The sequence below is a fragment of the Pseudomonas sp. Irchel 3H7 genome (genome assembly GCF_900187605.1).
Lineage (GTDB): Bacteria > Pseudomonadota > Gammaproteobacteria > Pseudomonadales > Pseudomonadaceae > Aquipseudomonas.
Map to the genome: position 1 here is coordinate 55,183 of NZ_FYEA01000006.1, position 56,894 is coordinate 112,076.

Annotated in this window: 53 protein-coding genes (2 of these 53 only partly in view); 39 read left to right on the plus strand and 14 right to left on the minus strand. The window is 59.1% G+C overall.

Features of this window, described 5'->3' with window-relative positions:
• The 11 genes from CKW38_RS12650 to CKW38_RS12700 form a co-directional block, all read left to right on the plus strand.
• Positions 1-123: the final stretch of a DUF1285 domain-containing protein gene (locus CKW38_RS12650; protein WP_095112887.1), read on the plus strand. 438 nt of this gene lie to the left of the window's left edge; the window shows 123 of its 561 coding nt (coding positions 439-561); its start codon lies beyond the left edge, outside the window; the stop codon is at positions 121-123.
• 137 nt (positions 124-260) lie between these two features.
• On the plus strand, positions 261-977 hold the full coding sequence (locus CKW38_RS12655; protein WP_007908284.1) for a FadR/GntR family transcriptional regulator: 717 nt from the start codon (positions 261-263) through the stop codon (positions 975-977).
• A 132-nt stretch (positions 978-1,109) separates the two neighbouring features.
• Complete coding sequence (locus CKW38_RS12660) at positions 1,110-1,985, plus strand: SMP-30/gluconolactonase/LRE family protein (protein WP_007908286.1); 876 nt, start codon at positions 1,110-1,112, stop codon at positions 1,983-1,985.
• Positions 1,986-2,256: 271 nt separating this feature from the next.
• Positions 2,257-3,075 (plus strand): SDR family oxidoreductase, encoded by an 819-nt coding sequence (locus CKW38_RS12665; protein ID WP_007908288.1) that lies wholly within the window; start codon positions 2,257-2,259, stop codon positions 3,073-3,075.
• Positions 3,076-3,211: 136 nt separating this feature from the next.
• Positions 3,212-4,216: a substrate-binding domain-containing protein gene (locus tag CKW38_RS12670; protein ID WP_007908290.1), complete on the plus strand. Its 1,005-nt coding sequence runs from the start codon at positions 3,212-3,214 to the stop codon at positions 4,214-4,216.
• A gap of 53 nt (positions 4,217-4,269) precedes the next feature.
• On the plus strand, positions 4,270-5,814 hold the full coding sequence (gene araG / locus CKW38_RS12675) for an L-arabinose ABC transporter ATP-binding protein AraG (protein ID WP_007908292.1): 1,545 nt from the start codon (positions 4,270-4,272) through the stop codon (positions 5,812-5,814).
• Positions 5,815-5,826: 12 nt separating this feature from the next.
• Positions 5,827-6,795 (plus strand): L-arabinose ABC transporter permease AraH, encoded by a 969-nt coding sequence (gene araH, locus CKW38_RS12680; protein ID WP_042704903.1) that lies wholly within the window; start codon positions 5,827-5,829, stop codon positions 6,793-6,795.
• Positions 6,796-7,093: 298 nt separating this feature from the next.
• Positions 7,094-7,807: a GntR family transcriptional regulator gene (locus tag CKW38_RS12685; protein WP_007908297.1), complete on the plus strand. Its 714-nt coding sequence runs from the start codon at positions 7,094-7,096 to the stop codon at positions 7,805-7,807.
• A complete protein-coding gene (locus CKW38_RS12690; RefSeq protein ID WP_095112888.1) occupies positions 7,804-8,802 on the plus strand; it encodes an ADP-ribosylglycohydrolase family protein in 999 nt (332 codons plus the stop codon). Before CKW38_RS12685 ends, CKW38_RS12690 begins: the two co-directional genes overlap by 4 nt.
• A 159-nt stretch (positions 8,803-8,961) precedes the next feature.
• Positions 8,962-10,428: a cytosine permease gene (locus CKW38_RS12695; RefSeq protein ID WP_095112889.1), complete on the plus strand. Its 1,467-nt coding sequence runs from the start codon at positions 8,962-8,964 to the stop codon at positions 10,426-10,428.
• The gene (locus CKW38_RS12700; RefSeq protein ID WP_095112890.1) at positions 10,421-11,350 is read left to right on the plus strand and encodes a PfkB family carbohydrate kinase; all 930 of its coding nucleotides are present in this window, start codon (positions 10,421-10,423) and stop codon (positions 11,348-11,350) included. The genes CKW38_RS12695 and CKW38_RS12700 overlap by 8 nt, the downstream gene beginning before the upstream one ends.
• A 166-nt stretch (positions 11,351-11,516) precedes the next feature.
• Here the strand turns inward: CKW38_RS12700 and CKW38_RS12705 are convergent, their stop codons facing one another.
• The 4 genes from CKW38_RS12705 to CKW38_RS12720 form a co-directional block, all read right to left on the minus strand.
• Positions 11,517-11,774 carry a hypothetical protein gene (locus CKW38_RS12705; RefSeq protein WP_016986009.1) on the minus strand — a complete coding sequence of 86 codons (258 nt, stop codon included), beginning with the start codon at positions 11,772-11,774 and terminating at the stop codon, positions 11,517-11,519.
• A 44-nt stretch (positions 11,775-11,818) separates the two neighbouring features.
• Positions 11,819-12,160, minus strand: a complete 342-nt coding sequence (locus CKW38_RS12710) for a hypothetical protein (RefSeq protein ID WP_007908306.1) — start codon at positions 12,158-12,160, stop codon at positions 11,819-11,821.
• Positions 12,161-12,185: 25 nt separating this feature from the next.
• Complete coding sequence (locus CKW38_RS12715; protein WP_095112891.1) at positions 12,186-13,439, minus strand: MFS transporter; 1,254 nt, start codon at positions 13,437-13,439, stop codon at positions 12,186-12,188.
• A gap of 109 nt (positions 13,440-13,548) precedes the next feature.
• Positions 13,549-14,202: an HD domain-containing protein gene (locus CKW38_RS12720; protein ID WP_095112892.1), complete on the minus strand. Its 654-nt coding sequence runs from the start codon at positions 14,200-14,202 to the stop codon at positions 13,549-13,551.
• A gap of 226 nt (positions 14,203-14,428) precedes the next feature.
• Between CKW38_RS12720 and CKW38_RS12725 the strand changes: the two genes are divergently transcribed.
• From CKW38_RS12725 to CKW38_RS12770, 10 genes are all read left to right on the plus strand, one after another.
• Complete coding sequence (locus tag CKW38_RS12725; RefSeq protein ID WP_007908312.1) at positions 14,429-14,908, plus strand: GNAT family N-acetyltransferase; 480 nt, start codon at positions 14,429-14,431, stop codon at positions 14,906-14,908.
• 159 nt (positions 14,909-15,067) lie between these two features.
• The gene (locus CKW38_RS12730; RefSeq protein WP_095112893.1) at positions 15,068-15,730 is read left to right on the plus strand and encodes a hypothetical protein; all 663 of its coding nucleotides are present in this window, start codon (positions 15,068-15,070) and stop codon (positions 15,728-15,730) included.
• Entirely contained in the window at positions 15,727-16,221 is a 495-nt protein-coding gene (locus tag CKW38_RS12735) for a PAAR domain-containing protein (RefSeq protein ID WP_095112894.1), read from the plus strand. Before CKW38_RS12730 ends, CKW38_RS12735 begins: the two co-directional genes overlap by 4 nt.
• A 5-nt stretch (positions 16,222-16,226) precedes the next feature.
• Positions 16,227-16,955, plus strand: a complete 729-nt coding sequence (locus CKW38_RS12740) for a hypothetical protein (protein WP_007908319.1) — start codon at positions 16,227-16,229, stop codon at positions 16,953-16,955.
• Between the two features lies 1 nt (position 16,956).
• Positions 16,957-17,478, plus strand: a complete 522-nt coding sequence (locus CKW38_RS12745; protein ID WP_007908321.1) for a hypothetical protein — start codon at positions 16,957-16,959, stop codon at positions 17,476-17,478.
• Positions 17,479-17,632: 154 nt separating this feature from the next.
• Positions 17,633-18,622 (plus strand): 2-dehydro-3-deoxygalactonokinase, encoded by a 990-nt coding sequence (locus CKW38_RS12750; RefSeq protein ID WP_095112895.1) that lies wholly within the window; start codon positions 17,633-17,635, stop codon positions 18,620-18,622.
• Between the two features lie 19 nt (positions 18,623-18,641).
• Positions 18,642-19,262 carry a 2-dehydro-3-deoxy-6-phosphogalactonate aldolase gene (locus tag CKW38_RS12755; RefSeq protein ID WP_095112896.1) on the plus strand — a complete coding sequence of 207 codons (621 nt, stop codon included), beginning with the start codon at positions 18,642-18,644 and terminating at the stop codon, positions 19,260-19,262.
• A gap of 47 nt (positions 19,263-19,309) precedes the next feature.
• Complete coding sequence (dgoD, locus tag CKW38_RS12760; protein WP_095112897.1) at positions 19,310-20,458, plus strand: galactonate dehydratase; 1,149 nt, start codon at positions 19,310-19,312, stop codon at positions 20,456-20,458.
• Between the two features lie 174 nt (positions 20,459-20,632).
• Positions 20,633-21,943, plus strand: coding sequence for an MFS transporter (locus CKW38_RS12765; RefSeq protein ID WP_007908328.1), 1,311 nt, complete (start codon positions 20,633-20,635; stop codon positions 21,941-21,943).
• Positions 21,944-22,004: 61 nt separating this feature from the next.
• Positions 22,005-22,808, plus strand: coding sequence for an IclR family transcriptional regulator (locus tag CKW38_RS12770; protein ID WP_007908330.1), 804 nt, complete (start codon positions 22,005-22,007; stop codon positions 22,806-22,808).
• On the opposite strand, the gene CKW38_RS12775 is transcribed toward CKW38_RS12770, so the two are convergent.
• A complete protein-coding gene (locus tag CKW38_RS12775) occupies positions 22,805-23,857 on the minus strand; it encodes an NAD(P)-dependent alcohol dehydrogenase (protein ID WP_007908332.1) in 1,053 nt (350 codons plus the stop codon). The two genes, CKW38_RS12770 and CKW38_RS12775, sit on opposite strands and share 4 nt — an antisense overlap.
• 193 nt (positions 23,858-24,050) lie before the next feature.
• On the opposite strand from CKW38_RS12775, the gene CKW38_RS12780 reads away from it, so the two are divergent.
• Positions 24,051-24,941, plus strand: a complete 891-nt coding sequence (locus tag CKW38_RS12780; RefSeq protein ID WP_016985999.1) for an AraC family transcriptional regulator — start codon at positions 24,051-24,053, stop codon at positions 24,939-24,941.
• 183 nt (positions 24,942-25,124) lie between these two features.
• On the opposite strand, the gene CKW38_RS12785 is transcribed toward CKW38_RS12780, so the two are convergent.
• Positions 25,125-26,789: an electron transfer flavoprotein-ubiquinone oxidoreductase gene (locus CKW38_RS12785; protein WP_095112898.1), complete on the minus strand. Its 1,665-nt coding sequence runs from the start codon at positions 26,787-26,789 to the stop codon at positions 25,125-25,127.
• Positions 26,790-27,340: 551 nt separating this feature from the next.
• Between CKW38_RS12785 and CKW38_RS12790 the strand changes: the two genes are divergently transcribed.
• The 10 genes from CKW38_RS12790 to CKW38_RS12835 all read left to right on the plus strand — a co-directional run bounded on the left by CKW38_RS12790 (position 27,341) and on the right by CKW38_RS12835 (position 36,778).
• Positions 27,341-28,090, plus strand: coding sequence for an electron transfer flavoprotein subunit beta/FixA family protein (locus CKW38_RS12790; RefSeq protein WP_007908338.1), 750 nt, complete (start codon positions 27,341-27,343; stop codon positions 28,088-28,090).
• Positions 28,091-29,020 (plus strand): electron transfer flavoprotein subunit alpha/FixB family protein, encoded by a 930-nt coding sequence (locus CKW38_RS12795; RefSeq protein WP_007908340.1) that lies wholly within the window; start codon positions 28,091-28,093, stop codon positions 29,018-29,020.
• A gap of 80 nt (positions 29,021-29,100) precedes the next feature.
• Entirely contained in the window at positions 29,101-29,934 is an 834-nt protein-coding gene (locus CKW38_RS12800) for an ABC transporter substrate-binding protein (RefSeq protein ID WP_095112899.1), read from the plus strand.
• A 9-nt stretch (positions 29,935-29,943) separates the two neighbouring features.
• Positions 29,944-30,300, plus strand: coding sequence for a DUF4398 domain-containing protein (locus CKW38_RS12805; protein WP_176472319.1), 357 nt, complete (start codon positions 29,944-29,946; stop codon positions 30,298-30,300).
• Complete coding sequence (locus CKW38_RS12810) at positions 30,297-31,109, plus strand: OmpA family protein (protein ID WP_007908346.1); 813 nt, start codon at positions 30,297-30,299, stop codon at positions 31,107-31,109. Before CKW38_RS12805 ends, CKW38_RS12810 begins: the two co-directional genes overlap by 4 nt.
• Before the next feature lie 202 nt (positions 31,110-31,311).
• On the plus strand, positions 31,312-32,751 hold the full coding sequence (locus tag CKW38_RS12815) for a PLP-dependent aminotransferase family protein (RefSeq protein WP_016985994.1): 1,440 nt from the start codon (positions 31,312-31,314) through the stop codon (positions 32,749-32,751).
• Between the two features lie 78 nt (positions 32,752-32,829).
• Positions 32,830-33,300: a translation initiation factor 2 gene (locus CKW38_RS12820; RefSeq protein ID WP_095112900.1), complete on the plus strand. Its 471-nt coding sequence runs from the start codon at positions 32,830-32,832 to the stop codon at positions 33,298-33,300.
• A gap of 166 nt (positions 33,301-33,466) precedes the next feature.
• Entirely contained in the window at positions 33,467-33,721 is a 255-nt protein-coding gene (locus tag CKW38_RS12825; protein ID WP_007908349.1) for a YkgJ family cysteine cluster protein, read from the plus strand.
• A 41-nt stretch (positions 33,722-33,762) separates the two neighbouring features.
• Entirely contained in the window at positions 33,763-34,368 is a 606-nt protein-coding gene (locus tag CKW38_RS12830) for an START domain-containing protein (protein WP_095112901.1), read from the plus strand.
• A gap of 316 nt (positions 34,369-34,684) precedes the next feature.
• A complete protein-coding gene (locus tag CKW38_RS12835) occupies positions 34,685-36,778 on the plus strand; it encodes an LTA synthase family protein (protein WP_095112902.1) in 2,094 nt (697 codons plus the stop codon).
• Positions 36,779-36,854: 76 nt separating this feature from the next.
• Here the strand turns inward: CKW38_RS12835 and CKW38_RS12840 are convergent, their stop codons facing one another.
• A complete protein-coding gene (locus CKW38_RS12840; protein ID WP_169432680.1) occupies positions 36,855-37,013 on the minus strand; it encodes a DUF3309 family protein in 159 nt (52 codons plus the stop codon).
• 323 nt (positions 37,014-37,336) lie between these two features.
• Here CKW38_RS12840 and CKW38_RS12845 point away from each other — a divergent pair, with 323 nt between their 5' ends.
• From CKW38_RS12845 to csrA, 3 genes are all read left to right on the plus strand, one after another.
• A complete protein-coding gene (locus CKW38_RS12845; protein WP_095112903.1) occupies positions 37,337-38,152 on the plus strand; it encodes an SDR family oxidoreductase in 816 nt (271 codons plus the stop codon).
• A gap of 63 nt (positions 38,153-38,215) precedes the next feature.
• Positions 38,216-38,548, plus strand: a complete 333-nt coding sequence (locus CKW38_RS12850; protein WP_007908357.1) for a YnfA family protein — start codon at positions 38,216-38,218, stop codon at positions 38,546-38,548.
• 135 nt (positions 38,549-38,683) lie between these two features.
• Complete coding sequence (gene csrA, locus CKW38_RS12855) at positions 38,684-38,869, plus strand: carbon storage regulator CsrA (protein ID WP_007908359.1); 186 nt, start codon at positions 38,684-38,686, stop codon at positions 38,867-38,869.
• Between the two features lie 4 nt (positions 38,870-38,873).
• On the opposite strand, the gene CKW38_RS12860 is transcribed toward csrA, so the two are convergent.
• From CKW38_RS12860 to CKW38_RS12880, 5 genes are all read right to left on the minus strand, one after another.
• Positions 38,874-39,101 carry a YheU family protein gene (locus CKW38_RS12860; protein WP_003199186.1) on the minus strand — a complete coding sequence of 76 codons (228 nt, stop codon included), beginning with the start codon at positions 39,099-39,101 and terminating at the stop codon, positions 38,874-38,876.
• Positions 39,102-39,299: 198 nt separating this feature from the next.
• The gene (locus CKW38_RS12865; protein ID WP_007949948.1) at positions 39,300-40,490 is read right to left on the minus strand and encodes an osmoprotectant NAGGN system M42 family peptidase; all 1,191 of its coding nucleotides are present in this window, start codon (positions 40,488-40,490) and stop codon (positions 39,300-39,302) included.
• Positions 40,491-40,656: 166 nt separating this feature from the next.
• The gene (gene ngg, locus CKW38_RS12870; RefSeq protein ID WP_095112904.1) at positions 40,657-42,405 is read right to left on the minus strand and encodes an N-acetylglutaminylglutamine synthetase; all 1,749 of its coding nucleotides are present in this window, start codon (positions 42,403-42,405) and stop codon (positions 40,657-40,659) included.
• Positions 42,406-42,408: 3 nt separating this feature from the next.
• Positions 42,409-44,181 carry an N-acetylglutaminylglutamine amidotransferase gene (locus CKW38_RS12875; protein ID WP_095112905.1) on the minus strand — a complete coding sequence of 591 codons (1,773 nt, stop codon included), beginning with the start codon at positions 44,179-44,181 and terminating at the stop codon, positions 42,409-42,411.
• A gap of 109 nt (positions 44,182-44,290) precedes the next feature.
• Positions 44,291-45,775, minus strand: coding sequence for a dermonecrotic toxin domain-containing protein (locus tag CKW38_RS12880; protein WP_095112906.1), 1,485 nt, complete (start codon positions 45,773-45,775; stop codon positions 44,291-44,293).
• Positions 45,776-46,116: 341 nt separating this feature from the next.
• Between CKW38_RS12880 and CKW38_RS12885 the strand changes: the two genes are divergently transcribed.
• Positions 46,117-50,931 carry an NEL-type E3 ubiquitin ligase domain-containing protein gene (locus CKW38_RS12885; RefSeq protein WP_095112907.1) on the plus strand — a complete coding sequence of 1,605 codons (4,815 nt, stop codon included), beginning with the start codon at positions 46,117-46,119 and terminating at the stop codon, positions 50,929-50,931.
• Between the two features lie 3 nt (positions 50,932-50,934).
• On the opposite strand, the gene mnmC is transcribed toward CKW38_RS12885, so the two are convergent.
• Complete coding sequence (mnmC, locus tag CKW38_RS12890; RefSeq protein WP_095112908.1) at positions 50,935-52,914, minus strand: bifunctional tRNA (5-methylaminomethyl-2-thiouridine)(34)-methyltransferase MnmD/FAD-dependent 5-carboxymethylaminomethyl-2-thiouridine(34) oxidoreductase MnmC; 1,980 nt, start codon at positions 52,912-52,914, stop codon at positions 50,935-50,937.
• A gap of 172 nt (positions 52,915-53,086) precedes the next feature.
• Here mnmC and pap point away from each other — a divergent pair, with 172 nt between their 5' ends.
• Both pap and CKW38_RS12900 read left to right on the plus strand, forming a co-directional pair.
• Positions 53,087-54,601 (plus strand): polyphosphate:AMP phosphotransferase, encoded by a 1,515-nt coding sequence (gene pap, locus CKW38_RS12895; protein WP_007908377.1) that lies wholly within the window; start codon positions 53,087-53,089, stop codon positions 54,599-54,601.
• Positions 54,602-54,703: 102 nt separating this feature from the next.
• Positions 54,704-55,888, plus strand: coding sequence for a thiolase family protein (locus tag CKW38_RS12900; protein WP_095112909.1), 1,185 nt, complete (start codon positions 54,704-54,706; stop codon positions 55,886-55,888).
• Positions 55,889-56,023: 135 nt separating this feature from the next.
• Here the strand turns inward: CKW38_RS12900 and CKW38_RS12905 are convergent, their stop codons facing one another.
• On the minus strand, positions 56,024-56,218 hold the full coding sequence (locus CKW38_RS12905; RefSeq protein WP_095112910.1) for a DUF6316 family protein: 195 nt from the start codon (positions 56,216-56,218) through the stop codon (positions 56,024-56,026).
• A gap of 210 nt (positions 56,219-56,428) precedes the next feature.
• Between CKW38_RS12905 and CKW38_RS12910 the strand changes: the two genes are divergently transcribed.
• Positions 56,429-56,894: the beginning of a DMT family transporter gene (locus CKW38_RS12910; RefSeq protein ID WP_007908382.1), read on the plus strand. It continues 494 nt past the right edge of the window; only the first 466 of its 960 coding nucleotides appear in the window; it begins with the start codon at positions 56,429-56,431; the stop codon falls past the right edge of the window.

The following is a 56,894-nucleotide window of genomic DNA, read 5'->3' on the forward strand; positions in this document are numbered from 1 at the left end:
CTGATCCACCGAAATGTGTTCTATCAACTGGTGGAACTGGCGGTCAGCCGCGAAATCGACGGGCAGCGTTGGCTCGGTGTGTGGAGTGGCGGCGAGTTCTTCCGCATCGGCCTCGAACCTTAAAGGATCGCAGCCTTCGGCAGCTCCTACATGGCGTACATCTGTAGGAGCTGCCGAAGGCTGCGATCTTTTTTTGTCGTTGACACCTAATCATATGATGATTAGCTTAATCACCCATCGCAATCCGCTTTGAGGTGTTCATGTCCAGCAGCTTTCACGCGTCGACGGTCGACTGGCTCGGCAGCTGGATCGCCGCTGGCCAAGTCAAACCCGGGCAGACCATCAAGGTCGAGGCCGATCTCGGCGAACAGCTCGGTGTCAGCCGCACCGTGATCCGCGAAGCAATCAAAACCCTCGTCGCCAAAGGCATGCTCGAAGTCGGGCCGAAAGTCGGCACGCGCGTATTGCCGGTGCGGCGCTGGAACCTGTTTGATCCGCAAGTCGTCGGTTGGCTGTCGCGCAACGGGCTGCCGGAAAACTTTGTCGATGACTTGCTCGACCTGCGCCGCACTATCGAACCGATGGCCGTGCGCTGGGCTTGCGAGCGGGCGACCCTGGACCAGATCGAAGCGGTGCAACTGGCCTATAACGCCCTTGAGCGCGCGGTCGACAGCGGCACCGATTACAACCGCGCCGACCAGTTCTTCCACGAATGCATTCTCGCCGCCAGCCACAATCAATTCATCGAACAAATGGTCCCGGCCCTCGGCGCATTGCTGGCGGTGTCGTTCGAAGTCTCCGCCGCTGACCCGGATGAACTGCGCCGTACGCTACCCATCCACAAGGACATGGCCGATGCCATCGCCGCCCGCGATTCTGCGCGCGGCGTGTGGGCGTGCATGACCCTGATCGACAACGCGGACTTGGCGATCAAACGCTTCTACCCGAAAGTCATGGCCGACAAAAAAGCCAGCTGAATACACAGATCCACTGTAGGAGTGAGCCTGCTCGCGATAGCGTCGTATCAGGCAAAGTAGCTTCGACTGGTCCACCGCGATCGCGAGCAGGCTCACTCCTACAGTTAAAACAAGAACAATGGAGACCGTTATATGCCGTGGACCGCCCTGACCCAACACCGCGCTCAACTCGGTGAAGGCCCGTTCTGGGACGCGCCGACCCAGGCGTTGTACTGGGTCGATATCGCCGGCAAACAGGCGCTGCGCTTGATCGGTCAGAACGTACAGATCTGGCAGATGCCTGAACACGTTTCCGCGTTCATCCCCTGCGCCAGCGGTGACGCACTGGTGACCCTGAGTAGCGGCGTCTATCGCCTCGATCTCGACTCCCCAGGCCTCGAACCGCGACTGACGCTGTTCTGCGTCGCCGACCCGCAACCCGGCAATCGCCCCAACGAAGCGCGCTGCGATGGCCAGGGTCGTTTGTGGCTCGGCACTATGCAAAACAACATCGGCGAGAACGGCGAAGATCTGCCGATCACCCGTCGTTCCGGTGGCCTGTTCCGCATTGATCCGGATAAACGTGTCACGCCATTGCTGCGCGGCCTGGGCATTCCCAACACGCTGCTGTGGAGCGACGACGGCACCACAGTCCTGTTCGGTGACAGTCTCGATGACACGCTGTATCGCTATTTTATTCACGCCGACGGCAACCTTGATGCTGCGCAAGTCTGGTACGGCCCCGACCAGCAGGGTGGCCCGGACGGTTCTGCGATGGACGCCGAAGGCTACATCTGGAATGCCCGTTGGGACGGCAGTTGCCTGCTGCGGCTGACACCTGATGGCAAGGTCGAGCGCAAAATCGATCTGCCTGTCAGCCGCCCGACCAGTTGTGTATTCGGCGGTGAAGACCTGAAAACCCTGTTCATCACCAGCGCCCAGAGCCCGCACAACCATCCATTGGATGGCGCAGTGCTGTCGATGCGCGTGGATGTTGCAGGAAAACTCTGTACGCGGTTTGCGGATTAAATCCCAAAATATGGGATGCAAAATTATATATTGAGATTATTCGGCGGTCGGGTTTATAGTCGGCTCCAGCAGTAACACGCACTCACACTTAAAAAGAACAAAACAGGTGAAGTGATGCAGCGAATGTCTATCGCACTCCCGCGTGGAGTCCGCGTCTCGCAACGGCTCGATGCCGTCGGCCGCGCCTGCCTGTTTCGTTCAAACCGCCTTCCAGACCGGACATCGGCAGATGCCCGGTTTTTTTGTGCCTGCGAAACAGGAGTCCTGATCCATGGCTGAACCTCTTTCCCTGCCGCCGGTGCCCGCACCGCCGAAGGGCGAGCGTCTGAAAAACAAGGTCGTGCTGCTGACCGGCGCCGCGCAAGGTATCGGCGAAGCCATCGTCGCGGCCTTCGCTTCGCAGCAAGCGAAACTGGTTATCAGCGATATCCAGGCCGAGAAAGTCGAGCAGGTTGCCGGCCATTGGCGTGAGCAGGGTTACGATGTGCAAGCGCTGAAGGCGGATGTCTCGCATCAGCCTGATCTGCACGCCATGGCCAAACGCGCCGTTGCGCTACACGGACGCATCGATGTGCTGGTCAACTGCGCCGGGGTCAATGTGTTCCGCGATCCGCTGCAAATGACCGAAGAAGACTGGCATCGTTGTTTCGCCATCGATCTGGACGGTGCCTGGTTCGGTTGTAAAGCGGTACTGCCGCAGATGATCGAACAGGGCATTGGCAGCATCATCAATATCGCGTCGACCCATTCCAGCCACATCATTCCCGGCTGCTTCCCGTACCCGGTGGCCAAACACGGTTTGCTCGGCCTGACCCGCGCACTTGGCATCGAGTACGCCGCGAAAGGCATTCGCGTCAACGCCATCGCCCCGGGCTATATCGAAACGCAACTGAACGTCGATTACTGGAACGGTTTCGCCAACCCGCACGCCGAGCGTCAGCGCGCCTTCGATCTGCACCCGCCGAAACGCATCGGTCAGCCGCTCGAAGTGGCGATGACGGCGGTGTTTCTGGCCAGCGATGAAGCACCGTTCATCAATGCATCATGCATCACCATCGATGGTGGTCGCTCGGTGATGTACCACGACTGAGCACAGTGGCTTTCACGCGGATAAATCCGTTTGCAATCCAATCATCATACGATATGACTATTGTCAGAAGATTTTGCAGGAACACGCTTTAACGTTTTTCAAACATTGCTCAAAAAAAATAACAAGGAGTCAGCTTATGAAACGTCGTTTCGGGATTCGTACCCTGTGCAGTACCGCTCTGGCGGTCACCGCGTTCAGCCTGAGCAGTGCGCTGCTCGCTGCCGATACTGTGAAAATCGGTTTTCTGGTGAAACAGGCTGAAGAACCGTGGTTCCAGACCGAGTGGGCTTTCGCCGAGAAAGCCGCCAAGGACAAGGGCTTCGAACTGATCAAGATCGCCGTGCCGGATGGCGAGAAGACCCTCTCGGCGATCGACAGTCTGGCGGCCAACGGCGCCAAAGGCTTCGTGATCTGCCCGCCGGATGTCTCGCTCGGCCCGGCGATCATGGCCAAAGCCAAACTCAATGACCTGAAAGTGATTGCCGTCGATGACCGTTTCGTCGACGCCAACGGCAAATTCATGGAAGACGTGCCGTACCTCGGCATGGCCGCGTTCGAAGTTGGCCAGAAGCAGGGCAATGCCATGGTCGCCGAAGCGAAGAAGCGTAACTGGGACTGGAAAGACACCTACGCGGTGGTCAACACCTACAACGAACTCGACACCGGCAAGAAACGCACCGACGGCTCGGTGAAATCCCTCGAAGACGCCGGCATGCCGAAAGATCACATTCTGTTCGCCGCGCTGAAAACCCTCGACGTACCGGGCAGCATGGACGCCACCAACTCGGCTTTGGTGAAACTGCCGAGCGGCGCAAAAAACCTGATCATCGGCGGCATGAACGACAACACCGTGCTCGGCGGCGTGCGCGCCACTGAAGCGGCCGGTTTCGCGGCGGCCAACGTGATCGGCATCGGCATCAACGGCACCGACGCCATCGGCGAACTGAAAAAACCTAACAGCGGTTTCTTTGGCTCGATGCTGCCAAGCCCGCACATCGAAGGCTACAAAACCGCAGAGATGATGTTCGAGTGGGTCACCACCGGCAAAGAACCGCCAAAGTACACCGCGATGGACGACGTCACCCTGATCACCCGCGAGAACTTCAAGCAAGAGCTGGAAAAAATCGGCTTGTGGAACTGATGCAGCGACGGCCCGGGCAGCCGGGCCGTTTTTCGGTGTGAAGAGGTGGCTTTATGCACGCGCAAGTACAAACACAACAACACAGCTCCGGCGGCAGCCTGCGCTTCAACGGGATCGGCAAAACCTTTCCTGGCGTGAAAGCGCTGGACGCAATCAGCTTTGTCGCCCATCCCGGCCAGGTTCATGCCTTGATGGGCGAGAACGGCGCCGGCAAATCGACCCTGCTGAAAATCCTCGGCGGCGCTTACATCCCGAGCAGTGGCGAGTTGCAGATCGGCGAGCAGACCATGGCGTTCAAGTCGACGGCTGACAGTATCGGCAGCGGCGTCGCGGTGATTCACCAGGAGCTGCATCTGGTGCCGGAAATGACCGTCGCCGAAAACCTGTTTCTCGGCCATCTGCCGGCCAGTTTCGGTTTGATCAATCGCGGTGCCCTGCGCCAGCAAGCGTTGAATTGCCTGAAAGGTCTGGCGGATGAAATCGATCCGCAAACCAAGGTCGGACGCTTGTCTCTCGGCCAGCGACAACTGGTGGAAATCGCCAAAGCGCTGTCGCGCGGCGCCCATGTGATCGCTTTCGACGAACCGACCAGCAGCCTCTCGGCCCGTGAGATCGACCGCTTGATGGCGATCATCGGGCGCCTGCGTGACGAAGGCAAAGTCGTGCTTTACGTCTCGCATCGCATGGAAGAAGTGTTCCGCATCTGCGACGCGGTGACGGTGTTCAAGGACGGTCGCTACGTGCGCACCTTCGACGACATGAGCCAGTTGACCCACGATCAACTGGTGACCTGCATGGTCGGGCGCGACATTCAGGACATCTACGATTACCGCCATCGTCCACGCGGCGCCGTCGCGCTGAAGGTCGCCGGCCTGCTCGGCCCGGGCCTGCGCGAGCCGATCAGTTTCGAGGCGCACAAAGGCGAAATCCTTGGCTTGTTCGGACTGGTCGGGGCAGGGCGCACCGAGCTGTTTCGCCTGCTCAGTGGCCTTGAGCGCATGACGGCCGGACGCCTCGAACTGCGCGGTCACGAACTGAAGTTGCGCTCACCGCGCGATGCGATTGCCGCCGGGGTTCTGCTGTGCCCGGAAGATCGCAAGAAGGAGGGCATCATCCCGCTCGCCAGCGTTGCCGAGAACATCAACATCAGTGCCCGCGGCGCCAACTCTGGCCTCGGTTGCCTGATTCGCGGTTTGTGGGAAAAGGGCAACGCCGACAAACAGATCAAGGCGCTGAAGGTGAAAACCCCGCATGCCGGTCAGCAGATCAAATTTCTGTCCGGCGGCAATCAGCAGAAGGCCATTCTCGGTCGCTGGCTGTCGATGCCGATGAAGGTCCTGTTGCTCGACGAACCGACGCGCGGCATCGATATCGGTGCGAAAGCGGAGATCTACCAGATCATCCATAACCTCGCTGCCGAGGGCATTTCAGTGATCGTGGTGTCCAGCGACCTGATGGAAGTGATGGGCATTTCCGACCGCATTCTGGTGCTCTGTGAAGGCGCTCTGCGCGGCGAAATCAGCCGTGACCAGGCCAATGAATCCAACCTGCTGCAAATGGCTTTGCCGCGCCACCGCGCTGACGGCGTGGCGAACTGAGAGGTGACTATGATGACAACCCAAAACGAAACCCTGCCCAAAGAGCGCAAACCTTTGGACATGCGCCGCTTCCTCGATGACTGGGTCATGCTGCTGGCGGCGATCGGCATTTTCATTGCCTGCACGCTGCTGATCGACAACTTCCTTTCGCCGCTGAACATGCGTGGCCTGGGCCTGGCGATTTCCACCACCGGGATCGCCGCGTGCACGATGTTGTACTGCCTGGCGTCGGGGCATTTCGACTTGTCGGTAGGCTCGGTGATTGCCTGCGCCGGCGTGGTCGCGGCGGTGGTGATGCGCGACACCAACAGCGTGTTTCTCGGTGTCAGCGCGGCGTTGGTAATGGGCCTGATTGTCGGGCTGATCAACGGGATCGTGATCGCCAAGTTGCGCGTCAATGCGTTGATCACCACGTTGGCGACCATGCAGATTGTTCGCGGTCTGGCTTACATCTTTGCCAACGGCAAGGCGGTGGGCGTGTCGCAGGAATCGTTCTTCGTCTTCGGTAACGGCCAGCTGTTTGGCGTGCCGGTGCCGATTCTGATCACCATCGTCTGCTTTCTGTTTTTTGGCTGGCTGCTGAATTACACCACCTACGGACGCAACACCATGGCCATCGGTGGCAACCAGGAAGCGGCGTTGCTCGCGGGTGTGAATGTTGATCGGACCAAGATCATTATCTTCGCCGTGCATGGGGTGATTGGTGCGTTGGCCGGGGTGATTCTGGCGTCGCGGATGACCTCGGGGCAGCCGATGATTGGTCAGGGTTTTGAACTGACGGTGATCTCGGCTTGCGTGTTGGGCGGGGTGTCGTTGAGCGGCGGGATCGGCATGATCCGGCATGTGATTGCCGGGGTGTTGATTTTGGCGATCATCGAGAATGCGATGAACCTGAAGAACATTGATACCTTCTACCAATACGTTATCCGTGGTTCGATCCTTTTGCTGGCGGTGGTGATCGACCGCCTCAAACAACGCTAAAAATCAAGAGCCCCTCACCCCAGCCCTCTCCCGGAGGGAGAGGGGGCCGACCGAGGTGTCTTGCGTAATCCGTCGACCTGAAAGACCTCGTCGATTATGTATTCGGCAAAGCTCTTTCGGGTGGATTGTGGATTCGGCAAAGCACTTTCAGGTCGGCGTACCTCTTGAGCATCCCCCATTCAGTCCCCTCTCCCTCCGGGAGAGGGCTAGGGTGAGGGGCTTTTGATTCTCCCGCCTTTCGTCACTATCCCCAAATATTCCTTGCCCGCCCGTGCCCGTTTCGGGTATCAATTTGTACATGATTAGACAGGTACGATTTGACAAGAAACAACGGGTGGTCGACGAACTCGTCCGGCGCATCGAGAGCGGCCTCATGGAGGACGGCTTTCTGTTGCCCGGCGAGCATCAGTTGGCTCAAGAATTCCAAGTCAGCCGAGGCACGCTGCGCGAAGCGCTGGCCGAACTGAAACGGCGCAATTACATCGCCACGCAAAGCGGCGTCGGTTCCATCGTCACTTTCGACGGTGTCGCCCTCGACCAGCGCAGCGGCTGGGCACAGGCCTTGGCCGATAGCGGGGCGATGATCAACACCGAAGTGCTGCGCCTGGAAGCTGTGACCCGGCCAGACCTGCTATCGCGGTTTGGCACTGACCAATTCATCACCCTCGACCGTCGCCGCCGCTCCAACGAAGGTACGCTGGTGTCCCTCGAACGCTCTTTGATGCCAGCGACTGGCGGCCTGGAAAGCCTGCCGCGCGTCGGCCTGATCGACAACTCCCTGACCATCACCCTGGCCGCGTACGGCTACATCGGCGAGCGCGGCGATCAATGGATCGGCGCCGAGCCGCTGAATGCCGAAGATGCTGAACTGCTCGGGCGCCCGGTCGGCACCGTTTTCCTCAAAGCGCTGCGCACTACCTACGACCGCCAGAACCGTTTCATGGAGCTGGTCGAAAGCCTGCTCGACCCGGTGCATTTTCGTCTGCACCTGCAATTTGGAGAATCGAAATGACCGCGCTCAACCGTGCCCTCGGCGCTTTCTATGGCCTGGCCCTCGGTGATGCGCTGGGCATGCCGACGCAATCGCTGAACCGCGAAACCATCAAGACCCGTTTCGGCCAGATCACCGATCTGCAGGACGCCGGTCCGTTGCAACCGATCGCCGCGAACATGCCCAAAGGTTCGATCACCGACGACACCGAACAGGCGATTCTGGTCGGCGAGTTGCTGATCGAAGGCAAGGGCCGCATCGAGCCGGCGATCCTCGCGCAACGCCTGATCAAGTGGGAAGCCGAGATGCAGGCCAAGGGCTCGCAGGATTTGCTCGGGCCGTCGACCAAGCGCGCCATTGAAATGATTCTCGCCGGCCATTCGCCGGAAGAAGCCGGACGTTACGGCACCACCAACGGCGCGGCGATGCGCATCACGCCGGTGGGGATCGCGGCAGATGTTGCCGATCCCGAGCGCTTTATTGCGGCGGTGGTGCAGGCCTGTCAGGTGACCCACAACACCACGCTGGGGATTTCCAGTGCGGCGGCGGTGGCGGCGGTGGTGTCTGCTGGCATCAATGGCGTGGACTTGGGCGAGGCGCTGAACCTTGGTCAGCACATCGCTCAGCAAGCCGAGGCGCACGGGCACTGGGTCGCCGGTGGGCGTATTGCCTCGCGGATCAGTTGGGCGCGCACCATCAGTGTTGATAGCGACAAGGCTTTACTGGCCGATCTGCTCTACGACGTGATCGGCACTTCGGTGGCGTCGCAGGAGTCGGTGGTGGTCTCGTTCGCACTGGCGCAGCAAGTGGCGGTCGGTGAGATGAGTGCGTTCGATGCGCTGTGCATGGCGGCGAGTCTGGGCGGCGACACTGACACCATCGCGGCGATTCTCGGGGCGATGCTGGGGGCCTGCCTGGGTCTTGAGTGTTGGCCTGGCGCGATGATCGAGACGGTGAAGGCCGTTAATCATCTGGAGCTTGAGCCGTTGGTGCAGGGGCTGTTGGCTTTGCGCTGATTGAACTGACGCCATCGCTGGCTTGCCAGCGATAGGCGCAGCGCAATTTTCGAATTTTCAACCCGCAATGGATCGCGCAGACAGGCCGAGGAAGGCCGCGATGTCTTGTCGTTTTGCATCATTGCCACAACCACAAAAAAGGCAAACAGGAGCACCTTCATGAGTTCATCATCCGCCGGGCAAAGCGCCGGGCAACTGGAAACCCGCGGCATCGAGCCGGTGCCGGAAGCCGAGTGCAACGGCCATCCGCTGCAATTGTTCTGGGTCTGGTTCGCTGCCAACATCTCCATCCTCGGTCTGCCGCTGGGTGCCACGTTGGTCGCGTTTCGCGGGTTGGCGATCTGGCAGGCAATCATCGTCGCAATCATCGGTGCCGCCGGTTCGTTTGCCGTGGTCGGGATCATCTCGATTGCCGGCCGTCGTGGCCGCGCACCGAGCCTGACGTTGTCGCGAGCGATCTTCGGCGTGCGCGGCAATATCGGCCCGACACTGGTCTCGCTGATGTCGCGTCTCGGTTGGGAAACCGTCAACACCACCACCGCTGCATTCGTGCTGCTGTCGCTGTGCTCAATCCTGTTCGGTTCGCCGGTCGAAGCGAAAAGTGCGCCAGTGCTGACGCTGATCTTCATCGCCATTTTCGTCCTGCTGACCCTGTCGGTGTCCGGCCTCGGTCATGCAACCTTGCTGGTCATCCAGAAGTGGGCGACCTACGTCTTCGGTGCGCTGAACATTCTGGTCGGTGGCTTCCTCTGCGCGACCATCGACTGGAGCGCGGTATTCAACGCCACGCCAGCGCCGATGAGCGCAATGATCATCGGTATCGGCACCATGGCTGCCGGCACCGGGATTGGCTGGGCCAACGCGGGTGCCGACATGTCGCGCTACCAGCACCGCAGCGTCAAGGCTGTGCGTCTGGTCGCGTCCGCCGCGTTCGGTGCGGGGATTCCGCTGGTGTTGCTGATCACCCTCGGCGGTTTGCTGTCGGTGGGCAATAACGATCTTGCTTCGGCGACTGACCCGATCGTGGCAATCCGCGACATGCTGCCAGCCTGGATGGCGGTGCCGTACCTGATCACCGCATTCGGTGGCCTGTTGCTGTCGAACAACCTGTCGGTGTATTCCGCCGGTTTGACCACGCTGACCCTCGGCCTGAAGGTCAAACGCGTCTACGCGGTGGTGGTCGACATCGTTGCGATCTTCGCCGGTTCGATCTACTTCATGCTGATCGCCGACAGCTTCTACGGCCCGTTTATCACGTTCATTTCCCTGCTGGCGGTGCCGATCACCGCGTGGGTCGGGATCTTTGTCGTCGACTTGATTCACCGTCACTACTACAGCCCGAAAGACCTGCTCGACGTCAGCCCGAGCAGCGCTTATTGGTATCGCGGCGGCATCGAGTGGCGTGCATTCGGCGCCTGGGCGATTGCCATCGTCCTCGGCTTCAGCTTCACCACCATCGGCACCACTGCCGAGAACGTCTGGTTCAAAGGCTTTCTGTCTGATTCGTGGCTGGGCCACAACGGCCTCGGCTGGATTGTGACCTTCGTCGTCGCTGGTGGGATTTACTGTGTACTGGGCGGGGCGAAAGATCGCCGCGCCACGCCAACCGAGAATGCTCATGCCTAAGATGTTGCACACCGGCCAGGTCATCATCGACCTGGTCATGGCCGTGGATGAACTGCCGCAGATTGGCGGTGACGTGCTCGCGCAGTCGGCCGGTTTCGAAGCCGGTGGCGGTTTCAATGTAATGGCAGCGGCGGTACGTAATGGCTTGCCGGTGGTTTATCTTGGCCGGCATGGCACCGGACGTTTCGGCGATCTGGCGCGTCAGGCGATGAATGCCGAGGGGATTCACATCGGCATCACCGAACCCGCAATGAAAGACACCGGTTTGTGTGTGGCGCTGACCGATGCGTCGGCCGAGCGCAGCTTTATTTCCTATATCGGCGCTGAAGGTGAAGTGACTGAAGAGGATTTGAACAGCGTCGCGGCCGAGGCGGGCGATTACGTTTATCTGAGCGGCTACAGCCTGCTCCACGAGGGTAAGGCGCAGGCGTTGCTCGATTGGACATTGGCGTTGCCGGCGACAATCAACGTGGTGTTCGATCCGGGCCCGTTGGTTGAATCACCGGACTCGCCGCTGATGAAAGCGTTGCTGCCGCGCATCGATGTGTGGACCAGCAACAGTGTTGAAGCGCTGCGGTTTACCGGCGCTGAGGATATTGGCGTGGCGCTGGATCGTCTCGCTGAGCATCTGCCCAACGAGGTGTTGATGGTGGTGCGCGACGGGCCGCAGGGTTGCTGGATTCAACAGGCCAACGAGCGTCGGCATGTGCCGGGGTTTGTCGTGAAAGCGGTGGACAGCAATGGCGCCGGTGATGCCCATGCCGGGGTGTTCGTCGCCGGATTGGCGCAGGGCTTGTCTGCCCATGAAGCAGCGCGGCGGGCGAATGCTGCAGCGGCGCTGGCGGTGACGCGCTGGGGGCCGGCGACTTCACCGGGTGCGACTGAAGTGGATGCGTTTTTCCGCGAGTCCGGCGGCGCCTGATCTACCGCCATCGCTGGCAAGCCAGCTCCCACAAGTTTTTTTGGTGAACACACATTTGTGTACACCCCGGTTCCTGTGGGAGCTGGCTTGCCAGCGATTAGGCCATCAGCCTCAAGTCAAAACTTGAATTGGCCGCTCGCCGCATCGGCAACGAGCGACCGCAGGACTACTGCAGATCCAGCTTGCGCGCCGCCTCAACGCCGGCGGCACTGAGCTTGATCGGCAGGTTCAACGAATGCTCGCCAGCCTCGTTGCAGGTCACATGACCATGGTGAATCAATCCGCGATCCTGCAGGGCGGCGAGGGCGCTGGCCACGACTTTCTCGCCCCGGTAATTGTCCAGCACCTCCTTGCCCAGACCACTCGGATGGGCATGCAGCAGGCGGGTGAGGACTTCTTTTTCCAGGTTTTTATCGACGTTCATGGGTACCTCTTCATGGATGTGAATAGGACGCTCGCGTCGGCGAACTACTGACCGGAGCCTTCGGAACCGGAGCCACCGGTGGTGGTTTTGGAACCGACGCCGGGGCCCGCGTTGTCTGGCGTGGCGGGGGCGTCGGGGGTGTTCATGCCGCCCTGACGACCCGGGTCACTGCCCTGAGTGCGCGGATCGGTGCCGGTGGCGGGCGGTTGATTGATCAACGGCACGCCCGAGCCATCGGTGTTCATGCCGGGGGCACTGTTGATGGCGGGTGCGCGGGGTGGGGTAGGATCGGTAGGGCCGGTGCCCGCAGCGGTGGCGGATGCGGCGAAAACCGCAGGGCAGAGCAGGGCGCTGAATACGAAAGCAGTCAACCTTGACGGGATCATAGGGCATCTCCAGTGATTGGAATCCTTACCTGTCGTTGGTCTGCCTGCTGATCGAATTGGTGCCTGATGAACGACGAACGGTCTGGATTGCCTGCGCCGATTTCAGACTGATCCGTCGCCAGAGCAAGCGGCCAAGGGTGATCAGCCAGTTGGCCAACGCGACGAGCAATACCGTCAAAAGCAGCGTGCTCATGCCGTGCTCGACGATGATTTTCCCGGCCAATAGCGGGAAACCAAATACACCGATGAAGTACGAAAGACTGAACAGCAACAACGCCTGCGATGTGGTGCCGGCCGGTGCTTCGTTGGCGGCGAGGCCGTTGATCACCGAATAGGTCAGGCCATAACCGACGCCGAGCATCAGCGCCGCCAACAGATAGCTGAATCCGCTGTGCACACCGAACGCGAACAGCACAATCGAACCCAGCATCAGTCCCGACAGCAGGCACGATGCGCGTAATGGATCACGCTTGACGACATATCCCGAGATCAGCATCCGACTGCTGATCGCGGCACTCATGAAACCGAGAAAGAACAACGAATAATCCAGCGAAAGGGCGGCGGCATAACTTGTCTGAAAACTCGACAGGCCACCGAATACGCAACCGCCGAGACCGACCATGATGATCGGAAACAGGGCGCGTGAACCGAGCACTTGAGTGGTCGTCTGCCAGGTGATTCTTGCCGCGGTTGTGGCTTGGGTACTTTTCAGTTTTGCGCCAAGCTGCCAGAGCAGCAGCACACCAATCAGGCTTGCCAACGCCGCCAGATAAAATGCCGAGGTCACCGGCAACCCCAATGCACTCGCCGCACGACCCAGTAATGGCCCGCTGCCGATGCCGGTCATCATGCTGCCGGACAGCAAGGCGAAATATTTGGCCCGCTGCGCCGGCGTCACCAGACTGGCAACGATAATCGGTCCCAAGGTGTAAAAAACGCCCCAGCCCAATCCCAACAACAAACCGAAAAACAGCAGCAAATGACCGAACCCCGGCGTCAGCGCAAAACCCAGGCTCGCCGCCACCAGCAACAGCCCGAACACTGCAATCGAACGCGCCGCCCCGAGCCAGTCCGACAAATGCCCGGACACCAGCACCGCGACAAACGTACTGACCATCGCCGCCGAAATCACACTCCCCGCATCGTGCTCATTGCCGCCGCGTGAACCGATCAGCAGCGACAGCAAAAATGTCGAACCGTAGGACAACGACACCAGATAACTGGCGAGGCAGAAAAGGCCGAACAGCTTGCTCGATATCGTGGGTGTTGCTTGCGACATGACGCGGTTCCTTGACCGGAAAAATTCAGCGTCATCTGTTTAACACAGCGGGCCGGCGGATTAGGTCTGAGGTTGGCGAAGTCAGGATCGCTGCGCGCCGGAGTAACGCTCAGGCAATGCCGATCTCTTCCTTGAATTGTTCCATGAAACCTTTCAGGCGTTGATGACGGACCTGCGCCAGACGCTGGCCAGCGTCTGTCTGGAAACCGTCGGCGAGGTGCAGCAGCTTGGTCTGGAAATGATCGAGGCAAAAACGCGTGTCATCGTAACCGCGTTGTTTCGCTTCGGGATCCTGCGGGTCGTACAGCGCCGAACCCATGCGTCCGGCGATGTAAAAGGTTCGGGCGACACCGAGCATGCCCAGTGAGTCGAGGCGGTCGGCGTCCTGGACGATTTTCGCTTCGAGGGTGCGCGGAGTGATGTTGGCGGAGAAACTGTGGGCTTCGATGGCGTGGGCGACGGCCGTGATTTTTTCGCTGGGCCAGGTCATTTCGGCGAGCACCGATGAAGCCTTTTCTGCCGCCAGACGCGAGGCTTGCGCGCGCAGTGGCGAGTTTTTCTCGACAGCCACGCAATCGTGCAGGAGCACCGCAGCGAGTAGCACCTCCAGATCACCGCCTTCTTCTTCATGCAGCGTACGCACGTTGTGCCAGACGCGCTGCAAGTGGGCGAGGTCGTGGGCGCCGTCGTCGGACGGCTCCAATGCGTACGGCAGTAACTCTGCTGCCAGTGCCGCCACGGGCGTAAAACTATCTAAGTTCATAAGCATCCTTTCAGATTGTCTCAGTTCCTGTGGGAGCGAGCCTGCTCGCGAAGAGGCAGTATCAGTCACCGCAATGTCACTGACAGTCCGCTTTCGCGAGCAGGCTCGCTCCCACAGGGAACTGCAGTGTTTGCAACATTGCGCAGGGTAGTGTGTGTTTTGCCATGTGACGAGCGCCGCTCACCACCTTAGTATGGCGTTTTCCTTTTTCCGACAAGGCCCGTCCATGACGATCGAAATCCGCCCGGCGACCCCCAGCGATGCCCCGCAAATCCTCGCCTTCATCACTGAACTCGCCGATTTCGAAAAGGCCCGCCACGAAGTCATCGCCAGCGTTGCCGACATCGAGCGCAGCCTGTTCGGCGAAGGCGCCACCGCCCACGGTCTGATCTGCCTGCGTGACGGGCTGCCGATCGGTTTCGCCGTGTTCTTCTTCAGCTACTCGACCTGGCTGGGCAGCAACTGCCTGTACCTCGAAGACCTCTACATCACCCCCGAACAGCGCGGCGGCGGTGCTGGCAAAACCTTGTTGCGTCACTTGGCGAAAATCGCCTGCGACAACGACTGCGGCCGCTTCGAATGGAGCGTGCTCGACTGGAACACGCCGGCGATCGAATTCTACAAATCCCTCGGCGCGCAACCTCAGGAAGAGTGGGTGCGCTACCGCATGGATGGCCAGGTCCTGCGTGAGTTTGCTGAAGGCTGATCGCAATGATGGCAATCCAGCAGTAATTCGATTGTCGCCAGCGCTCTAGTCCGGCATTCTACGCGCCATTTTTGCGCACTCACGGACGACACCTGCAATGCCTCTGGCACAATTTCTCCACGCCCGTGGAGCTTTCGCTGCGTCAACGAGTGACCAGCGATGAGCGGACTACGGGCGTCAATGCGTCTGTATGGCCTGGTGAAGAACTCAGGCTCAAGCGACAACCCCCAGCGTCAACCGGTCGATATTCTCTGTACGACGAACAGCACGGGCGGCACGGCCATTCGTGCGTTCGTGTCACGCCTTGATGCCGAGTTGATGACCCGCAGTGCCGGGCTCGCCGATTACCGCGTGATACCGCTGCGCACCTTCGATCCGACGGCGTTTATCGACGCTCATCAAGGCTGGCTGACGCTGCACGTCTGTTGCGGTTTCGTCGCCCCTGTCGGGCATTCGCTGCTCAAGGACCGCGGGTTGATGCCGATGGGCTGGTACGTCTATTCCGAGATCGGCCAGTGGACGGCCCAGCATCATCTCGACCTCGGCGCACAAATGGCTGAACTGCTGCAATCGACTTACGAGCGTAATCACCTGCGCCACTACAACGCCTGGCTCAACGAACTCGACGACGCCTCGCCGGCTGAACTGGCATGGCAAACCGACGAAGCCTGGCGACACCTGCAAACCGCCGCATCACCCGACAGCCGTGAGCATTGCCACGCCCTGTTCGACCCCGTCGACAACCGCTGGCGCTTCGCCGCGACCGACATCGATATTCATCAGCTGCACCCGGAACCCCTGAAGCAAGGAGCTTTGAATTGAGTGGTAAACCCGCTGCACGCGTCACCGACCCGACCGCCTGCCCATTGCCAGGCCATGGCACCAACCCGATTGTTTCCGGCTCGCCGAACGTCTTCTTCGACGGCCTCGCCGCCGCGCGCATGACCGATAAATCGGCGTGCGGCAGTCCGATTACCGGGGCCGTTTCCGGCACGGTTTTCATCAACGGCCTGAATGCCGCCACGCTCGATAGCACTGGAGGTCACGGCAATGTCGTGGTCGGTGGTTCGGGGACGGTGATTATTGGCCAGAGCGGCGGCGGGGCGGCTTTTAGCGGGTTGTTGCCGATGCCAGTGCATTTTACGGACAGGTTGCAAGTGGTTAATGAAGCAACTGGCGAGCCCGTGCCCGATCATCCCTATGTGATTCAACGGGGCGATGGCAGCATGGAACATGGGATCACCAATGAGCAGGGCTTTACTCATATGGTCAGCTCTCATTTGGCCGAAACCATAAAACTGTTTGTAGAGTGATCGAAATGGAAGTCGCAAACCCTGCACTCAAAGATTGCAAAAACGAGGTGGTGAGTCATGAGTTGACTTGCAAAACCGACCAGACTGTAAAAGCTGTGGCAATCAAAATCAAAAAAATCGTCGTGTTTTTCATCGGCGGTGCTGGAGACAAGGAACCGTATTATCAAGATCAACCACCTCACGGTAACGTAACCAGTGCGCAGGTTTTATTGCCTAAAAAATTCAGCGACGCGCAAATTGGAAAAATAAAGTCGGTGTACCTTAGTTATAAGGATGTGCGCGGCAAGAAAGACATAGAAAAGTATGTGCTGAGTTATCTGAAAGGTGATAAATCAATTTATATAAGTATCGTCGGTCACAGTCTGGGAGGATGGAACGGCGCTCATCTGGCAGCCATACTCAAAGAACAGGGATTTACGGTGAAGTCCTTGGTCACGCTTGATCCAGTGGGCGGCGGACTGGGTGTCTGGCTGATTTCAGACATTTACGCCACCACCCCGAAGCCTGGTGCAGAGTACTGGATCAATATATTGGCTGCACCGGCGAAACCCAATCAGTCCGATGATGTCGCCGAGATGGGAGAACGCTGGGTCATGAGCTCGGGTCCTGATATCAATAAAGCGGTAGACACCAACCACGAAGATGCAGGCGTAATGTTCAAGGCGAGGATTCTTGGCGAACAGTCCGCATGTGATCTCATCGCTGAAAAAATGATCAAATATCTGGAGTCTTGACATGCGAGTGTTGCTTGCAATTCTAGTTCTTTGTTTGTGTGCTTCGTGCGCAAAAAGAGTGCCATTACCAGAGACCGAAATTGAATTTGTTTCTGTTACCAAGTCTGGACACAGTGCTCTTCTGGATGTCCGCTTCAGTTCAATGACTGATCTGTTGCGATTCTTCGAGATCAATGCCGGCCAACATCAGGTCGGCAATGCCTTGATCTGTTCAATGGATGAGAGTGGCTTCTTCGAAACAAAACAGGACCTGACCCGGTATCTCGAAGGGGAGGTCGTCGCGGTATTAAATGAATCTGCTGCGGGGCCATATGTGTATTCGGCTGAGGTCTCTGCGGTGCATACACCGGACGGTGGAACGCTGAGTACGTACTTCAATAAAAAACAACTGTTGATGGTATTGAGCGCGCGTCAGGTCGTGGCATGTAAATTCAGGACTGCTGCCTACGCTTACGGTCCGTATTACTCAAAATCAATGAATATTCCTGCCAGTGTTTTCGTTCAGGCGATAGAGCGTCAGTAGTGATATTGATAACGGTGAATCACGGATCTGTTCGAGGAGAGTGGGTAGACGTGATCATCCCAAAATATGGGATGCAAAATTACATATTGAGATTTAGCGCCTGAGAGGGCTATAGTCCATCGCACTCACTGCCAAAAACAAAACAGGTGAAGCGATGCTGGCGCAATTGATCGCGCTCGACTGGGGGACGACCTCATTACGTGCTTACAAACTCGCGGCGGGCGGTGTGGTGCTGGAGCAGCGCGCGCTGTCGTCCGGGATCATGCAACTGCCAAAGACTCCGCGAGCCATCAACGGTCGCGAATGCGCCGATGGTTTCGAACTGGCCTTCGATGAAGCGTGCGGCGACTGGCTCGATGCGCAGCCGGATCTGCCGGTAATTGCCTGCGGGATGGTCGGTAGTGCGCAGGGCTGGCGTGAAGCAGCCTACTGCGAGACGCCGGCGAACGTCGCCAATCTCGGAAATTCCCTACAAATAGTTGTCAGCCTGCGCGGCACCGTGGTGCATATCGTGCCGGGGGTGATCCAGCGTTCGCGTCTGCCGAACGTGATGCGTGGCGAAGAAACCCAAGTGCTCGGTGTGCTGCAGAATCTGCCGATTGAGGCGGGTGCCGATCTGTTGATCGGTCTGCCGGGCAGTCACTCGAAATGGGTCGACGTGGTCGATGGCTGCATCACCCATTTCGATACGTTCATGACCGGCGAAGTATTCGCCGTGCTCAGTGAATACAGCATTCTCGGCCGAACCCAACAGCACAGTGCGACGTTCGATGCTCAGGCGTTTGACCGTGGCGTGCAGGTTGCGCAGTCGGCAGATGGCGAGCTCGGCGTGCTGTCGACCTTGTTCAGCGCCCGTACCCTGGGCCTGACCGGCGAACTCAGCCCGACCGCGCAGGCAGATTATCTGTCCGGCCTGATGATCGGCCATGAACTGGCGGCGCTCGCCAGCGCTCAACGTCGCCGTCGCAACAACCGGAATCTCCCTTCGATCATCCTCATCGGCAACGCGCAACTCTGCGCGCGCTACAGCCGTGCCCTCGATGCCTGCGGTTTCGCCAACGTGACGCTGGCCGAGCAGGCGACCGAGCGTGGCCTGTGGCAACTGGCGCTGGCCGCCGGACTGATCGATTCCTCATCCCGTTAACCCTGACTGGAGGCCTGACATGCTCAAGCAAGCATTGGCGCAAAACGGTCTGATCGCGATTCTGCGTGGCCTGCACCCGCAGGAAGCTGCCGCTGTCGGAGAAGTCCTGTATGCGGCCGGATTTCGCGTCATCGAAGTACCGCTCAATTCCCCGTCGCCGTACGAAAGTATCCGCATCCTGCGCACGACCTTGCCCGCCGATTGCCTGATTGGTGCCGGCACAGTGTTGACCCCGGAACAGGTCGAGTTGGTGAAAGAGGCCGGCGGGCAAGTGATCGTCATGCCGCACAGCGACGCCAAAGTGTTGCGCGCGGCGAAAGCGGCGGGGCTGTTCCTGTCGCCGGGCGTTGCCACACCGACCGAAGCGTTCGCGGCGCTGGCGGAGGGCGCGGACATTCTCAAGCTGTTCCCGGCCGAGCAGATGGGCCCGGCGGTCGTCAAAGCCTGGCTTGCGGTGTTGCCGGCGGGGACGGTGCTGGCGCCGGTCGGCGGTATCACGCCGGACAACATGCAGGCGTTTATCGACGCTGGCGTGAAGGGTTTCGGTCTCGGCTCCGGTCTGTTCAAACCGGGCATGACGGCGGAGCAGGTGGCGGTGAATGCCAAGGCCTACGTGGCCGCGTGGAAGGCCCTTCGCTAAGACTTTTTTGGCGCTGCGTGCGCTACATCTATAAGAGAGACAAAAAGATGAAAATCACCAAACTCACCACCTTCATCGTCCCGCCGCGCTGGTGCTTTCTCAAGGTCGAAACCGATGAGGGCGTGACCGGTTGGGGCGAGCCTGTGGTCGAAGGCCGCGCCCACACCGTTGCGGCTGCCGTCGAAGAATTGTCCGACTACCTGATCGGCAAAGACCCACGCAACATCGAAGACATCTGGACCGTGCTGTATCGCGGCGGTTTCTACCGTGGCGGCGCCATCCACATGAGCGCACTGGCCGGTATCGATCAGGCGCTGTGGGACATCAAGGGCAAGGCCCTCGGGGTGTCGGTGAGTGATCTGCTCGGTGGTCAGGTGCGCGACAAGATTCGTGTGTATTCGTGGATTGGCGGCGATCGTCCGGCCGACACCGCGCGTGCGGCGAAAGAGGCGGTGAACCGTGGTTTCACCGCGGTGAAAATGAACGGCACCGAAGAACTGCAATTCCTCGACACCTTCGAAAAAGTCGATCTGGCGCTGGCCAACGTTGCCGCCGTACGTGACGCGGTCGGGCCGAACGTCGGCATCGGCGTCGACTTCCATGGCCGCGTGCACAAGCCGATGGCCAAGGTGCTGATGAAGGAACTCGATCCGTACAAATTGATGTTTATCGAAGAGCCGGTGCTCAGCGAAAACTACGAAGCGTTGAAAGAGCTGGCGCCGCTGACCAGCACGCCGATTGCTCTCGGTGAGCGGCTGTTCTCGCGTTGGGACTTTAAACGCGTGTTGAGCGAAGGCTACGTCGACATCATCCAGCCGGATGCTTCCCACGCCGGCGGCATCACCGAAACCCGCAAGATCGCCAACATGGCTGAAGCCTACGACGTCGCGCTGGCGCTGCATTGCCCGCTGGGGCCGATTGCGCTGGCGGCGTGTTTGCAACTGGACGCGGCTTGTTACAACGCGTTTATCCAGGAGCAGAGCCTGGGCATCCATTACAACGAGAGCAACGACTTGCTCGACTACGTGAAGGATCCGCGGGTGTTCGATTACGACAAAGGCTTTGTGAAGATTCCGAACGGGCCGGGGTTGGGCATCGAGATCAACGAGGAATACGTGATTGAGCGCGCGGCGGTTGGCCACCGCTGGCGCAACCCGATCTGGCGTCATGCCGATGGCAGCTTTGCCGAGTGGTGAGTACTGCCTGACACACCCGATGAGATCGTCCCCACGCTCTGCGTGGGAATGCCTCAATGGACGTTCTGCGTCCGCTTTTGGGACGCAGAACGTCCCGGGCTGCATTCCCACGCAGAGCGTGGGAACGATCAGGCCTCAGGCCGACCTCAATAAACATAAAAAGAGGCTCTCCCCATGCAACCGCAAACCCTCACCGGGCAGGCGTCTTTAGTCACTCCTAGCCGTAAGCGGTTTTTCATCATGGTGTTGCTGTTTATCACCGTGGTCATCAACTACCTCGACCGCAGCAACCTGTCGATTGCCGCCCCCGCGCTGACCAGTGATCTGGGTATCGACCCGATTCACGTCGGCCTGATTTTCTCCGCGTTCGGCTGGACCTACGCTGCCATGCAGATCCCCGGCGGCTGGCTGGTTGATCGTGTGCCGCCGCGCATTCTTTACAGCGTCGCATTGCTGCTGTGGTCGATTGCTACGGTGATGCTCGGTTTCGCCGCCAGTTTCATTGCTTTGTTCGTATTGCGCATGGCGGTCGGAGCGCTGGAAGCGCCGGCCTATCCGATCAACAGCCGCGTGGTGACGACCTGGTTTCCCGAGCGTGAACGCGCTACGGCGATTGGTTTTTACACGTCGGGGCAGTTCGTCGGTCTGGCATTTCTCACTCCGGTGCTGGCCTGGCTGCAACATGAATTTGGCTGGCACATGGTCTTCGTTGCAACCGGCGCGGTGGGCATCATCTGGGCAGCAATCTGGTACGCGGTGTATCGCGAGCCGCGGGATTTCAAAGGCGCCAACGAAGCGGAAATCGACTTGATCCGCGAGGGCGGTGGCCTCGTTGATATTCAGCAGGAAACGGCCAAGGTCAAAGCCAAATTCAGCTGGACCGATCTCGGTATCGTTCTGACCAAACGCAAGTTGTGGGGCATCTACCTCGGCCAGTTCTGCCTGAACTCAACGTTGTGGTTTTTCCTGACGTGGTTCCCGACTTATCTGGTGAAGTATCGCGGCATGGACTTCATCAAGTCAGGCCTGCTGGCGTCGCTGCCGTTTCTCGCCGCGTTCGTTGGCGTGTTGTGTTCGGGGTTCTTTTCCGACTTCCTGATTCGTCGCGGCTACACCGTCGGCTTTGCGCGCAAGTTGCCGATCATTGGTGGACTGCTGATTTCCACCTCGATCATCGGCGCCAACTTCGTCGAGTCGACGCCGCTGGTGATTGCTTTCCTGGCGCTGGCATTTTTCGGTAACGGCCTGGCTTCGATTACCTGGTCGCTGGTCTCGACCTTGGCACCAGCACGTTTGCTCGGGCTGACCGGCGGGGTGTTCAATTTCATCGGCAACCTGTCGGCAATTGCCACGCCGATCGTCATCGGCTTCCTCGCCAGCGGCGATTCGTTCGCGCCGGCGATCACCTACATCGCGGTTCTCGCCTTGATCGGTGCCTTGTCCTACGTGCTGCTGGTCGGCAAGGTCGAGCGTATCGAGTTGTAGTGGTCTGCGTCGGGCGACCATAATGCCGCCCGTTCCCTCGCTCAACGGTAAAAGGCTGGATATGCAGGAAGACGCTCCGGAAAAAACCAAGGACGCCGCGCCCACCGGCACGCAGACGCTGTTGCGTGGCTTGGGAGTGGTGCAAGCGGTGGCCAGTGGCGCCCGCGATCTCAAGGAGATTGCCCGGCTGATCGGCACCACGCGCAGCACCACCCATCGTCTGGCCAGTTGTCTGGTCGATGAGCGCTATCTGCGCGTGGTGCCGCAAGTCGGTTATCTGCTCGGGCCGAAGCTGATCGAGCTGGGTTTTCAGGCCCGCGAAGAGTTGCCGCTGGTGACCTTGGCCGGGCCGTATCTGGACGAGTTGTCGGCGCTGACCGGCGACACCGTGCACCTGGGGATTCGTGAAGGCGATGAAGTGCTGTATCTGCTGAAGAATCCGGGGCGAAATGGCCCGGAAATGCGTTCGCGGGTCGGCCATCGCATGCCGCTGGCGCGCACGGGGATCGGTAAGGCGTTGATGCTTGATGACTCGCCGAAAGATTGGCAACGGTTGTACGACATCAGCCTGCCGGCGGGTGGGAAAAGTCAGTTCTGGCCGCAGCATCCCCAGCAGTCCTGGGAACAGCTGGAGCAGCGCATGACCGAGTACGTCGCCGGCGGCTACGCCTTCGATCTGGAGGACAACGAACCGTCGATCCGCTGCGTGGCGGCGCCGATTCGCGATGCGAGCAAGGGCATCGTGGCGGCGATCAGTATCGCCAGCACCGTGCCATACATGCCGCTGGAAAAAATGGCCGAGCTGATTCCCCTGATCAAAGGGGTCACAGCCCGGCTTTCGGCGGAACTCGGTCTAAAGATTTAAACCTTGAGCGTCGCCATGTCGATCACGAAACGGTACTTCACGTCGCCGGCGATCATCCGCGCGTAAGCCTCGTTGATCTGGCGGATGTCGAGCATTTCGATATCGCAGGTGATGTTGTGTTCGGCGCAGAAATCCAGCACTTCCTGGGTTTCAGCGACGCCACCGATCAACGAGCCGGCCAATACACGACGGCTCATCACCAGTTTGCCGGCATGGACCGGTGGATCGATCGGCTCGATCAGACCGACCAGAATGTGCACGCCGTCGAAGCGCAGGGTGTCGAGGTACGGGTTGAGATCGTGCTGCACCGGAATGGTGTCGAGCAGGAAGTCGAAGTAACCGGCCGCGGCTTTCATCTGTTCGGCGTCGGTGGAAACGATCACGTGATCGGCACCCTGACGACGACCTTCTTCTGCCTTGCTCGCCGAGCGGGTGAACAGCGTCACTTCAGCGCCCATGGCCTTGGCGAACTTGATGCCCATGTGGCCCAGACCGCCCATGCCGAGAATCCCGACCTTGTCGCCCGCCTTGACGCCGTAGTGCTTGAGCGGCGAGTAGGTGGTGATGCCGGCGCAGAGGATCGGCGCGGCGCTGGCCAATGCGAGTTTTTCCGGGATGCGCACAACGAAGTGTTCGCTGACGACGATGCTGTCCGAATAACCGCCCATGGTGTTGCTGCCATCGACCCGATCCGGGGTAGCGTAGGTCATGGTCGGGCCTTCGAGGCAATATTGCTCAAGGTTCGACTGGCAGGCTTCGCAGGTACGGCAAGAGTCGACCATGCAGCCAACGCCGACCAGATCGCCGACTTTGTGTTGGGTGACATTCGCACCGATCGCGGTGACTTTTCCGACAATCTCATGGCCCGGCATCAACGGGTAAACGGCGATGCCCCATTCGTTGCGCGCCTGGTGGATGTCGGAGTGGCAGACGCCGCAGTAGAGAATCTCGATCGCTACGTCGTCGGCGCGCGGGCTGCGACGTTCGAACTTCATCGGGGCGAGGGGGGTGGTGGCCGATTGGGCGGCATAGCCGATGGCGGTGTACATGTGAAACCTCGCAAAAGCAGGAACAAGTGAGGCGGCGCATTTTGGGCGTCGACTGACCGGTCGGCCATGACGATTCCTCCGGGTCTCATGCCTAATCCTCCGGCATACCGGTTTGATCGGTCGCATTGGCAAAAGGATCTGCCATGATGTTTTCATCCCCCTGTTTTCGTGATTTTTTGTGAAGAACAATTCGATGCAATTGACCCGTCATCTTGATGCCAATGCGCGCCTGGTTTCGCTGATCGAACCGCTGGCGCTGCGCGACGGTTACTCGCCTACCGGGTTGCCCGGTGTGCAAGTGTTGCGCGCCAGTTGCGATGTCGCCCGTGGCCCGCACATTTACGAGCCGAGCCTGATGATCATCGCCCAAGGCAGCAAGCTGGCGTTTCTCGGGCCGCGCACCATGGAGTACGGCGCCGGGCACTATCTGATTCAGGCACTGCCGGTGCCGTTCGAGTGTGAGACGTTTGCCTTGCCGGATGCGCCGTTGCTCGGGGTGTCGGTGGCGATTGATCGGGTGTTGCTCGGGGAACTGGTGCTGGCCATGGGGCTGGCGCCGGGCCGGCATATCCCGGCGCAGACGCCGGAGTCGATGACCTCGGTGGTGCTCGACGATGACATGCGCGGCTGTGTCGAACGCTTGCTCAGTTGCCTGCACGATCCGCTGGAATGCCAGATTCTCGGGCCGGCGCGGGTGCGCGAGTTGTTGTTCACCGCGTTGCGCGGGCCGCAGGCCGATGTGTTGCGCGCGCTGGTCGAGCAGCAGGGGCAGTTCGCGCGGGTGGCGGCGTCGATCAGCCATCTGCATGCGCATTACACCGAGCCACTGAATGTCGAGACCCTGGCCGGTTGCGCGAACATGAGCGTGTCGACCTTTCATGAGCACTTCAAACGCAGCACGTTGTTGTCGCCGGTGCAGTATTTGAAGCGCTTGCGTTTGTTGAAGGCGCAGACGTTGTTGGTGGCGGAGGGCTTGGGTGTGGCGCAGGTGGCGCATCGGGTGGGGTATCAGAGTACGTCGCAGTTCAGCCGCGAGTACAAACGCTACTTTGAGCGCAGCCCGGGCGACGAGCGCGCTGCCTGAGGATTGACACAATCCCTGTGGGAGCTGGCTTGCCAGCGATGAGGCCGGCACATTCAACATAGATGTCGCCTGATCCACCGTCATCGCTGGCAAGCCAGCTCCCACAGGGGGTGATGCGATGCACTAAATTTTGGGCAACAAAAAGGCCCCCAGATCGGGAGCCTTGTTGTTCAGCGGGTCGACTTACATGTTCGGATAAGTCGGGCCACCAGCGCCTTCCGGCGTGACCCAGGTGATGTTCTGCGAAGGGTCCTTGATGTCACAGGTCTTGCAGTGCACGCAGTTCTGGGCGTTGATCTGGAAGCGCTTCTCGCCGTCTTCCTTGGTGATCACTTCGTACACGCCGGCCGGGCAGTAGCGCTGCGCCGGTTCGTCGTACAGCGGCAGGTTCTTGCTGATCGGGATGCTCGGGTCGGTCAGCTTCAAGTGGCAAGGCTGTTCTTCTTCGTGGTTGGTACCGGAGATGAACACCGAGCTGAGCTTGTCAAAGCTGAGTTTGCCGTCCGGCTTCGGATAGTCGATCTTCTTGCAATCCGCCGCGAGCTTGAGGCAAGCGTAGTCCGGCTTGGTGTCGTGCAGGGTGAACGGCAGTTTGCCGCCGAAGATGTTCTGGTCCAGCCAGTTGAAACCGCCGCCGACAATGGCGCCGAACTTGTGGATCGCCGGGCCGAAGTTACGGCTGGCGAACAGTTCGTCGTAAAGCCAGCTCTTCTTGAACGCGTCGACGTAAGTGGTCAGCTCTTCAGTGCCGTCCTTTTCCGCGAACAGCGCGTCAGCCACCGATTCAGCGGCGAGCATGCCGGACTTCATCGCGGTGTGGCTGCCTTTGATCTTGGCGAAGTTCAGGGTGCCGAGGTCGCAACCGATCAGCGCGCCACCCTTGAAGACCATTTTCGGCAGCGAGTTCAGGCCACCTTTGCAGATCGCGCGGGCGCCGTAGCTGATGCGCTTGCCGCCTTCCAGGTACTGCGCCAGCACCGGGTGATGCTTGAGGCGCTGAAACTCGTCGAATGGCGACAGGTAGGTGTTGCTGTAGGAAAGATCGACTATCAGACCAACCACCACTTGGTTGTTTTCCAGGTGATAAAGGAACGAACCGCCGGTGTTCTCGGTGCCCATGATGTCCAGCGGCCAACCGGCGGTGTGCACCACCAGGCCTGGCTGGTGTTTGGCCGGGTCGATCTCCCAGATTTCTTTCAGGCCGATGCCGTAGTGCTGAGCGTCGGCATCGCTGTCGAGGTTGTAGCGCTTGATCAGCTGCTTGCCGATGTGGCCACGGCAACCTTCGGCGAACAGCGTGTATTTGCCACGCAGTTCCATGCCCGGGGTGTACAGGCCTTCTTTCGGATTGCCTTCGCGGTCGACGCCCAGATCACCGGTGATGATCCCGCGCACCACGCCTTGCTCGTCGATCAGTGCTTCCTGAGCGGCGAAGCCCGGGTAGATTTCTACGCCGAGGTTCTCGGCCTGCTGGGCGAGCCAGCGGCACAGGTTGCCGAGGGAAATAATGTAGTTGCCTTCGTTGTGCATGGTCTTGGGCACAAAGAAGTCAGGAATTTTCTGCGCGCTTTCGGCGTTTTTCAGGACAAAAATATCGTCGCGGGTGACCGGAGTGTTCAGCGGCGCGCCGAGTTCTTTCCAGTCCGGGAACAACTCGTTCAGAGCGTGTGGTTCGAACACGGCACCGGACAGGATGTGTGCGCCGACTTCGGAGCCTTTTTCGACCACGCAGACGCTGATTTCCTTACCGGCTTCGGCGGCCTTCTGCTTCAGACGGCAGGCGGCGGACAGGCCAGCGGGGCCGGCACCGACGATGACCACGTCGAATTCCATGTATTCGCGTTCCACAGGCTATCTCCTACTCAAGGCTCAACAGTTTTTTTTCTAATTTGGAGGTTTGATGTCGCATCCGCTATTCCTTTACGTTAACGTCAAGGGGAATATTGGAGAACAGACCTTTCTCTCTAGGCGGCGCATTATATCTACACCACTCCGAGCGTCCAATACAAACGTTTGTTTGAATCGGCTCCAGCCCAGAGAAATCAAAGAAGCGCGGCTTATGAATGGTCATTTTGCTGTATTGACCGGAATAGGCGTTCCGGTCAAGATACGGTCGGTTTTGCGCTCGTCGTAGGCAGACTGGCGGTTTCAAGAGCACGTCTAAAGGCAGGGCACAGGTGGTCGAGAGTGCTGCGCAGCGCAGTCTGGCGCGCAGTTTACACAGCGTGAGGATCAATGACTTGTCGGTCACCACTGACGAACGGTCGCACCCCCTTCACATCGTGGAATCACTTCGCACCCCGGTCGGCGTTTTTAGAGGTGCCCTTTTAGCCTGATGAGCATCAACCGCCAGGTTCGCCTAGGCGACTTTCTTTTCACCGGAGAGTAACGAGGAATCCATGAAGGTTCTTGTAGCTGTCAAACGCGTTGTGGATTACAACGTCAAGGTTCGCGTCAAGGCGGACAATTCCGGCGTCGATCTCGCCAACGTCAAGATGTCGATGAACCCGTTCTGCGAAATCGCAGTGGAAGAAGCCGTACGCCTGAAAGAGAAAGGTGTTGCGACTGAAATCGTCGTCGTCTCCATCGGCCCGACCACCGCTCAGGAGCAGCTGCGTACCGCACTGGCTCTGGGTGCCGACCGTGCCATCCTCGTCGAATCCGCTGAAGATCTGACCTCGCTCGCCGTGGCCAAGCTGCTCAAGGCTGTGGTCGACAAGGAACAGCCGCAACTGGTGATCCTTGGCAAACAGGCCATCGACAGCGACAACAACCAGACCGGCCAGATGCTCGCTGCACTGAGCGGCTACGGTCAGGGCACGTTCGCCTCGAAAGTCGAAGTCTCCGGCGACAGCGTTGCCGTGACTCGCGAAATCGACGGCGGCGCGCAGACTGTTTCGCTGAAACTGCCGGCAATCGTCACCACCGACCTGCGTTTGAACGAGCCGCGCTACGCGTCCCTGCCAAACATCATGAAAGCCAAGAAGAAGCCTCTCGAAGTGCTGACTCCGGACGCTTTGGGCGTTTCCACCGCCTCCACCAACAAGACCCTGAAAGTCGAAGCGCCGGCTGCACGCAGCGCAGGTATCAAGGTCAAGTCGGTGGCTGAACTGGTCGAGAAACTGAAAAACGAAGCGAAGGTAATCTAAATGACTATCTTGGTTATTGCTGAACACGACAACAAAGTGCTGGCCCCGGCCACACTGAACACCGTGGCTGCTGCGGCCAAAATCGGCGGCGACATCCACGTTCTGGTTGCCGGCCAAGGCGCTGGCGCCGTGGCTGAAGCCGCTGCGAAAATCGCAGGCGTGAGCAAAGTCCTCAACGCTGATAACGCCGCTTACGCGCATCAGCTGCCGGAAAACGTTGCTCCACTGGTAGCTGAGCTTGGTGCTGGTTACAGCCACATCCTGGCTGCCGCTACCTCCAACGGCAAAAACATCCTGCCGCGCGTTGCTGCGCAGCTCGACGTTGACCAGATCTCCGAGATCATCTCGGTTGAAAGCGCTGATACCTTCAAGCGTCCGATCTACGCCGGTAACGCCATCGCTACCGTGCAGTCCACCGCTGCGATCAAAGTGATCACCGTGCGTGCTACCGGTTTCGATCCGGTAGCTGCTGAAGGTGGTTCGGCTGCTGTTGAAGCCGTTGGCGCTGCACACGACGCGGGCACTTCGAGCTTCGTTGGCGAAGAACTGGCCAAATCCGATCGTCCAGAGCTGACCGCAGCCAAGATCGTCGTTTCCGGCGGCCGCGGCATGCAGAACGGCGACAACTTCAAACACCTGTACGCTCTGGCCGACAAGCTGGGCGCTGCGGTGGGTGCTTCGCGCGCCGCCGTCGACGCAGGTTTCGTACCGAACGACATGCAGGTCGGTCAGACCGGCAAGATCGTTGCGCCACAGCTGTACATCGCCGTCGGTATCTCCGGCGCGATCCAGCACCTGGCCGGTATGAAAGACTCCAAAGTGATCGTTGCGATCAACAAGGACGAAGAAGCGCCGATCTTCCAGGTGGCCGATTACGGCCTGGTGGCGGATCTGTTCGAAGCCGTACCTGAGCTGGAGAAGCTGGTCTAATCCAGCGGCTTCACTTATAAAGAGCCCGACCTTTTGGTCGGGCTTTTTTTTGTCTGGGATTTGAGTGGGAGCGTTTTGCCATGGATCTGCGCTGCGGATTGCGTTACTCGGTATTGCTGGGATTGGCTCTGTTGCCGGGTTTGGCCACGGCCGCGGGCAAGTGCGAGCGCCTCGTCGTCACCGGCAGCCCGGATGCGCCGCCGTACCTGTGGCAGGACCCGCAGAATCCCAAGCAGTTGATCGGCGCCAGTGCCGACCTGTTGCAACAGGTCGCCAAAGACCTCGGCATCAAAGTCGAACTGCTCTACGCCGGCAAACGCTCGCAAGCCCTCGATGAAGTGCGCAGCGGGCGCATGGACATGCTGGCCGATGCGCCGCTGACCTTCAATGAACTGGAAAACTTCGACTACATCTATCCACCGCTGCTGGAAAACGACTATCTGGTGTGGACGCGTAAAGGCTCGACACTGGTCTATAGCGAGGCCAAAGACTTGCATGGCCACACCGGTGCGATGTCGGAAAAGTCTCGCATGACCCAGGCATTCGGCGTTTTCGCCGAGCAGAATCTGACCCTGACACGGACAGCCAACCTCACTCAGGCCCTGCAGAAATTGCTCCTCGGTGAAGTGGAATATGTACTCGCCGGCCGCTACTCAGGCATGGCCGCCGCGCAGGCATTGGGCATGACCAATGACCTGCTGGCGTTCGAGCACCCCGTCGACCGCCCGGGGCTGTTTCTTGCGGTTTCGCATAACTCGGCATGTAACGATCCGTGGTTGCGCGGACAGTTGGCCAAAAAGATGACAGAATTGCCCGCGTCCGGACTGACGGAAGCCGCGCTGCAACGCAACATCGAGCGCTGGAAGGCGCAGCAGCAACAGCCGCAACAACCCGTCAGTGCCCCAAAACAGTAGGGATTCTTAGTGAGTATTCGACCTCTTTTCGCGGCGATGGCCGTTCTGGCCCTGGCCGGTTGCGCGACCGATCCGGCACCCGTTGAACAAATGCGCCTGACCGAGCAAGCCATAATCCAGGCCAAGGCTGTTGGCGCCACTGCCGACGAAGTGCCGGAAATGAAACTGGCCGAAACCAAGTACAACCGCGCCAAAGGCAACATGGCGGACGAGTCCTACCGCAACGCGCGCATGCGTTCGGAACAGGCTGAACTGGATGCTCGTCTGGCCGAAGCCAAAGTGTTGACGCAAAAAAGTGAAGAACAGCTGAATGTGCTCAACACCCGCATCGTCCGTCTGCGCAAGCAACTGGGAGATGCCCAATGAGCCTCAAATCCAAAGTCCTCGGCGGTCTGATACTTGCCGGTTGCGCCAGCCTGTACGGCTGCGCCGGTCAACACAGCGAATCCGCACTGCAAGAGGCCAGCGCCGACTTCCAGAAGGTCAAGGAAGATTCCAATGTGCTGCGCATCGCACCGAAAGACGTGATCCGCGCCGGTGAGTCGCTGGCCCGTGCCGATCGCCTGTCGACCTACTGGGGCAGCGGCTCCGACGTGGTGCATTACGCCTACCTGAGTCAGCGTTACAGCGAAATCGCCCGCGAGCACACCAATCAGGTGCTCAACGAAGAGCGCGCAGCCAAACTGGAGCTAGAGCGTCAGCGCTTGCAACTGGCCCTGCGTGAATCCAAGTTGCTCAGCGTGCAGCAGCAGGGCAAATGGCTGGAAGAACAGATCGTCGCACTGGCCACCACGCAGACCGACCGTGGTCTGGTAATGACCCTCGGTGATGTGCTGTTCGACACCGGTGAAGCGGAGCTGAAAAACTCGGCCAACCGCGTGGTGCTGAAGATCGTCCAGTTCCTGCAATTGAACCCCAAACGCGTGGTGCGTATCGAGGGGTACACCGACAGTACCGGTGGCAAACAGGAAAACCTCAAGTTGTCTCGTGATCGCGCGCAATCGGTCGCGGATGTGTTGATAGATCTGGGCATCGACGACAAGCGCATTCAGGTCGAAGGCTACGGCGACGAATACCCGGTGGACGCCAATGCTTCCGAGCGTGGGCGGGCGCAGAATCGTCGTGTGGAAATTGTCTTCTCCGATGAAAAAGGCCAGCTCGGCGCCGCCCGCTGAGGGCTGCGTCTCTGGAAAGCCCGGACTGTCATGCAGTGCCGGGCTTTTTTACGTCTGTCGAATAGCCCGCAAATCAGTACAGTCAGGGGCAGACACCGCACTGTATGGTCGAGTAATGTGACAACTGTCCCAGTACACTTCTAAACTGTTCCGGTATTGTTTCACACAAGAATAAAATGCCCGTTAAATCGAGTGCTGCGTCATGACCAATCTCTTGCTCTACCAACGTATTGCTCAGCAACTGGCCGAAGACATCCGCCGTGGCGTCTATCAACCGGGGGAGCGCGTGCCTTCGGTGCGCAAGATGAGTTCGCAGCTCAACGTCAGCCATGCGACGGTGTTGCAGGCTTACGCCAATCTCGAAGATCAGGGCTTGATTAGGGCGCGCCCGCAGTCCGGGTATTACGTGCACCAGACACCTGCACTGACGGCGCCGACGCCGGACATCGCCCGGGTCGAACGGCCGGGCCTGGTTACCCGCAGCAGCATCATTCAACAGGTGCTGGTCGAATCACGCCGAGAAGGCGTGTTTCCGCTCGGCGCGGCTGTGCCGAGTGTCGATTACTTGCCGGTGCGCGCACTGCATCAGCAACTGGCCAAGGTCACGCGCTTCCATAGCCCGCGTGCTTTCAGTTACATGTTCAGCCCCGGTTTTGAGCCGCTGCGCCGCCAGGTGGCGATCCGCATGCGCGATGCTGGTGTGGTGGTCGATCCGTCAGAAGTGGTGATCACCCACGGTTGCGTCGATGCCTTGCAGATGTCGTTGCGCGTACTGACCCGCCCGGGTGATCTGATCGCCGCCGAATCGCCGACCTATTACGGATTGCTGCAACTGGCCGATCTGCTCGGCCTGAAAGTCATCGAGATTCCGAGCGATCCCGCGACTGGCATGAGCCTCGAAGCCCTGCAACTGGCGGCCAACCAATGGTCGATCAAAGCGCTGGTGCTGACCACGCGGCTGAGCAATCCGCTGGGCGGCACCATGCCCGAAGAGCGGCAGAAACAGTTGCTGCGCCTGGCTTCTGATTTCGATATTCAGATTGTCGAAGATGATATCTATGGCGAACTGATGTTCGAGCAAGGCAAGACCAAAGCGCTCAAGGCGTATGACCGACTGGATCGGGTGATCTACTGCTCGAGTTTCTCCAAAACCTTGTCACCCGGTGTGCGCATCGGCTGGATGATCGCCGGCAAGTATCAGCAGGAAATCCAGCGCTTGCAGACCTTCAGCACCCATTCGGCGTGCAGCGTGACGCAGATGGCGATTGCCGCTTATCTGGAAAACGGCGGTTATGACCGGCATTTACGGTACATCCGCCAGGAATACCGGAAAAACCTCAGCGCCTTCCAGTTGGCGGTGCAGCAGTACTTCCCCGAAGGCACGCAAATGACCCGGCCCACGGGCGGTTTCATCCTCTGGGTGAGCTTGCCGGGGAGGGTCAATACCCAGGAGTTGCATGTTCGCGCGTTGCAGCAGGGTATCAGTATTGCCCCGGGGCTGATCTTCAGTAATACCGAGCAGTTCAACCACTGTATTCGCCTGAACTGCGGGATTCCGTGGAACCGCGAGGCGGAGCGGGCGTTGATGACTCTGGGTCTGTTGGCGACTCAACTGTGTCAGGAAACGGCTGGCGGATTCTGAACGGGCGGTGGGTGATGCTTGTCTTGTGGCGTTCAACAAGCGAGCATATGGCCCTCTGCCGTTAGTGTCGTTGGGTTCATGAAAGCGATTTTTCCTGCCGCTTGGGTGTTGCTGGGTTTGCTGATGATCGGTCATGCGCCTGGAGTTGTGGCCGCTGCGGTTCAGGAAAAACCGGCTGCGACGAGCCCCACGAAAAAAAATCCGCCCGCGCAGAAGACCGCTACGGCGAAGAAAACCCAGCAAAAAGTCATCAAGAAGCGCAAGCCAGTCGCCTCGAAATCGAAACCCGCCAGTGAAGTGGTAAAAACCAGGTTGCCGTCGGCCAGACTCGATTTGAGCCTGCCCAAGGACATGGTCGAGGAATTGAAACCCAAGGGCACGGTTGAATTGCCCAAGCGCGAGCCGATCCTGCCGCAGATGTTTGGCGAGAAAAACAACGGATTCCAGCTCAACGGCCGCTTGCTCAGCAACGAAATGCAGTTGCAACTGCGCAACGAAGAGCGCCGCGAAGTCGAAGGCGCGGCGCTGGATTTCGAATTCAAACAGTAAAACCAGCCCATCTGTGACCCGCAGACCAGACGCTTTGTCGGAGACTGGTCAGTCATATTCAGTTATCGCTAAAAACCCCGGTTCCGGGAATTTGAAACAGCCGTTTTAGCGGTTACTCTGTTCCGCGTCCCTTTTACACATCGCCCGTCGCGAGGAATTGTTCGTCATGAAATGCCGTGAAGGCTGTGGCGCTTGCTGCATTGCCCCATCCATCAGTTCGCCGATTCCCGGCATGCCTGATGGCAAACCTGCCGGCGAACGTTGCGTGCAGCTTTCGGTCGAAAACCTGTGCAGCATTTTCGGCCGCCCGGAGCGCCCGGCAGTCTGTTCGGGCTTTGCTGCGGATGTCGAGGTCTGCGGCAGCAGCTCGGAAGAAGCGATCAGGCTGATCGGCTGGTGGGAGCAAATGACGGCGGCGTGATGTGTCAAACGAACGGAACTTCAACAATAAGGAATAAGACTATGGGTTCGCTGCATCGTATCGCTGTGTTGTGTGGTTTGACCGCTGTGCTGGCCACGTCCGTCGCTCAGGCTGAAGACTGGAAAGTCGCCAAGAACGAAGACGGTATCAAGATTTCCCTCAGTGAAGTGCCGGGTTCGGACTACAAGTCCTACCAGGGCGTTGCGCTAATGAAAACCACCGTCGCCAAACTGCGCGCACTGCAGGAAGATGTCTCCGGCGCGTGCGCCTGGATTCACGAATGCAAGACCCAGAAACTGCTCAAGCACGAAGGCGATCAGAGCTGGACCTACACCCAGTTCAACACGCCTTGGCCAGTTACTCCGCGTGACTCGGTGCTGAAGGTGACCACCGTTGAAGGCGCCGATGGCAGCCTGACCCGCAATCTGGAAGGCTTGCCGACGTACATGCCGGAAGAAAAGGGCTTTGTCCGCGTTCAGCAGGTCAAAGGCTTCTGGAAGTTCGTGCCCAAGGGCGACCAGGTTGAAGTGACTTATCAGGTGCACACCGAGCCAGGCGGTAGCGTGCCGGCAATGGTGGCCAACAAGTTCGTCGTCGATGCGCCGTTCAACACCTTGAAAGCTCTGAAAGAACGCGCCGAGAAGTAATAAGCGCGCTCTACACAAAACGCCCCGACCGATACGGGGCGTTTTGTTTTCTCGCAATATTGTGTTTCCAGATATGCGTTGCACGAAATTTTCACAAAGTGTTCCTGACAATTCGCCCGCGCTGTTTGCACGCTTTCCCGGTTTGCCATGGCTCTAGATGAAAGTGTCTGGCGGCGGGGCAGTAATCAATGGCAATGGTGCAGGTGATCGTGCAACATTTGCGCACCGCGCACGCCCCGGGGTCTGGAATGACCAATAGAGGGCATGGCGCCGCTGTATTTTTGCAACTTCAACTTCCAATGGGTCCTAAAACGACATGGCAAACCCGGACGCCCTGAATCAGCAGCGATCTTCTGCTCGCCTGCTGCAACCGACCGTCAAATCGCATCTGGCCTACACGCTGCTTTGCGCGCTGGTCATGATGGTGATGTTTTCCGTGCTGCGCCTCGCGCTGCTGGTCTACAACCGCGAGATGATCCTCGACACCCCGGCTTCGACCTTTCTCGAAGCCTTCGCCAATGGCCTGCGTTTCGACCTGCGCCTGGTGGTTTACGTGTGCATTCCGCTGGTGCTGGCACTGTTCAGTGCCCGCGCCATGGCCGCTCGCGGTTTCTTCCGCCTGTGGCTGACCATCGCCTCAAGCATCGCGCTGTTCCTTGGCCTGATGGAGATGGACTTCTATCGTGAGTTCCACCAGCGCCTCAATGGTCTGGTGTTCCAGTACGTGAAAGAAGACCCGAAAACCGTGATGAGCATGCTCTGGTACGGTTTCCCGGTGGTTCGCTATCTGCTGGGATGGGTCATCGGCACTGTCATCCTGACCCTGGCATTCAAAGGCGCCGACCGTGCCACGCGTCCGCGCGGACCGTTCAGTGGCGGCAGCGTCAGCACCCGTCAAGTTGCGCCGTGGTACACCCGTCTTGCGGTGTTCGTGGTCTGCTTGCTGATTTGCGTGGTTGCCGCTCGTGGCACTCTGCGTCAAGGCCCGCCGATGCGTTGGGGTGACGTCTACACCACCGATTCCAACTTCGCCAACCAGCTTGGCCTCAACGCCACGCTGTCGCTGATCGAGGCTGCCAAGTCGCGCATAGGCGAAGATCGCGACAATATCTGGAAAGCGACGTTACCGCAGGAGCAAGCGCAGAAAGTCGTGCGCGATATGCTGCTGATGCCTGACGACAAACTGGTCGATGCCGATATTGCCGCCGTGCGCCGTGATTACACGCCGCCGGCCGACAAGACCCTGCCGATCAAGAACGTTGTAGTGATCCTGATGGAAAGCATGGCCGGTCACTCGGTCGGTGCATTGGGCGCGCCAGGCAACATCACGCCATACCTGGACAAACTGTCGAAGGAAGGTCTGCTGTTCGACCGCTTCTTCTCCAACGGTACGCACACCCATCAGGGCATGTTCGCGACCATGGCCTGCTTCCCCAACCTGCCAGGTTTCGAATACCTGATGCAGACCCCGGAAGGCAGCCACAAGCTGTCCGGCCTGCCGCAGGTGCTCAGCGCCCGCGACTACGACGACGTATACGTCTACAACGGCGACTTCGCCTGGGACAACCAGTCGGGCTTCTTCAGCAACCAGGGCATGACCAACTTCGTTGGCCGTAATGACTTCGTCAACCCGGTGTTCTCCGATCCGACCTGGGGCGTGTCCGACCAGGACATGTTCGACCGTGGTCTGCAGGAGCTCAAGGCGCGGGAAAACGGCAAGCCGTTCTACGCGCTGCTGCAAACCCTGTCCAACCACACGCCATACGCCTTGCCGACGCCATTGCCGGTCGAGCGCGTGACTGACCGTGGCAGCCTCAACGAACACTTGACCGCCATGCGCTACTCCGACTGGGCACTGGGTCAGTTCTTCGAGAAGGCGCGCAAAGAGCCGTACTTCAAGGAAACCCTGTTCGTCATCGTCGGCGACCACGGCTTCGGCAACGAGCGCCAAATCACCGAGATGGACCTGGGCCGCTTCAACGTACCGATGCTGATGATTGCACCGGGCATCCAAGAGAAGTTCGGTACCCGTGACCACACCGTGGGTACGCAGATCGACATCGTGCCGACCATCATGGGCCGTCTCGGTGGCGAAGTGCGTCATCAGTGCTGGGGCCGCGATTTGCTCAACCTGCCGGAAGGCGACACCGGTTTCGGTGTGATCAAACCGTCGGGCAGTGAGCAGACGACCGCCATCGTCACCGCCGACCAGATCCTGGTGTTGCCAAGAGACAAGGACATGGGGCCGAAGATGTGGCAGTACCAGCTAGGTGCCAACCCGCACGCCGAAGTCATTCCAAATGCACCGCGCACTGCCGAGTTGAAACTCAAACTCGAAGCGTTCCTGCAAACGGCGACCAAAAGCCTGATGGATAACACCGCTGGCGTCATTCACGGCAAGCCGGATTGATCGCTCACTGCCAGTAAAATCCGCGCAATAAAAAAGAGGCCCTGAACAGGGCCTCTTTTTTTTGCCGGTTACATCGTTATATCCGACCGAGTAACAGCAGCACCAACAGCACCACCAACACCACGCCGATAATCCCCGATGGACCGTAACCCCAACTTCTGGAGTGCGGGAAGACCGGCAGACCACCGATCAGCAACAGGATCAGGATAATGATAAGAATTGTGCCCATGTCGATTTCCTTGTTGATAGTGTTCGAGAAGTCTTGGTATTCAAGGGCGACTGGAGACTAAGTAATTCCAGACGGCTTACAAATTCCGACCGGTGCGCGTGAAAGAAAATTCAATGTTTTTTTAATGTATTTGGATTGCTTGTTTATTTCCTTTGAAGCACAAGATCAAAAGATCGCAGCCTTCGGCAGCTCCTACAGGAGTTCGATGCAGGAGCTGCCGAAGGCTGCGATCTTTTGATCTTGCATTCAGCAACTTGATGGAGCGTGGGCGCGCGCCGATCCTTCGCTACACTCGGCGCATCTTCCCCGGAACAACAAGGCTGTTTGCTATGCAAAATCGCATGATGATCACTGGTGCGGGCTCGGGCCTGGGTCGCGAAATCGCGCTGCGCTGGGCGCGTGAAGGCTGGCAACTGGCCTTGTCCGATGTCAGCGAACCCGGCCTGCAGGAAACCCTGAAAATGGTCCGCGAGGCCGGTGGCGACGGGTTCATTCAGCGCTGCGATGTGCGTGATTACAGCCAGCTCACCGCGTTCGCCCAGGCCTGCGAAGAGAAGCTCGGCGGCATCGACATCATCGTCAACAACGCCGGTGTTGCCTCGGGCGGTTTCTTCAGCGAGCTGTCGCTGGAAGACTGGGACTGGCAGATCGCGATCAACCTGATGGGCGTGGTCAAGGGCTGCAAGGCGTTCCTGCCGCTGCTGGAGCAAAGCAAAGGCAAGATTATCAACATCGCCTCGATGGCGGCATTGATGCAAGGCCCGGCCATGAGCAACTACAACGTGGCCAAGGCCGGGGTGGTGGCGTTGTCGGAAAGCTTGCTGATCGAGCTGGCGCAACAGGAAGTAGGCGTTCACGTGGTGTGTCCGTCGTTCTTCCAGACCAACTTGCTGGATTCGTTCCGTGGTCCCACCCCGGCGATGAAAGCGCAGGTCGGCAAGTTGCTGGAAAGTTCGCCAATTACGGCGGCGGATATCGCTGACTACATCTATCAGCAAGTCGCCGCTGGCGAGTTCATGATCCTGCCCCACGAACAAGGGCGCATGGCCTGGGCGCTGAAGCAGAAGAACCCGCAACTGCTCTACAACGAAATGACCTCAATGGCGGAGAAAATGCGCGCCAAAGCCAAACAGAACAACGGCTGAGCTTGCCCGTCGGAGACAGCGTCGCTAGGGTGGCCGCAATGGTCACCCTGTCGAGACACGTCAATGCTCAATTACCTGTGGTTCTTTCTTGCGGCGCTGTTTGAAATCGCCGGTTGTTTCGCCTTCTTCATGTGGCTGCGTCAGGGCAAAAGTGCCTTGTGGGTGATTCCTGCGCTGCTCAGTCTGACCCTGTTCGCACTGCTGCTGACCCGCGTTGAAGCTAACTACGCGGGGCGTGCCTATGCCGCGTATGGCGGGATCTACATCGTCGCGTCGATTGGCTGGCTGATGGTGGTCGAGCGGGTGCGTCCTTTGAGTTCGGACTGGATCGGCGTGGCGCTGTGCGTGATCGGCGCTAGCGTGATTCTGTTCGGGCCGCGATTTTCTGCGGCGTGAGGGGTATTTGTCGGAAACGTCTGACGGCTTGATGCGAGCATGGCTGTAAGGCAAAACTGATTTGCCCGCCATGCATTGTAGAGCCGCGGCAAGCCGCGCATCTTCAGGGTTCGCTAACCCTGAAGGACGAATCTCATGCTTGTACTCAGCCGTGTCGTTGGTGAGTTGATTTCAATCGGCGACGACATTTCCCTGCGCGTGCTGTCGGTGAACGGCTCCAGCGTGCGCTTTGGCGTCGAGGCCCCGCAAAAGGTCAATGTGCACCGCGCGGAGGTCTATGACCGGATCAAGCGCAAGCAGGCCACCGAAAAGCTCCGCTAGGCATTCAATCGAACAGATGCTTGGGCACATCGTGTTTGAGCATCAACTGACATTGCTCGCTTTCCGGGTCGAAGACGATCAGCGCCTGGCCTTTGGTCAAGGCCTGACGCACGCGCAGCACACGGGTTTCCAGCGGCGTGTCATCGCCGTTGTCGGTGCCGTCGCGGGTGACGAAATCTTCGATGAGGCGGGTGAGGGTGTCGACTTCAAGTTGGTCGTGGGGAATGAGCATGGGCACCTCGGCTGAATCAATGGCGGGATGCTACGGCGATTGCGGTTTGCCTGCCAGTTTTGTGTTGCCTATGCCGACCTCATCGCTGGCAAGCCAGCTCCCACAGTAATTGGGGCAACACAAATTTGTGTACACCTCCGATACCTGTGGGAGCTGGCTTGCCAGCGATGGGGCCAGTCCTGTCATCACAAAGCCGGATCAAGTATCGGAACGCTGCCCCACCAGACTGTCCACCGACGGCACCCGCGTATCACTCTCCATCTGCGTGTCATGCTCGATCTGATGACTGAAGCGGTCCAGCGAGGCATTCGCCGGCGCGGCATCGCTGGCAAACACTGGCGGACTCAGAATATAGGCGCCAAGCAATCGACTCAGCGCGGCCAGGCTGTCGATGTGCGTACGCTCATAACCATGGGTCGCATCGCAACCAAACGCGAGCAGGGCAGTGCGGATGTCGTGGCCTGCAGTCACCGCCGAATGCGCATCGCTGAAGTAATAGCGGAACAGGTCGCGGCGCACCGGCAACTCGTTCTCGCTGGCCAATTTCAGCAAATGTCGCGACAGGTGATAGTCGTACGGCCCGCCGGAATCCTGCATCGCCACACTCACCGCATGCTCGCTGGAGTGCTGCCCCGGAGCGACCGGTGCGATGTCGATGCCGACGAATTCGCTGACGTCCCACGGCAATGCCGCTGCCGCGCCGCTGCCGGTCTCTTCGGTGATGGTAAACAGCGGATGGCAGTCGATCATCAGTTCCTGGCCGCTGTCGACGATGGCTTTGAGTGCCGCCAGCAGCGCTGCAACCCCGGCCTTGTCATCGAGGTGACGGGCGCTGATATGGCCGCTTTCGGTGAATTCCGGCAGCGGATCGAAGGCGACCACGTCACCGATGCTGATGCCCAGCGAGTCGCAGTCGGCCTTGGTCGCACAGTAAGCGTCCAGGCGCAGTTCAACGTGATCCCAACTGATCGGCATCTCGTCCACGGCGGTGTTGAACGCGTGCCCGGAGGCCATCAGCGGCAACACACTGCCGCGAATCACGCCGTTGTCGGTGAACAGGCTGACACGGCTGCCCTCGGCAAAACGGCTCGACCAGCAGCCGACCGGGGCGAGGGTCAGGCGACCGTTGTCTTTGATCGCACGAACCGCCGCGCCGATGGTGTCGAGGTGCGCGGAGACCGCGCGGTCGGGGCTGTTCTTTTTGCCTTTGAGTGTGGCGCGAATGGTGCCGCGCCGGGTCATTTCAAAAGGGATGCCGAGTTCTTCCAGACGCTCGGCGACATAGCGCACGATGGTGTCGGTAAACCCGGTGGGGCTGGGAATGGCGAGCATTTCCAGCAGTACTTTTTGCAGGTAGTTGAGATCCGGTTCGGGGATTTGCGTGGTCATGGAAACTCCTGATGGGTTGAGCACACCGATGGTTTCGATGAGGAAAGTTTTGTGTTGCTTGATCGGGCCTCATCGCTGGCAAGCCAGCTCCCACAGTTTTTGTGTGTACCGCAAAACTTGTGGGAGCTGGCTTGCCAGCGATGGCGTCGGTTCAGTCACTAGAGAATCAAGAGACAGCCGGCTGACTGTGCGGAAACAACAAATCGACAAACCGCTCCGCCGTCGGCTGCGGCTCATGGTTGGCCAGCCCGGCGCGCTCGTTGGCCTCGATAAACACGTACTCGGGCTGATCCGCCGCCGGCACCATCAGATCGAGGCCGACCATCGGAATATCCAGCGCCCGTGCCGCCCGTACTGCCGCATCGACCAGCGTCGGGTGCAGAACAGCCGTGACATCTTCCAGCGTGCCGCCGGTGTGCAAATTCGCCGTACGCCGCACAAACAAATGCTCACCGGCCGGCAGAATGCTGCTGTAGTCATAACCCGCTGCATGCAAGGTGCGCTGGGTCTCGTGGTCCAGCGGGATCTTGCTCTCACCGCTGGTGGCCGCTTGCCGACGCCGACTCTGCGCCTCGATCAATGCGCCCACCGAATGCTGACCATCGCCAACCACTTCGGCAGGCTTGCGAATCGCCGCGGCCACCACTTCAAAGCCAATCACCAGAATCCGCAGATCAAGCCCTTCGTGGAAGCTTTCCAGCAGCACGCGGCTATCAAACTGCTTCGCCGATTCGATGGCTTGCTGCACCTCTTCGATGCTTTGCAAATCCACCGCCACGCCTTGACCTTGTTCTCCGTCGAGCGGCTTGACCACCACCCGTTGATGCTCGTCGAGGAAGGCCAGATTGTCGTCGGCATTGCCCGCCAATTGCTGCGAGGGCAGGTTCAACCCGGCGCCTTTGAGCACTTTGTGCGTCAGGCTTTTGTCCTGACACAGACTCATGCTGATCGCGCTGGTCAGGTCGCTCAGCGATTCACGGCAACGCACCCGGCGCCCGCCATGACTGAGGGTGAACAGGCCGGCATCGGCGTCGTCCACTTGCACATCAATACCGCGCCGATGCGCTTCTTCAACGATGATCCGCGCATACGGATTGAACTGCGCCTCCGGCCCGGGGCCGAGAAACAGCGGCTGATTGATGCCGTTCTTGCGCTTGATGGCGAAGGTCGACAGATTGCGAAAACCGAGCTTGGCGTAGAGGTTTTTCGCCTGACGGTTGTCGTGCAACACCGACAGGTCGAGATAACTCAGGCCGCGACTCATGAAGTGTTCGATCAGATGCCGCACCAGCACTTCGCCGACACCCGGGCGCGAGCACTGCGGATCAACCGCCAGGCACCACAGGCTGCTGCCGTTTTCCGGGTCGTTGAAGGCTTTTTGATGGTTCAGGCCCATGACGCTGCCGATCACCGCGCCGCTGTCTTCGTCCTCGGCCAACCAGTACACCGGGCCGCCCTGATGGTGCGGGGTCAGCCGCGTGGCATCGATCGGCAACATGCCGCGCGCCTGATACAACTGGTTGATCGCTTGCCAGTCCGCCTCACTCTGTGCACGGCGGATGCGAAAGCCGCGAAACACTCGGGTGGCCTGGCGGTAATCGCTGAACCAAAGGCGCAAGGTGTCCGACGGGTCGAGAAACAGTTGCGTCGGTTCCAGGCCAAGAATCTGCTGCGGCGCGGCGACATACAAGGCAATGTCGCGCTCGCCGGGCTGCTCTTTCAGCAGTTCCTGCGCCAGTGATGCCGGGTCGGGAAACGTGTGGCCGATCAGCAACCGGCCCCAGCCGCAATGCAGCGCAATCGGCTCGGCGGCCAGCGTGCTGCCGTCTTCGGCCAGACGTGCCTGCAAGCGTTCATAGGATGGTGTCTGACCGCGTATCAGCCGTTGGTTGATGGCCGTGGCGTGGGGTTTCATCAATCAGATTCCTTGTTCACTGAGCCACAGGTTCAGGGCCGCCAGTTGCCACAGCTTCGAACCGCGTAACGGCGTCAGTTGGCCTTGCGGATCGGTCAGCAATTTGTCGAGCATGGCCGGGTTGAACAGGCCGCGATCCTGACTCGGATCAAGCAGCAGTTCGCGCACCCAGTTCAGCGTATCGCCCTGCAAGTGCTTGAGGCCGGGCACCGGGAAGTAGCCTTTTTTGCGGTCGATCACTTCGCTCGGAATCACTCGGCGAGCAGCTTCTTTCAGCACTTGTTTACCGCCATCGGGCAGCTTGAATTGGCCCGGCACACGCGCCGAGAGTTCGACCAGTCGGTAGTCGAGAAACGGCGTACGCGCTTCCAGGCCCCAGGCCATGGTCATGTTGTCGACGCGTTTGACCGGATCGTCGACCAGCATCACCGTGCTGTCCAGACGCAGGGCTTTGTCCACCGCCGCCTCGGCGCCGGGCTGGGCGAAATGCTCTTTGACGAAGTCACCGGCCGCGTCATGCGCAGTCAGCCACTGCGGTTGCACGGTGGCGGCGTAGTCGTCGTAGCTGCGGTCGAAAAACGCGTTGCGATAAGCCGCGTAAGGATCGGCAGCGCCGTCGACTTGCGGGTACCAGTGATAACCGGCGAACAATTCGTCTGCGCCCTGGCCGCTCTGCACAACCTTGCAGTGCTTGGCCACTTCACGCGACAGCAGATAGAACGCAATACAGTCGTGACTGACCATCGGTTCGCTCATCGCGCGGAACGCGGCGGGCAATTGCTCGATGATTTCTTTCTCGTCGATGCGCAACTGATGGTGCTGCGTGCCGTAATGCTTGGCGATCAGATCGGAATACTGAAACTCGTCACCGCGTTCGCCGCCGGCATCCTGGAAACCGATGGAGAACGTCGAGAGGTTCTCGACGCCGACTTCACGCAACAGGCCGACGAGCATGCTCGAGTCGACACCGCCGGACAGCAGCACACCGACATCCACAGCGGCACGTTGACGAATCGCCACCGCTTCGCGGGTGCTGTCGAGGACGCGGTCGACCCAGTCTTCCAGCGTCAGATTTTTTTCGTCGTCGTGTGGGCCGTAGGGCAGGGTCCACCAGGTTTTCTGCTCGGTGCTGCCGTCGGCTTCAACGCGCATCCAGGTCGCTGGCGGCAGCTTTTCGATGCCGGCCAGCAAGGTGCGCGGCGCCGGGACCACGGCATGGAAATTCAGATAGTGATTGAGCGCCACCGGATCGAGAATCGGGTTGATGTCGCCGCCCTTGAGCAACGCCGGCAAGGCCGATGCAAAACGCAGGCGCTGGCCGGTGCGCGACAGGTACAACGGCTTCACGCCGAGACGGTCGCGGGCGATGAACAGGCGTTTGGCGTCGCGTTCCCAAATGGCGAAGGCGAACATCCCGTTGAGCTTGGGCAGCAGCGCTTCGCCCCAAGCGTGGTAGCCCTTGAGCAACACTTCGGTGTCGCCACCGGAATAGAACGCGTAACCCAGCGCTTCGAGTTCGGCGCGCAGCTCGGGGAAGTTGTAGATCGCACCGTTGAAGGCCAGGGAAAGGCCAAGTTGACTGTCGATCATCGGCTGCGCCGAGCCGTCCGACAGGTCCATGATTTTCAGGCGACGGTGGCCCAGGGCAATCGGCCCTTGGGCATGGAAGCCCCACGCGTCGGGGCCGCGAGGGGCCAGGTGATGGGTGATTCTCTCGATCGCTGCAAGGTCTGCAGGTTGTTGATCAAAGCGTAACTCGCCAGCTAATCCGCACATAAAGTCCTTACCGGTTTTTCCGTTGGGGAGGGGTCAAGCCGTACCTCGCCAGAAGAGCGGGTACTCAGAAACTGACCCGCCCCGGTAAGTGGAGTTTTAGAACGATAAGTTATAAGGCAACAGGTTCCAGCTTGTGCAGCAGAGTGCCCGGTTGTTCGCGCAAATGTTTCTGCACCTCGAACTGCCCGAAGTAGTCGTCCGCCATTTCGCTGTTTATGGGGGCACCGGGCTTCGCGGAGTCTGTTGCGGTCAGGCGTTTTTTCAGATCCACCAGTCGAGACAGCGCATCGTGTTTTTCGATGGCGGTCCAACGATCGAGGCTGGCGAAAACGAGGGCCAGCAATTCATCCGTGGCATAAATACGCAAGCGCCTGTTGAAGTCCTCGTTCGGGCTGTTGAGATGGGCTGCGCTTATAAGTGACGCCTGATTCTCCCGGCGATTGGCGTAGGCGGCCTCGTTGACATTGGCAACCGCCACCGCGAGTTCCCCGGCATCTGCTGTCAACTTATCGAGATGGCGATCGAAAAGATGTTTGTACAGGCCTGTCTCCAGCGGGATGAACGCGATGTCTTCCAGGAACGAAAGGCTTTCCAGGTTCAATGTCCGGAAGTCACTTTGTTCGCGGTGGGTCAATTGCGAAATGAACAGTTCTTGCAGTTCTTTACTTGCAACGAAGTTGACGGCCAGGCGATACCTGCACTGGTCTTCACTGTCGTCCTGGTAAAAGCTGTCGCCAGCATCATTGGGAATGTAAACGTAGTAGCTGTCTTTCGTCGATTGATCGGTCTGGCGACAGGTTATCAATACGGCATCTGTCATGTATTTGCCAAATAGTTGTATCGAATACAGCTTGATTCTGGAGTTGTTGAACAGGTCACCATAAACAATGTCTTCGTTGCCTTTGGCGAGGTTCAACAGGGTGACAAGCCGAGAAAGAGGGAAGTTCGGTTTGCTGAAATATTTTCCGTAGGCGGCGAGCTTCATGTTTGTTTTATGCATTCGCAGGCTGATCAATTCGAGACTTGAGACTCTGAACGTTCTGGATATGTGTTTCTTGTATTCGCCCCCGAGATCAAGCTGGCGACTCAATAGCGCAAACGCTTGTGCGGTTATCTGAGTAGGCGTTGAGCCGTCGGGCGCTTCTTCGTCGACTTTGGTTAAGATCTCGCTGTCGTCCGAGAAGTAACCGGCAGCCGCTTCCTGTTGCGTAAAATTCAGCATCGCTGCCTGCAACAAGGTGTAGGTGTGGGAGCCATCGTCCACGGCTGTCGCGGGTTTGAGCTTGATGCTGTCGTTGATACTGAATCGTCCTCCATACTGTTGCTGCAGCGCCTGTCGCAGCTTTCGCTTGCAGAGATCCTCCAGCGTTTCCAGTTTGCCCAGCAATTGATCAATGTAGTACTGGTAGGGCAGCGCCTCATCGAACAATGCACGGAATCCGTCAAGTCTGACCGGGTCGGCTTTGAGCAATCCGTCACTGATGAATCGGGCAACGACGGTTGCCTTGTCCCGGTTGCCCATTACATTGAGCAGTTTTTTCAGCGTGGGTTCATGGGTCAAAACGCTTGCTTGTTGTTGCGTCTGGATAATCATGTTGGAAATCTCGTGTTGAAGAAGAGACTTGATCCTAGGCCGTCGAAACGAAAAAAAATAACGTGTTTATTTGATCGCTTGAGCCATGAAGTCAGCGGTATTTTGATTGAAATATATACATATCTATCGCCACGGAAAGGTCTGAGTGTGTGTGCGGTATTTGCAGGGGAGATGGCACTCGGGGCACCCTGAAGTTACCGGAAAAGTGGTGGTAGATATCTATGTTGTTGATGAGGGTTGCTGTGGTTTTATGCGTGCAGGAACATCAGGTCTTGGATTGTTAATTGTTCTTCGATTCCGATATGTTCAAACCTCCACTTCGCAATAAAGGACTATTGCCGATGTCAACCAAAGCAAAGCTTTCACAAAAAACAATCCTCAGCACATTGCTCGATGCCACAGAGGATCTCGATACCGCCCAGACTCTGCAAGAAAGCCTACCGGCGCATTTATTGAAAGCGACGGTGGCCGCTTTGTCAGCCCTTGATCAGACAAGCCGTGATCTGCACCAGATTCAGGCGACCGTGGCGGCGGATCTGCTCGCATTGAAGCCCTTGCAGACGTTCTGCATCAGTGAACTGAGCGATGCCTTGAGTCGCAAATGGTCGGTGGTTTTTGATGTCGAGAAAGACTTTCTGAGTCTGCCGGGCGTTGATTGCGGTTGCCCTGCGACCTCTACCGACGAGAACGGTATTCAGACGTTCCCGCACGCTACAACGACGCTGTTGCAAGCGGCGATGCAGAACTTCAGCGAAGACGAAGCGGCTGAGAGCTTTCCGCAAGGCAGTTTTATTCGAGTGCACAGTGCCCCAGACGGTGTCACCGGGCTGACCCCGGCCACGTTTGCCGCTTTTTGCCGAGAGCTGGATTTGGGCAAGCGCTATCAGGAGCATTTCCAGCTGGTGTTCGGCTTGCGCGACAGCGATGACAAGGTGATCGCCACCAGCACCATGACCGCTGATATCGCGAAAATGAAAAAGCTGCTGTTGCAATTCGACATGCACCAGGCCGCTCTTAAAAGCCATATCACCTTGTCTGGTCAGCAAATGCTGCAGAAGCTGATCGACTTCGATGGCGTGGTGTCGGCGCAAACACTGCTCTATGGCAACCGAACGCTGATCATGCAAGGCATTGAAATTTTCGACAGTTGCGTCTGGGGTGTGGTGGTGTTTTCTGCCCGTTCGGTGGAGTTGTACCCCGATGAGTGGTGCCTGGTGTACATGGCGGGTGAGCCCGAGCGACCACTGTACGAATACAGCAGTTTTACCGCGTTCAAGCAGTACCTGACGCAGCAGTTGAAGGTTAAAAGTTACAAGGATTATTTCGCCAACAGCATTGATGAAGACGACAAGGCCGATTTTTTCAAATCACTCGCTGACAGCGCGGATCTGGGCCACATCAAGCAATTGCCGATCGCCGTGCCACTCTTTGAGTTCATGCTGCAAAGCCATGTCGGCAAGCTTCAACTCGACGCGCGCAAACTGGCGGTGCCGACCGCTGATATCGATGAGGATGTCCGCCGGAAACGCTTGCTGGATTTTCTTCAGTTGGGTGTGACCGTTGCGTCCGTGGCGGGGTTCGTCGTGCCGCTGCTCGGGCAATTGATGATGGGCGTTGCAGTCGGGCAGTTGCTCAGTGAAGTTTACGAAGGGGTCGAGGATTGGCGCCGCGGTGATCATCAGAAAGCCCTGTCGCATCTGTTGAGCGTCGTGGAAAACATTGCGCTGACGGTTGCCTTTGCCGGGGGACAAAAAGCCTTGGGAGCGCTGGGTAAGAAACTGCTGCAGTCACACCCGGCGTTCTTCGGCGAATTCACCGCCATTATCAATCACGCTGGCCAGCCGCGCCTGTGGAAACCTGACCTTTCGCGCTATGAGCATTTCCTGCCGACGGGATTGACGGTCGCGCCGAGTTCCGAGGAGTTTTATCAGATCGGTGCGAAAACCATGGCTCGCGTCGATCATCGGTTCTTCGCCGGACCTTATGATTCCGCCGCGAAAGTCTGGCGCCTGGAACATGCCGAACGCGCGCAAGCTTATGTGCCGGAGCTTGTCCGGCACGTCGAAGGTGGCTGGCGGCTGCCTGCTGAAGAACCGCAAGAGTGGGGCAGTTCCGCGTACACGCTCAAACGTATTGATCCGCAATTGAGCGAGTTCGTGGATACCGACCTGGACATGATGCGGCGACTCAGCGACACCTCGCCAGAAACCTTGCATCAGGCCTTTACTGACAATCTGAGTTTGCCTGTGCGGCTGCGCGAAACCGTGGAGCGCGCGCGCGTCGTGCGTCAGCTGCGGCAATTGACCCGCGAACTGCAGAACGGCGAAACCCATTCCGGCCAGCCTGTTGAAGCGCAATTGCACGCCTTGCCGAAAATGTCCGGTTGGCCGACCGACCGCTACATTGAGGTGGCCGACGCAGAAGGCACAGTGACGGCGACCTATCCGCAAACCAAAGTGCTCGACGAATCGCTGGCGGTGGTGGTCAGCGAAAAACAACTGGCGCAGGGCCAGTTGCTGCAATCCGTAGTCGATGGCCTGTATCAGAAAGAGGTGGACACTTTGCTCGGCGGCAAAGTCGCGCAAAGTGTTGAAGAGTCGACGCTGGCAAAGAAACTCGGTGCGGTTTTGCAGGCGGATCATCGCGCGGCTTTCGAGCGTATGTATCAACGCTACGATAAAAGTGACGTCGATGATGTTCTGAAGCTGCGCCGTGTTTTTCCCGATATCCCGGCGCGTTATGCGAAAGCACTCATCGAGCGCGCGTCGAGTGTGCAGCGCCTGCATCTGCGTAAAACCGGTCGAGTACCGCTGCGGCTGGGGCAGGAGGTCAGCGATGGTATTGGCAAAGTGCGACTGGATCGCGCACTGGCGGGGTTTCATTGGCCGAGGCTCGCCAACGCCGACACCGACAGGCTGGCGATTCAGTTGTTACCTCGTCTGAGCGGCTGGGATTCCCGACTGCGTCTGGAACTGCGCGACAAAACGCTCAGCGGGCCGATTCTGCAAGCCGTTGGCGACACCTCGGCGCTCCCCGCCGATAGGTGCTCGCTGGTGAAGTCGGCCGAGGGGTATGAGGCTTTTGGCGGCGACGGCAAAACCTTGGGAAAAGTGGCATTCGGCCCTGACGCGCTGTACGAAGCCATCCTCAAGGCCCTGCCGCGACGCCAGCGAACAGCCATTGGCTTTGCAGACCCGAAGCAGGCCAGCGCGGCAAAGCTGCGCAGCCAGTTGCTCAACGCTGCACTGGATGAGCGCGAGGCCACGGCGCGCACGCTGGTCAATGGCAAGCCTGAGCCGCAGGTTGTCGAACCAGTCTGTAATCAGGGTGATCAGCCGCCTGCGGTGCAACATCCACCGGCGTTGCTGCGCAAAGTGCGCAAACTCTTTCCGCGCTTGAGTGAAACGCAGGCCAATGAGTTCATCGATGGCCTGGGAGACGATCAGTTGACTCGTGCGACACGGGTCAATGCCTTGCGCCAGGATCTGCAAAGCTTGCGTGAAGCGCTGTTCCTCTGGAGTGAGGATACTGGCGCAATGAACAAACTCGGAGGGGATCTGGCGGAAGTGCGGCACAGCCGCAAAACCATGGCCGAGCTGATCGAAAACGGATTCCGCCGGTATTACTCCGTCACCAATGAAAACGGGAAATGGGTGGGGGTCCTGAATTTTGATGGCATGCGGGTCGGAAAACTGCCGACGCTGCCCCCGGGGATCAGCTTTGACCACATCCAGAAACTGTTCATGAATGACATGGCACTGGATGATGATGTCGCGTACTTCCTCAAGTCATTCAAAAAGCTCGAGACGCTCGAGCTCGACCGCAATGCCATTACCCGCCTCCCTGAGGTGCTGTCGCATATGCCCGATATCACTCGCTTGTGTCTGGCGGGCAACAAGCTGCAGCTGACCGAGTATACGCTGGCCAAACTCAGCGGTTTGCGCTCGCTGCATCACCTGAACCTCAACGAAAATCCGCTGAATGCCACACCGGATGTCAGACAGATGTTCAATCTGCGTCGTCTGTTACTGCAAGACACCGGCCTCACGGAAATCCCCAAGGGACTTGAGTATCTGCTGTATCTGGACTGGGTGGACTTGCGCAGCAACAAGATCAAGAACCTGCCTGACTGGTTGTTCAAGACACCGCGAAGTTTCAGCCAGGCGCTGGACCTGGGACTCAATCCCTTGGCCGATCCGAGCAAAACGCACCTGGAGAATTATCGCGACAATTTCGGTATCGGTATGGGGTATCTGGAAAACGACATCGCTCGAATGAACGAGCAACAGGCACGCTCGCTTTGGCTTGCTGATAAAACGGCTGAGACGGGGGCCGGGCGTGAACGGATCTGGAACGCATTCAAGGATGATCCACGCGCCGAGAGCCTGTTCCATCTGCTCGCTGAGCTGGGTGATACCGCCGATTCGGAAAAGGTCAACAAGGACATGCAGCGGCGAGTCTGGGCCGTGCTGGAAGCAGCCGAAGCCGATACAGCGCTGTGTGATCAGATACTGAGTCTGGCCGCCACCCCGATCAATTGCACCGACAGTGCGGCAATGAACTTCAGTTATCTGGAGGTCGCCGTGGAGGTCGATCGGGTGACCCGGCTGGCCGGAAACCGGATCGCCAGTGGCAAGCCGTTGCTTGAGCTGGGACGTGGCCTGTTCCGGCTGGAACAATTGAATGAAATTGCTCGGGCGCATGCCGCCAAGGTCCCGAAGGTGGATCCACTGGAGGTAAACCTCGCCTATCGCATCGGCCTGGCCGAGACACTGGAGTTGCCCGGCCAGCCGCGCAATATGCTTTTTGGCACATTAGGCGGGGTCACCGCAGCCGATCTGGACGTCGCGAAAAACCAGGTCGCCACGGCGGAACTCTCGCCCAAATGGCTGCAGTTCATGAGTGAGCGGACATTCTGGAGAGACTATCTGGAGCGCACACTTGCGCATCAGTTTTCCTCTGTCCGAGATATGTACGACCAGCGCATGACTGCCTTGGACGCGAAGAAAGACACGATGTCCAGTGTCGATTACGTTAGCCAGTCCGGAGTCCTCAAGGTCGAGCGCCAAAACGCCATGGACGAGGTCATGACGCGTCTGACCACCGATGCGCTGCGCGACGCGGATCTGGGCATCTGCACCCTGGCTGACGGATAAGTACTACTTGCCGCGAATCAGCTTGCGCAACGCGAAACGGTTGGGATGACAGGCTTCGGCGACGCTTCTGGGCACAGGCAGCGGCTCATCGTCGAGCCAGGCAGCCAGCAGCTCGCCCGACAGCGGCGCGGTGATCAGTCCTCGCGAGCCGTGGCCACTATTGATGTACAGGCCGTCGAGCCACGGACAGGCGATGTCCGGAATCTGACGGGCGTCCTTGCTCAGCAGCGCATAAGCGTCAAGAAACGCTTTGCGGTCGGCGAGGGGACCGACCATCGGTAAATAGTCAGGGCTGGTGCAGCGAAAGGCTGCGCGGCCCTGCAGGTTTTCGACAGGCTGTTCGCTGATTTTCAGGCGTGCGACAAGGTCAGAGGAAATCTCTGCAAGCATCGCCAGATTGCCTTGGTGTTCGGCGGTGGTCGGTGTCAGATCATCGCTGTTGAAATCGAAACTGGCGCCGAGGGTGTGTTCGCCCAAGCGGGCAGGAGCGACGTAGCCTTCGGCACAGACCACAGTGGCCAGTGTCTGACTGGCTGCGGTTTCGGCGAGACGGGTGATCTGCCCGCGAATGCGCTTGAGCGGCAATTCGGCACTCTGGGCAAAGCGTTGGATCTCGGCGGCACCGGCCAGCACCACGACCGGCGCGCTGGCGAGCAAACGCTCACCGTCCAGCGCCTGCCATTGATCATCGACCTTGCGCAGTTGCAACGCTTCGCAATGACTGAGCAGTTCGATGTTCGGCTGCGCCGCTTGCGCCTGACACAGCGCCGGCGGATGCACCCAACCCCCTTCGGCATAGTACAAGCCGCCGTGGGCTACTCCGACCCCGGCACGGGCCTGCGCCTCGGGTTGATCCAGCCACTGCAACAGGTCTTCCGGGAAGGCTTCAGCCAACTGCGCGTGACGCTCGGCTTCCTTGGTATTGAACGCCAGTTGCAGCACGCCACAATCGTCCCAGTCAGTGCCGCGTTGCAGGGTTTCCAGCAGGCGCCGGGTGTAACCGAAACCGCTGACGATCAGCTGCGACAGCGCCGTGCCGTGGGCGGACAACTTCAGGTACAGCACGCCCTGCGGATTGCCAGAGGCTTCCTGCGCCACGGCTGCATGGCGTTCGAGCAACGTCACCTGCCAGCCGCGTGCGGCCAGGCTGGACGCCGTGGCACATCCGGCGAGACCGGCGCCGATCACCAGTGCTCGACGGTCACTGGTGATCGGCGCAGGGCGAGCAAACCAGGGTTTTTCCGGCGCCGGCGGCGTCACCTCTGCCGGCCAGCCGAGGAATTCGCCACGGAGGATTTCCCACTTGTGGCCGATGCCCGGCGTGCGCTTCATTTTGAACCCGGCGGCATTGAGCAAACGCCGTACCCAGCCGGTGCTGGTGAAGGTGCTGATGGTCGAACCGGGCGCTGCCAGTCGCGCCAGTTCGACAAACAGTTCGGCGGTCCACATGTCGGGGTTTTTCGCCGGGGCGAAACCGTCGAGAAACCACGCGTCGATCTGTGCGTCGAGCTGCGGCAGTTGCTCCAGTGCATCGCCGATCAACAGCGTCAGCGTCACGCGGCCGTTGGCCAGGGTGATGCGCTGGAAGCCGGCATGGATTGCCACGTAATGGCGCAGCAACTGATCGGCCAACGGTTTGAGTTCCGGCCAGAGTGCCAAGGCACGCTTGAGGTCGGCGGGGCTCAACGGGTATTTTTCGACGCTGACAAAATGCAGTCGCGCACCGGCCACGGCGTGTTGCTCGAACAACTGCCAGGCGCAGAGAAAATTCAGCCCGGTGCCAAAACCGGTTTCACCAATAACCAGACGACCAGTTGCCGGCAGTGCGGCAAAACGCTCGGCCAGGCGATTCTGTTCGAGGAACACATAACGGGTTTCTTCCAGACCTGATTTGTCGGAAAAATACACGTCATCGAACACCCGCGAACGCGGGCGTCCCTGGTCATCCCAGTCGAGTTGGGCGTGGGGCAATACAGGTTTCATGGCAGGCTCGGCAACGACAAGGCGGCCATTCTAGCCGATCGCGCAGGCGCTGCTTGATCCATGGCAAGGCTTGCGCCCGACGACTCGCGGACAATCCGCGACCTGCGGGAATTTCTGCGCCGTTGCTGTGCCCAATCCGCTAGTCTTGCTGAATCCTGTAAGGAGCCGTCCCATGTTTGAATCCGCTGAAATCGGTCACGCCATCGACAAAGACACCTATGAGGCGGCCGTCCCGGCATTGCGTGAAGCCTTGCTCGAAGCCCAGTTCGAACTGCAACAGCAAAAGCGTTTCCCGGTGATCATCTTGATCAACGGTATCGAAGGTGCGGGCAAGGGCGAGACGGTCAAGTTGCTCAACGAGTGGATGGACCCGCGCCTGATCGAAGTGCGTACTTTCGATCAACAGACCGATGAAGAGTTGTCCCGGCCACCGGCCTGGCGTTACTGGCGGATGCTCCCGGCCAAGGGCCGCATGGGGATTTTCTTCGGCAACTGGTACAGCCAGATGCTCCAGGGGCGGGTGCATGGCTTGTTCAAGGATCCGCGTCTGGATCAGGCGATCGCCGGTGCCGAGCGCCTGGAAAAGATGCTCTGCGATGAAGGCGCGCTGATCTTCAAATTCTGGTTTCACTTGTCCAAGAAACAGATGAAAGCGCGGCTCAAGGCGCTGGCCGATGACCCGTTGCACAGCTGGCGCATCAGCCCGCTGGACTGGCAGCAGTCGGAAACCTACGACAAGTTCGTCAAGTACGGCGAGCGCGTGCTGCGCCGTACCAGCCGTGATTACGCGCCGTGGCATGTGATCGAAGGCGTCGACGCCAACTACCGCAGCCTGGCGGTCGGCAAGATTCTCCTCGAGGGTTTGCAAAATGCGCTGAAGCGTCCGGACGTACATCCCCACGATGTCAGCGCCGCGCCGTTGGGTACGCCGGTCGATCAGTTGAACCTGCTCGACAGCCTCGACCTGACCCAGCGCCTGGAGAAGAAAGACTACGAAGAACAACTGATCACCGAGCAGGCGCGATTGTCCGGGCTGATGCGCGACAAACGCATGCGCCGCCACGCGCTGATCGCGGTATTCGAAGGCAACGACGCGGCAGGCAAGGGCGGGGCGATCCGTCGGGTCGCGGCGGCGCTCGATCCGCGCCAGTACAACATCGTGCCGATTGCCGCACCGACCGAAGAGGAGCGGGCGCAGCCGTACTTGTGGCGCTTCTGGCGGCACATTCCGGCGCGCGGCAAGTTCACCGTGTTCGACCGCTCCTGGTACGGCCGGGTCTTGGTCGAGCGGGTCGAAGGCTTTTGCACGCCAGCCGACTGGCTGCGCGCCTATGGCGAGATCAACGATTTCGAAGAGCAACTGGCCGATGCCGGCGTGATCGTTGTGAAGTTCTGGCTGGCCATCGACAAGGACACGCAGATGGAGCGTTTCCAGGAGCGTGAAGAGATCCCGTTCAAGCGCTTCAAGATCACCGAAGACGACTGGCGCAATCGCGACAAATGGGACGCCTACCGGGCCGCCGTGGGCGATATGGTCGACCGCACCAGTTCGGAGATCTCGCCATGGACGCTGGTCGAAGCCAATGACAAACGCTGGGCCAGGGTCAAAGTGTTGCGCACGATCAACCGCGCGCTGGAAGACGCCTTCGAGAAATCCGACAAGCGCGCAAAGAAACACAAGGATTGAGCCGATAGACGCGCATACGCGGGGTGAATGATTGTCGCGGTCGTTGATGCAGTGGACTTATGCTCGGTCCACTCTCAACTGACCACAACAATGAGGTATGCCATGCGTGAAGTGGTGATCGTCGACAGCGTGCGGACTGGCCTGGCCAAATCCTTTCGCGGCAAGTTCAACCAGACCCGTCCCGATGACATGGCGGCTCATTGCGTCAACGCCCTGCTTGAGCGCAACGATATCGACCCGGCGAGCGTCGAGGATTGCATCGTTGGTGCAGGCTCCAACGAAGGTGCGCAGGGTTACAACATCGGCCGTAATGTCGCGGTGCTGTCGCGCTTGGGCACCGGCACCGCCGGCATGACCCTCAACCGTTTCTGTTCATCGGGCTTGCAGGCTATCGCGATTGCCGCCAACCAGATTGCCTCGGGTTGCAGCGACATCATCGTTGCCGGCGGCGTCGAGTCGATCAGCCTGACGATGAAAAGCGTCAACACTGATCACTTGATCAACCCGCTGCTCAAGCAACAGTCGCCGGGCATCTATTACACGATGGGCCAGACCGCCGAAGTGGTCGCGCGACGTTATGGCGTCAGTCGTGAAGCGCAGGATCGATATTCGCTGCAAAGTCAGGTTCGCACTGCGGCAGCTCAGGCCGCAGGGCTGTTCAACGATGAAATCGTGCCGATGGCGGTCAAGTATCGTGTCGAGGACAAGAACACCGGTGAGGTGCAGATTCTCGATGGCGTGGTCGACCGCGACGACTGCAACCGTCCGGACACCACCTATGAAAGCCTCGCTGGACTGAAACCGGTATTCGCCGAGGACGGTTCGGTGACGGCGGGCAACTCGTCGCAACTGTCTGACGGTGCGTCGATGACGCTGGTGATGAGCCTTGAGAAAGCGTTGCAGCTGGGCCTCAAGCCGAAAGCGTTTTTCCGTGGCTTCACCGTGGCCGGCTGCGAGCCGGACGAGATGGGCATTGGCCCGGTGTTCTCGGTGCCGAAACTGCTCAAGGCCAAGGGCCTGCAAGTGGCGGATATCGATCTGTGGGAGCTGAACGAGGCGTTCGCTTCGCAGTGCCTGTACAGCCGTGATCGGCTGGAGATCGATAACGACAAGTACAACGTCAATGGCGGCTCGATTTCCATTGGTCACCCGTTTGGCATGACCGGATCGCGGCAGGTCGGGCATCTGGTGCGTGAGTTGCAGCGGCGGAATTTGCGTTACGGCATCGTGACCATGTGCGTGGGCGGCGGGATGGGGGCGACGGGGTTGTTTGAGGCGGTGCGTTAAGCCAGAACATTTTTGTTGTCTGTTCCATTGCTATCGCTGGCAAGCCAGCTCCCACAGGTTTCGGAGCGTTCGCAAAATCTGTGTACGCCACCAATTCTGTGGGAGCTGGCTTGCCAGCGATTGGATCACCACCACTTAGCGGTTGGAATCCTGCAGCTGCATCCGCGCGATATAGGCTTTTATCTCCAGCTCAGCCTTCTTGGCACTCTCAAACGGCCCCTCAAGGGTATTTTCCCGAGTGCTGAAATACAGTTCACCATTCACCCGGCATAACCGCTCGCTGCGAAAGCGCGTGGCGGGGGCACTGTCGCGGGCGCGCATTGCTAACATGAGCGGTCTCCTTGGCTGATACGCTGACAGGGATCCAATGAGCTTATGCCTGAAGCACTTGGCGCGCCCGCTCAGCCGATCAACGGCGGCGCGTCAATTTACTGCTGCGACCTGCACAGTTTCATTCGCGTCCTGACCGCAACTGTCCCTGTGTCGCGCCCGGTGGCACGCCTAGAATGAGCGCACTTGTCAGCAGGCTTTGGGGTTTCCATGCACATATCATCCGGTCGCTGGGTCTACGGCTTGTTCCTGGCACTGCTGACTGCGTTTTTGTGGGGCATCCTGCCGATCAAACTCAAACAGGTATTACTGGTGATGGACCCGGTGACGGTGACCTGGTTTCGCCTGCTGGTGTCCGGCGGCTGTCTGTTCATCTATCTGGCGGCGGTAAAACGCCTGCCCAGCCGCAAAGTGCTCGGGCCCAAGGGTGGTTGGCTGGTGTTGATGGCGGTGCTCGGGCTGGTTGGCAACTATGTGCTGTACCTGATGGGCCTCAATCTGCTCAGCCCCGGTACCGCGCAACTGGTGGTGCAGATGGGCCCGATCATGTTGCTGATCGCCAGCCTGTTTGTGTTCAAGGAACGCTTCAGTATTGGCCAGGGGATTGGTCTGGCGGTGTTGTTGATCGGTTTTGTGCTGTTCTTCAATCAGCGGCTGGCCGAACTGCTGACCTCAC

Excerpts from the sequence above, each read along its gene's own strand:
- CKW38_RS12860 (WP_003199186.1), bottom strand. The coding sequence starts at position 39,101 with ATGCTCATTCCCCACGACCAACTTGAAGTCGACACCCTCACCCGCCTC.
- CKW38_RS12775 (WP_007908332.1), bottom strand. The coding sequence starts at position 23,857 with ATGTACACCGCCATCGGCTATGCCGCCCAATCGGCCACCACCCCCCTC.
- araH (WP_042704903.1), top strand. The coding sequence starts at position 5,827 with ATGACAACCCAAAACGAAACCCTGCCCAAAGAGCGCAAACCTTTGGAC.
- CKW38_RS12780 (WP_016985999.1), top strand. The coding sequence starts at position 24,051 with ATGCAATTGACCCGTCATCTTGATGCCAATGCGCGCCTGGTTTCGCTG.
- CKW38_RS12810 (WP_007908346.1), top strand. The coding sequence starts at position 30,297 with ATGAGCCTCAAATCCAAAGTCCTCGGCGGTCTGATACTTGCCGGTTGC.
- CKW38_RS12770 (WP_007908330.1), top strand. The coding sequence starts at position 22,005 with ATGCAGGAAGACGCTCCGGAAAAAACCAAGGACGCCGCGCCCACCGGC.
- pap (WP_007908377.1), top strand. The coding sequence starts at position 53,087 with ATGTTTGAATCCGCTGAAATCGGTCACGCCATCGACAAAGACACCTAT.
- CKW38_RS12885 (WP_095112907.1), top strand. The coding sequence starts at position 46,117 with ATGTCAACCAAAGCAAAGCTTTCACAAAAAACAATCCTCAGCACATTG.
- CKW38_RS12705 (WP_016986009.1), bottom strand. The coding sequence starts at position 11,774 with ATGAACGTCGATAAAAACCTGGAAAAAGAAGTCCTCACCCGCCTGCTG.
- CKW38_RS12740 (WP_007908319.1), top strand. The coding sequence starts at position 16,227 with ATGGAAGTCGCAAACCCTGCACTCAAAGATTGCAAAAACGAGGTGGTG.
- dgoD (WP_095112897.1), top strand. The coding sequence starts at position 19,310 with ATGAAAATCACCAAACTCACCACCTTCATCGTCCCGCCGCGCTGGTGC.
- CKW38_RS12875 (WP_095112905.1), bottom strand. The coding sequence starts at position 44,181 with ATGTGCGGATTAGCTGGCGAGTTACGCTTTGATCAACAACCTGCAGAC.
- CKW38_RS12880 (WP_095112906.1), bottom strand. The coding sequence starts at position 45,775 with ATGATTATCCAGACGCAACAACAAGCAAGCGTTTTGACCCATGAACCC.
- CKW38_RS12660 (WP_007908286.1), top strand. The coding sequence starts at position 1,110 with ATGCCGTGGACCGCCCTGACCCAACACCGCGCTCAACTCGGTGAAGGC.
- CKW38_RS12845 (WP_095112903.1), top strand. The coding sequence starts at position 37,337 with ATGCAAAATCGCATGATGATCACTGGTGCGGGCTCGGGCCTGGGTCGC.
- CKW38_RS12690 (WP_095112888.1), top strand. The coding sequence starts at position 7,804 with ATGACCGCGCTCAACCGTGCCCTCGGCGCTTTCTATGGCCTGGCCCTC.
- CKW38_RS12710 (WP_007908306.1), bottom strand. The coding sequence starts at position 12,160 with ATGATCCCGTCAAGGTTGACTGCTTTCGTATTCAGCGCCCTGCTCTGC.
- CKW38_RS12750 (WP_095112895.1), top strand. The coding sequence starts at position 17,633 with ATGCTGGCGCAATTGATCGCGCTCGACTGGGGGACGACCTCATTACGT.
- CKW38_RS12670 (WP_007908290.1), top strand. The coding sequence starts at position 3,212 with ATGAAACGTCGTTTCGGGATTCGTACCCTGTGCAGTACCGCTCTGGCG.
- CKW38_RS12865 (WP_007949948.1), bottom strand. The coding sequence starts at position 40,490 with ATGACCACGCAAATCCCCGAACCGGATCTCAACTACCTGCAAAAAGTA.
- CKW38_RS12820 (WP_095112900.1), top strand. The coding sequence starts at position 32,830 with ATGAAAGCGATTTTTCCTGCCGCTTGGGTGTTGCTGGGTTTGCTGATG.
- CKW38_RS12655 (WP_007908284.1), top strand. The coding sequence starts at position 261 with ATGTCCAGCAGCTTTCACGCGTCGACGGTCGACTGGCTCGGCAGCTGG.
- CKW38_RS12850 (WP_007908357.1), top strand. The coding sequence starts at position 38,216 with ATGCTCAATTACCTGTGGTTCTTTCTTGCGGCGCTGTTTGAAATCGCC.
- CKW38_RS12795 (WP_007908340.1), top strand. The coding sequence starts at position 28,091 with ATGACTATCTTGGTTATTGCTGAACACGACAACAAAGTGCTGGCCCCG.
- CKW38_RS12825 (WP_007908349.1), top strand. The coding sequence starts at position 33,467 with ATGAAATGCCGTGAAGGCTGTGGCGCTTGCTGCATTGCCCCATCCATC.
- CKW38_RS12835 (WP_095112902.1), top strand. The coding sequence starts at position 34,685 with ATGGCAAACCCGGACGCCCTGAATCAGCAGCGATCTTCTGCTCGCCTG.
- CKW38_RS12905 (WP_095112910.1), bottom strand. The coding sequence starts at position 56,218 with ATGTTAGCAATGCGCGCCCGCGACAGTGCCCCCGCCACGCGCTTTCGC.
- CKW38_RS12700 (WP_095112890.1), top strand. The coding sequence starts at position 10,421 with ATGCCTAAGATGTTGCACACCGGCCAGGTCATCATCGACCTGGTCATG.
- CKW38_RS12720 (WP_095112892.1), bottom strand. The coding sequence starts at position 14,202 with ATGAACTTAGATAGTTTTACGCCCGTGGCGGCACTGGCAGCAGAGTTA.
- CKW38_RS12815 (WP_016985994.1), top strand. The coding sequence starts at position 31,312 with ATGACCAATCTCTTGCTCTACCAACGTATTGCTCAGCAACTGGCCGAA.
- CKW38_RS12830 (WP_095112901.1), top strand. The coding sequence starts at position 33,763 with ATGGGTTCGCTGCATCGTATCGCTGTGTTGTGTGGTTTGACCGCTGTG.
- mnmC (WP_095112908.1), bottom strand. The coding sequence starts at position 52,914 with ATGAAACCTGTATTGCCCCACGCCCAACTCGACTGGGATGACCAGGGA.
- CKW38_RS12900 (WP_095112909.1), top strand. The coding sequence starts at position 54,704 with ATGCGTGAAGTGGTGATCGTCGACAGCGTGCGGACTGGCCTGGCCAAA.
- ngg (WP_095112904.1), bottom strand. The coding sequence starts at position 42,405 with ATGAAACCCCACGCCACGGCCATCAACCAACGGCTGATACGCGGTCAG.
- CKW38_RS12725 (WP_007908312.1), top strand. The coding sequence starts at position 14,429 with ATGACGATCGAAATCCGCCCGGCGACCCCCAGCGATGCCCCGCAAATC.
- CKW38_RS12745 (WP_007908321.1), top strand. The coding sequence starts at position 16,957 with ATGCGAGTGTTGCTTGCAATTCTAGTTCTTTGTTTGTGTGCTTCGTGC.
- CKW38_RS12765 (WP_007908328.1), top strand. The coding sequence starts at position 20,633 with ATGCAACCGCAAACCCTCACCGGGCAGGCGTCTTTAGTCACTCCTAGC.
- csrA (WP_007908359.1), top strand. The coding sequence starts at position 38,684 with ATGCTTGTACTCAGCCGTGTCGTTGGTGAGTTGATTTCAATCGGCGAC.
- CKW38_RS12685 (WP_007908297.1), top strand. The coding sequence starts at position 7,094 with ATGATTAGACAGGTACGATTTGACAAGAAACAACGGGTGGTCGACGAA.
- CKW38_RS12800 (WP_095112899.1), top strand. The coding sequence starts at position 29,101 with ATGGATCTGCGCTGCGGATTGCGTTACTCGGTATTGCTGGGATTGGCT.
- CKW38_RS12715 (WP_095112891.1), bottom strand. The coding sequence starts at position 13,439 with ATGTCGCAAGCAACACCCACGATATCGAGCAAGCTGTTCGGCCTTTTC.
- CKW38_RS12730 (WP_095112893.1), top strand. The coding sequence starts at position 15,068 with ATGAGCGGACTACGGGCGTCAATGCGTCTGTATGGCCTGGTGAAGAAC.
- araG (WP_007908292.1), top strand. The coding sequence starts at position 4,270 with ATGCACGCGCAAGTACAAACACAACAACACAGCTCCGGCGGCAGCCTG.
- CKW38_RS12665 (WP_007908288.1), top strand. The coding sequence starts at position 2,257 with ATGGCTGAACCTCTTTCCCTGCCGCCGGTGCCCGCACCGCCGAAGGGC.
- CKW38_RS12695 (WP_095112889.1), top strand. The coding sequence starts at position 8,962 with ATGAGTTCATCATCCGCCGGGCAAAGCGCCGGGCAACTGGAAACCCGC.
- CKW38_RS12790 (WP_007908338.1), top strand. The coding sequence starts at position 27,341 with ATGAAGGTTCTTGTAGCTGTCAAACGCGTTGTGGATTACAACGTCAAG.
- CKW38_RS12755 (WP_095112896.1), top strand. The coding sequence starts at position 18,642 with ATGCTCAAGCAAGCATTGGCGCAAAACGGTCTGATCGCGATTCTGCGT.